The sequence below is a fragment of the Pseudomonas sp. NKUCC02_KPG genome (genome assembly GCF_019345465.1).
Classification (GTDB): domain Bacteria; phylum Pseudomonadota; class Gammaproteobacteria; order Pseudomonadales; family Pseudomonadaceae; genus Aquipseudomonas.
On sequence record NZ_JAHKRC010000006.1, the window covers coordinates 1 to 57,671 of the forward strand.

Below are 57,671 nucleotides of genomic sequence, written 5' to 3' on the forward strand. Positions count from 1 at the left end.
ACGAGTAGAACGAGGCTGCGATCGAGATGGTGCGCCACTGCGACGTAGCGGTCGCAAATCCGGTACACGCGGTATGCCAGATTAACCGTGGAAGCCGACTTTACGACTGCTGCGCAGCCGAACCCAGCCTCGCATAGCTCGTCAACTGCTACGGAGTGGGGCAGGCGTTTGATGATCAATGAATGCTGGAGGCCAGTTCGAAAATCGGGATGTACATCAAGATCACGATGACCCCGATCAGCAGGCCGATGAAGGTCATCAGCAGGGGCTCGAACAGGCGTACGAACCATTCGATCCAGCGACCGACTTCTTCGTCATAGAAGTCGGCGCTGCGCTCCATCATCTGCCCCAGATTACCGGACTGTTCACCCGCCCTCAGCAGACGCAGGGAGACTGGCGTCACCAAGTGGTTGAGCTCCAGCGCCGCCGATAGCGACTGACCTTCGCGCACCCGTTCGCAGGCCTGATCCAGGCGCTGGCTGGACGCCACCGTCAGCAGACCACGGACCATTCCCATGGCCGTCACCAGCGGAATGCCGCCTTGCAGCAAAATGCCCAGGGAGCGATAAAATCGCGCCAGTTCGTACATGACGATGCGCTGATGGACCGCCGGCACTTTTTCGATCAATCGGCCAACCGCCCGACGAAAGGCCGGTCGGCGCTGGAGGAAGGAGATGGCAACGATGATTGCCACCACGGCACCGAAAAACTCGCCCTGATGGGCGTGCAGGAACATCCCGCCATTCATCAGCACCTGCGACAACCACGGCAAATTCTCGCCCAGGCCTTCGAAGACTAGGCTGAAGCGGGGCACCACGTAACCCATCAAGAACAGCACCACGCCACTGCCCACCACCAGCAGGAGGAGAGGGTAGATCGATGCACTGACGATCTTCTGCCGAACCTCGTCCATGCGCTGCCGGTAGCTGACATACCGCCCCAGCGCCTCACCCACGGCCCCGGTTTTCTCGCTCGATTGCACCAGGGCAACGTACAGCGGAGGGAACACCGCCGACAATTGGGCCAATGCCTGTGAGAAGGACTTGCCCTCGTACAGCAGGCGAACCAGCTCACTCAGGGTTTTACGGGCCTGGGGGGCGTTTTCCTTTTCGGCCAGGCTTTCCAGCGCATCGATCAACGGCAGACCGGCGTTGAGCAAGGTGGTCAACTCCTGGCTGAACAACACCAGGTTGAAGGTCTCGCGCTGATGCAGATGCCACGCTCGCCAGCGGCGCTCGGCCTGCAGGCTGACCACGCGCATGCCCTGATCCTCGACCATGCGCCGGGCTTCGCTATCGCCCTGAGCTTCGACGGTCATCGAGACCACGCCGGTTTTGCCCACTGCCTTGAGATGAAAGCGCATGGTTGCGACTCCCGTCATTGCCAGCTGGTGATTTCGGCGTTTTCGCCTTCTCCACCGGGTTGTCCGTCCTTGCCCAGGGACAGCAGGTCGTACTCACCGTTTTCACCGGGGTAGCGGTAGGTGTAGTTACGTCCCCATGGGTCCTGGGGCAGCTTTTTCTGCAGGTACGGGCCTGTCCAGCGGGTTTCATCGCTGGGCGCTGTGACCAGTGCCTGCAAGCCCTGTTCAGTGGAAGGGTAATGGCCGACTTCCAGTCGGTACAAATCCAGAGCCTTGCCCAGGCCCTCGATTTGCGCCTTGGCCACTTTCACTTCGGAACGGCCCAGCTGGGCGAAATACTTCGGCGCGACGATGCCCGCCAATAGCCCGAGGACCACCAGTACCACCAACAATTCGAGCAGGGTGAACCCGTGCTGGGTTCGCGGTGCATGACACATACGCTGATTCATGATGACCTCACTCAGTGGGCAGCACAGTCGCCAGCAAGTCTTATGCAATTGCCATGCTCAGACCTCCCGACCTGGCTGTAACCCCCGTGTACCGGCCCTTGTGCGTTACGGCGCGGTGCTTGCATAGGGCTACCTCGCGATCACCCATTGGGGCATTACCCCCATTTCCAGGGGCCGGTCGGGGGAGGTAGAAATGACCAGGACAATGACCACGACACTGCTTGGCGCATTGCTGATGAGCGCTGTCGTACACGCCGATGTGTTTGTATCCCGGGATGCCAATGGCAGCTACGTGCTGTCCAACGTTCACCGCCCCGGGCGGCATTATGAACGTGTGATTCGCGAGTCGGCAGAGGTCCAGGCCCAGACCGGCATTGATCAACAGCCGCAGATGATTGCCGCACAACCCTATGCCGAGATGGTGCTGGCGGCAGCGGCTGCCAATGAGTTACCGGCTGCGCTGTTGTCCGCAGTAATTCAGCACGAGTCCAACTACGACCCCAGGGCAACATCACCCAAAGGTGCGGGCGGGTTGATGCAGTTGATGCCCGATACAGCCCGGGAGATGGGGGTCACGGACGTCTACGACCCCCAGTCCAATATTCAGGGCGGGGCCAAGTACCTCAAACGCATGATGACCCTGTTCGGCAACGATATTGCCCTGGCCGTAGCGGCCTACAACGCCGGGCCGCAAGCCGTGCTCAGTCGTGGTGGAGTGATTCCTCCGTTTGCCGAAACCCAGCGTTATGTGCCCAGCGTCCTGCGCCAGTACCGGCGTTTGCAGGGCCTGCCTGCGGACTCGCCGCTGTGAGCCCGGTGTCGGGGCTGTGTCCCCGATTGTTGGGTCGACCAGGCACTGCAGAAAGTGGGGAAAGAGTGGGGGATTTCCCCCGAATTCTCGGATTCAAAGCGTAAGCAATTGAAAGTTAATACAAATTTTTATGGCATGGCCTATGCAGTATCAGGTTTAGCGAACATCACTCCTTGAGCACTAACAGTGAGATCAGTGATCATGAACGGCATTCCCCACGCTCATCACTTGTTAAACCTGCTGTTACTGGTCACGCCGCTGATCGGCATTGAAACGGCCCAGGCGGCAGCACGTTGTGAACGCAATCTGGTCGCCAATATCGTCGCACTGGACCAGCCGCTGATGTTCAACCGCCTGGGTGCGCAGAACGTCAACGGCATGATGTTCGCCCTGCGCCGTGATGTGGTTGATGACCATGACCAGCCACTGAACATGGGCGGGGCGGCAGTTCCGGGCAAGGTCTCGCTGCGACCCGACAAGCGCCCGCGTCCGCTGGTGTTGCGGGTTGCCGCCGGTGACTGCCTGACCATCAACTTGCAGAACCTGCTGGCTTACCAGGCCAACCCCGGCAGCCCGGAAGACGGGGACGAGGGCGAGGTAGAAGGCGAAGTTGAAGTCGAAGCCGGCAACAACAACTTCAAGGTTGACGAACAAGTCGCTGACCGCCATGTGGGGTTCCAGGTCAACGGCCTGCAAGCGGTCAACAGTATCGACGATATTTCCTCCTACACCGGACGCAACGCCAATACCCTGGTTGCCCCCGGAGCGACCCGCACCTACACGCTGTATGCCGAGCGCGAAGGCGCATTCGCCGCCAGCAGCCGTGGCGCCACATTCGGTGGTGAAGGGGATGCAGGCAACGTGGCCAACGGTCTGTTCGGGGAAGTGGTGGTGATGCCCAAGGGCGGTCGCAACTATCGCAATACCGTGACGGAAGAAGAAATGCGCCTGGCCTCCAGCGGGCGCACGCCGACTGGCCAGCCGATTGTCGATTACCAGGCCCGCTACCCGCAGCGCGAACCCTGGATCCGTGAAGGCAAGGCGGGTACGCCGATCATCAACATGGTCGATGGCAATGAAATCATCTCCAGCGAAAGCGATGCGATCGTGATGGGCAGCAATGCCGACGGCAGTTTCCCGCCTGCGACCTATCCCCTGGAGTCCATTGGCAAACGCAATCCGGCGTTGCCCAACCGTCTCGAACCCTTCCGTGACTTTGCCTCGCAGTTCCAGGACGAAACCGCTGTCACCCAAGCCTTTCCGGCATATTGGGCAGACCCGGTCATGGCCCACGTACTTGAGCCAACCCGGGACTCGTTCATGATCAACTATGGCTCTGGCGGCATGGGGGCCGAAGTGGTCGCCAACCGGCTCGGGGTCGGGCCGATGCACGACTGCCTGTCTTGCGCGTACGAAGAGTTTTTCCTGAGCTCGCACACCGTCGGCGACGTGGCGATGCTGGTGGACGTACCGGCCAACGTCGGGCTGGAGAACATCCGTCCCGGCGAAGTGCCCCGTGCCGAGCAAGTCGGGGTCAAGGCGAGCATGGCGCTGTACCCCTCCGAGCCGTCCAACGTCAACCACAGCTACATCGGTGACTTCGTCAAGTTTCGCAATACCCACAACGGGCATGAGCAACACATCTTCCACTTGCATGGCCATCAATGGCTGTTCAACCCCAACGATGACAACTCCGACTATGTAGACGCCCAGGGGATTGGCCCGGGCGCCGGTTACACCTACGAAATTGCCAACGGTGGCTCGGGCAACCGCAACCGTGTTGCCGGTGATGCAATCTATCACTGCCATTTCTACCCGCACTTTGCCCAGGGCATGTGGGCCATGTGGCGGGTGCACGATGTGTTCGAAGAAGGCACCCGGCTGGATGTGTCACAACAGGGCAGCGACGGTTATCACACCAAGCCTTTTGCCTTGCGCAGCGGCAAACCCGCAGCCGGTGCCCGTGCATTGCCCGATGGAGAGATCGTGGCGGGTACCCCGATTCCTGCCGTGGTGCCGTTGCCCGGCAAGGCCATGGCGCCGATGCCAGGCAAAGTGGCTGTGGTACCCAGAATCAGCGAGACCCTGGTCGCTGCCGGGGACGATGACGATGATGACGACGGCGTGCATCGCAGTGGCGGCGCCCAGGCCATTGGTTCTCTGGCCCTGGTGGATCGCAGTGAAGCCAACCGCAATGCTGACGGCAGCCTGAAAAACCCCGGCTATCCGTTCTGGATCGGCGGCATGGAAAGCTCGGTCGGCCAACGCCCACCGACCCCGCCACTGGACATGCTCGATGCGGGCAAGGCCCAGACACTGAAAAACAGCGGCAAGGCGTTGTGGGCCAACCTCGACCCGGCTCAGTCGGGCGGCTGGGACGGCGGCCTGGGACGACACTCCCTGGCCGGCTTCTCTGCCGGTGGCAAGGCCCACACCGTGACGACCTCGCTGGATTTTTCCAAGGAAGTGACGCGGGCCAAGCCGATCTACATGCCTGAGGAGGGCACCGAGGTCGAACAGGCCGCCATGGCCTTCCACGCGAAAAAAGACCACCCCAGCTTTGCCCTGTTGCCCGGCAAGCAAGTCGTCGCGCGCAACTTCCGCACCAACGGCGCGTTGCCCATTGCAGGCGCGCCGTATTACGAACCGTGCATGGATGATCGGCAAAAACGCCTGACCAGCGCCGCCGGGACCGGCGAGTTCAATAGCGGCGAGCGCATGGACGGCATGTCGTTCACCGGTTCTTCGACCTTTACTGCGGATCGTCCACGGATCTACAAGGCAGCCAATATTCAGTTCGACGCGGTGTACAACAAGGTTGGCTACCATTTTCCGCAAGCGCGCATTCTGGCCTTGTGGGAAGACGCCTGGCCGGTGATCACCAAGCAGCGTCCGCCAGAACCTCTGGTGATGCGCATGAACACCTTTGACTGCGTGCAGTACCAGCAGACCAACCTGGTGCCGGCCACCTATGAGATGGACGATTATCAGGTCCGGACCCCCACCGACGTCATTGGCCAACACATCCACTTGCCTAAATGGGACCTGACTGCCGCAGACGGCTCGGCCAACGGCTGGAACTATGAAGACGGTGTGCTTTCCCCCGGCGCCGTGCAGGAACGCATCCATGCCATCCGCACGTTCAACCAGTGCACTGGGGCCGATGTGCGTGATGGCACCCCAGCCTGTCCGAAAGCCAAAAATCACCCGTACTTCGGCCAGTTCGGCCGGGCTGACTGGGTGGGTGCGCGCACCGCGATGCAACGCTGGTTTGTCGACCCTGTGGTCAATATCAAAGGCATCGACCGTGGTCTGGGCACCATCTTTACCCACGACCATCTAGGCCCGTCGACCCATCAACAGATTGGCCTGTACGCCACCGTGCTGGCCGAACCGGCCGGTTCCACCTGGTTCCACGCCGAAACCGGCGAGCCCCTCTACAGCGGCGCGCGTCAGGACGGCGGGCCGACCTCGTGGCAAGCCGTGGTGTCCACCGGTGACCTGGACGGCGATGGCAAGAACGACAGCTTCCGTGAGTTCTTCCTCGAATACAGCGATTTCCAGCACGCCTATGAAGCCGGTGTGTATGTGGGCGCAGGGCCCAATGGCGTGCCCAATCCCCAGGCGTTTCCGGCCACAGCGGACAGCTTCCGCTACGCCATCAACCCGCCGGTGCGCAGTAATGCCAGCAGCTTGCTCGAAGGCATTGTCGAAGTGCAGGGTGGACGGGTCGCGGGTTGCCCAACTCGTCCATGCCCACAGGCCATCTCCGTGGATGACCCTGGCATGTTCGTGATCAATTATCGCAATGAACCGCTGGCGTTGCGGGTTTACGACCCGAACAAGGTCGGCCCCGACGGCAAGCGTGGCATGCAGGCGGACGGCCTGGGCGGCGACCTCTCGTATGCCCTGCAAAGCCGCACCGACCGGGCGATTCCGGCCATGAACCTGGCGCCCAACCTGATCACGTCCGCCACCGGACCAACCGGCGGCACCACCCTGTTTCCGCCGCACATCAACCGGGGTGGCGCCGAACCGGGCGACCCGTTCACACCGATGTTGCGTACCTACACGGGTGACAATGTGCGGCTGCGGGTACATGCCGGTGGTCATGAAGAAGAGCACAACGTGACGCTGCACGGCGTGAAGTGGCTGCAAAGCGGCTCGGGCTTCGGCAGCAGTTCCAACTCCGGATGGCGCGCTTCGCAGATGATCGGGATTTCCGAGCAGATGGGCTTTATCGCACCGATCTCGATGTTGTCCAGTTCGGCGGCGACCACCGGGGATTACCTGTACTCGATGGACGCTTCGATCGAAGGTTACTGGAGCGGGATCTGGGGTGTGATGCGCAACTACACCGCCCAGCGTACCGACCTGTTTGCGCTGCCGAACAACCCGAAACCGGCCGGTATGCGCAACACCGTGGCCTTCGACGGCTCGTGCCCAAGAATCAGCGCCAACCCCAATGGCATCGGTACCCGTCCCACTGTGCAGCGCAACTATGAAGTCGTCGCCGCACTGGCCAACGACATCCTCGGCAATCCGTTGGGGCTGACCCTCGGCGATCCGGCAGGCATTGGCCAGCATGTGGGCGGGCCGTTGAAACCCGCTGGCGGGACCCTGGTGTACAACTCGCGGCCGGTGAGTATCCCCCGTGTCACTGTGACCGATCCCGAGGACGGGGTAACCATGACCATCGGCGGCCAGAGCGGCCCGCTGCATGACCCGACCGCCATCCTCTATGTACGCAAGGCCGACCTGGACCCGGTCAGCGGCAAGCTCAAACCCGGCGTTCCCGTCGAGCCGCTGGTGTTGCGCGCAACGGCCGGGGACTGCATCAACATCACACTGGAAAACCGTCTGCCGAGTGTCATGCCCGACCTGACCCAGACCGCCGTGATGCAGGGTGTGGTCAAGCGTGATCGAAATGGCAGTGACGGCTCGAGCACCTTCAGCAACAACCTGATGCGTCCGTCCAGCCATGTTGGCCTGCATGCCCAACTGCTGGCGTATGACATCACCAAGTCCGATGGCGCCAACGTGGGTGCGAACCCGGTGCAGACCGTGGCTCCCAGGGCTGGCAACAGCGGTGCCTACCCGAGCCGCACCTATCAGTACTACGCCGGTCACCTGGAGCGCGAAGGCAAGCCGATCACGCAACTGGGGCGCAGTGTCGACAACATCAACGCCACGGCCGTGGAGTTTGGCGGGCTGAATTTCACCCCGTCGGATGTGATCAAGCAGCCGCAGAAAGGCCTGGGGGGTGCCATGAGTATCCTGCCGGTGGGGGCCACCTGGGTTGACGATATCCGCAAGGTCAATGCCAGCGTGACTGCGCCGGGCCAGGCTGTTTATCGCGACTTTGCGATGGTCTGGCAAAAAGCCCTGAATATCCGCTGGGCGGGTGGCCGGCCAGTGGAAGGTATTGCGGCTGAAGGCCTGGGGGTACCTACGGATCCGCAGGACAACTCCAGCATGGCGATCAACTACAAGGCCGAACCGCTGTGGTACCGCTTCGGGCTGGCCCCCGATGCACCGTTCGGCCACGCAGAGGGCGGTGGCTACGCTGACGTGCCCAATGCGCACATGGCGTACAGCAACGCCCTGGTGGGAGGCGATCCGCAAACCCCTGTGCTCTATGTGAAACCGGGGCAACCGTTCCGCACCCACATCCTGATGCCTACCGGCGGCAGTCGTGGCAGCACGTTCCAGCTCGACGGACACGTGTGGTCAGTCAACCCGTTCCAGTCGGAAAAAAGCGACACCGGTGGCTATCCGATGGGTACGCCTGGCGTGGGCTCGGTACGGTTTGGCCTTAACCCGATGTCGATGTACATCGGCGCCCATGAAAGCGTCCTTCCGGCGGCGCACTTCAGCTTCATGCACCCAAGTGCCGGGGGCATCAATGCAATACCGGGGGACTACCTCTTCCGGGATTACGCCGCCTACGGCAACACCGCCGGGTTGTGGGGATTGTTACGGGTATCCAATGAGCTGGAACCTGCGCCGACGCCTTGACGGGCCGTGCGTATCAGCAGGAGCGAGCAAGCCCGCTCCTGCTGTTCAGGGGGGGCGGCATGCGGGAACTTGACGGGGAGAAAGACAATGAACAAGGCCATTGGAACCGGTGTGTGTGGGTGGATGCTCGCAACAACACTGTGCGCCCTGGGGGGCGTGTGCTGGGCGGCCGAACCACAGGCTAAGGGCGAACAAAGGCTGGTGCGTGACGGTGTGACGGTCACCTTGAATGTACAGCCCTTGGCCAAAGACGACGTACTGCGTGAAGGTGAGTTCGCCGATGTGCGTTTCCGGATCACCGACGCCACGTCTGGCCAGCCTCTGGCGGGTGTTGCACCGGGTGCCTGGCTCGACCCCCAGGCCGTTGCCGCCGACCTGGCCCAGGGGCGTGAGCACAGCTGCAAGTCGCGAGTCGGGGTGTTTCTCAAGTCGAGCATCGGCGCCCGGCCTCTGCTGGATCTCAACAGCTATTTCCTGATGGTGATGAATCGTGATGCCAGTGTGTCGGTGGTCGACCCGCAAGTGTCTGTGGGGGGAATCACCAGTACGTTATCGCGCATCGACCTGAAACAGCCGCCCATGGACTGGATCACGCCCAGAGACAATAAGCGGGTGTTTGTGTCCATGCCCAAAGCCGATGCAGTGGCGGTGATCGACAGCGAGCAATTCAAGCTGATCGACTCGGTTGCGGCGGGCAGTAACCCGGTGCGCGTGGCCCTGCAACCGGACGAGCGCCTGCTGTGGGTGGGCAACAACGCCAAGGCCCGCGAGCAATCCGGGGTCACGGTGATCGATGCGCAGAGCCTCAAGCCACTCAAGTATTTGGCAACTGGCGCCGGTCATCATGAGATCGCGTTCAGCAAGGACAGCCGGCATGCGTTTGTCAGCAACCGCGATGACGGCACGGTGAGCATCATCGACATCGCCAGCCTGACCCTGAGCAAGCAGCTCAAGACGGGCTCACACCCGCTGTCGATCGCCTTTTCGCCACTGTCCCAGGCCGTCTATGTAGCGGATGGCAAGGACGGTACGGTGACGGTGGTCGACACCCAAAGCCTGGCGGTGCGCCGGGTCATCAGGCTCAAGCAGGGCCTGGGGCCCATGGGTTTCAGCGCCGACGGACGCTTTGGCATTGTGCTCAATACCCTGGAAAACCAGGCGTCGGTCATCGATGCCAGCAACGATTCGCTGATCCATGACGTGGCGGTGTCCGCCGAACCCTATCAAGTGGTGTTCACCAAGGCCTATGCCTACATCCGGGGCCTGGCGTCGGCCAAGGTCACGATGATCAACCTCGCGTCGCTTGGGGAAGGGCGTACCCCGATCACCCAGGGCTTCGAAGCAGGCCCACAGGCGCCGCGCCTGGCCGGTGACTTGCCCCTGGCTTCAAGCCTGGCGGTGTCGCGGGACGACAATGCGGTGTTCGTGGTCAACCCGGTGGACAACACCACCTACTTCTACGCCGAGGGCATGAATGCCCCGATGTCCGGCTACCCCAACCGCGGGCAAGTGGCGCGGGCCGCGCTGGTGATTGACCGCAGCCTGCGTGAAGTCTCGCCGGGGCTCTACAGTGCGCGGATCAAGCTGCCCCCCGCCGGACGTTTCGATGTGGCCTTCCTGCTCAACCAGCCGAACATCATCCACTGCTTCACGGCGGATGTAGAACCGGCGACAGAGACGAGCCGGGTGGCGGGTGTGCCCAAGGTCGAGTTCATGCTCGACACCTCCACGACGCCACTTGGCAGCCCTTACGTGGTGCGTTTTCGCATTGTTCAGGGCAAGCAGAAAACCCGGCGCAGCGGGGTCGGGGATGTCCAGGTGCGCTACTTCCTCGCGCCGTCCTCACGGGCACAGGCGGTGGCGGCTCGGGAGGTGGGAGAGGGCGTCTACGAAGTCCCGCTGACCCTCGATCAGCCAGGTGCCTGGTACCTGCATGTGCGCGCAGCGTCCCTTGGCGCGGGCTTCGACGACAAGACTTTTGCCAGCGTGCGGGTACTTCCCGGCGCTGCTCATTGAAGAGGAAATCGACATGAACCGATTTGCCCATTGTGCTCTAGCGACCCTCTGGCTGCTGGCCTGCGGTATCGGCCAGGCCCAGGCCCATTCGGCGGATGAACATGCCGGCCATGACATGACGGCGACCCCCGCCAGCACCCAGGGCGCCCCAGTCAGTTTTGCCGACGTCGCGCTGGTTGATCAGAACGGCAAGTCGGTCCATCTGGAGCCGGATCTGGTGGCCAACAAAATCGTGGTCATGAGTTTCATCTACACCAGCTGCACCACGGTTTGCCCGGTGGTGTCCTCCATCATGGGCAAGGTGCAGAAACAGCTGGGCGCGCGGGTGGGCAGCGAAGTGCAACTGGTCTCCATCAGCATCGACCCGCAGCGTGACGACAGCGGCCGGTTGAATGAATACGCCCGTGCCTTTCAGAGCGGGCCGGGCTGGAGCTGGCTGACGGGTTCGACCCAGTCGGTCAATGACACGCTCAAGGGGTTGGGTACGTTCGGCGGCGACTTGAAAAATCATGCACCGCTGATTCTGGTGGGCGACGGCAATAGCCGGCACTGGACCCGTTTTTACGGTTTCACTGACCCGGCGGTGCTGATCCATGAAGTGGAAAAACTCAGGGGTCAGCGCGGTGCCCATGCCAAACACACCGCCGTTGCAATGGAGCAGCAGCCATGAAAATCCTCGACCGCATGGCCTTGAGTGTGTGCTTTTGCCTGTTCACCAGCGTGACGCTCGCCCACGAAGGGCACTCGCAATCGGCCTCTGAAGCACCAGCGGCGGTCGCCGCTGTAGCCCCTCCGACCACGGGCACCCGTGATGCCAAAACCTGGTTTACCGACACCCCCTTGCTGGACCAGAACGGTCAGACCCTGCGCTTCTACAGCGACGCCCTGGAAAACCGTGTGGTGTTGCTGAACGTGATATTCACCAGTTGCAACGATGCCTGTCCGTTGATTACCCGCAAGCTCAAGGAGGTGCGTGAGGTGTTGGGGGACAAGGCCGATGGCATTACTTTCATTTCCCTTACCAGTGATCCGCTGCGTGACACACCGGCGGTGCTCAAGGCTTACACCTTGAAACAAGGGGTCGACGATCCCCACTGGCTTTTTTTGACCGGCAACAAGGCGCAGATGGAGCTGGTACTGGGGCGCATTGGCCAGATCGTGCCAACCCCCGAGCAACACTCCACGCAACTGATTGTCGGTGATGTGGCCAACAAACGCTGGAGCAAGATCCGCCCCGATGCCCCGGCGGCGGCCATTGCCCAGCGCTTGCAGCTGCTGACAATGCCTGTAGCCGGGCGTTGAGCGTGTCCGATGAAAACCTCATTCGCCCTTGCGATGTTGCTGCTCACAGGCGCAATTGCCTGTGCCCAGGCATTGCCTCTGACCCCCACTGAAAGTGCCGGCAAGCGCCTGTACCGTGAAGGGGTGTCGGCGAGTGGTGAACCGATCATGGCCAGGGTCGGCGCCGCCGGTATGTTGTTGCCCGCCACCAGCTTGCCGTGCGCCAACTGTCACGGCACCGACGGGCTCGGGCGCCCGGAGGGGGGTGTACGACCGCCAGACCTGAGCTGGTCGCGCCTGAGCAGCATTCATGGCCAGCAGCAGATCAATGGCCGCAGCTACCCGGCGTACTCGGACGGTGCGCTGGCCCGGGCCATTCAGGAAGGCCGTGACCCCGGCGGCAATCGGCTCGACCCGGCCATGCCGCAGTTCGTCCTGTCGATCAACGACCAGCGCAATCTCACGGCTTATCTCAAGCGCGTGGCGGACGATCGTGATCCCGGCCTCGAGGGCGACAGCATCACCCTGGGTACGTTGCTGCCCTCCGAAGGACCGCTGGCCGAAGAGGCCGCCACCATCGCCGGGGTGCTCAATGGCTCAGTGAAGCGAATCAACCAGGCGGGGGGCATTCATGGTCGCCAGTTGCGCCTGACCATCCTCGATCCCGGGCCGGATCGCGCCAGTGCCGGGCAGGCGCTGGACCGGCTGATTGATCAGGAGCAGATCTTCGCGTTGATCGCGCCCCTGGCCCCGGCACTCGACACCGAGCTTGCACGCCATCTGGAGCAGGCCGGCGTTCCACTGATAGGGGCGTTGTCGCTGCTCGGTACGAGCCAGTCCAGCAGGCTGATTTTCGAGCCCTTGCCGGGGTTGCGCGAGCAGTTGATTGCCTTGGCCGACTTCGCCAGCCAGGAGCTTGTGGCGTTGCAGGGGCCAACGTGGGTCCTTTACTCCGGTGCGCCCGGACAGCAGAAGGCCGCGGACGAGCTTGGCCTCTATTTACAGACTCACGCCTGGCAGGACGTTCATGTGCAGGCCTACGACCCTGCGCAAGAGCCGTTTCCCTCGGGGTGCCGTTCGGTTTTCTACCTGGGCAGCGGTGGCGGTTTCAGCAGCCTCGCCAACCGTTTTCAGGAGGCAGAGCAGGCGCCTTATCTGTTTGCCACGGCGCAGCAGGTGGCGGGGGACCTGTTCCAGGTACCCGTCGAGTTTTCCCGTCGGGTGTTTATTGCCTACCCCTTCATACCCAGTGACTGGACCCCGGCCGGACGCCTGGCGCTGACGCAGGTGCGCGATTCCGAGGCCCTGGGTGGGCAGCATGCCTTTGTGCAAGTAGGCGCCTTCAGCTCGATGCTGTTGTTCGCCGAGGGCATGAAGCAGGCCGGAAGGGATGCCAGTCGCGAAAAGCTGGTCAGTGCCCTGGAAGGGCTGCATGACTTTGCCACCGGGCTGACGCCGCAGATCAGCTTCGGCCCCGGCCGCCGCCTGGGCCTCAATGGTGCCCATGTGGTCGCACTGGAACTGCCGGACCAGCGTTTTTACCTGGTAGCTCCCTATAAACCCGTTGCTGCGATGCCCTGACCGGAGACCCCTTATGAAACTCAATAATTGGTTGATCCTGCTGACCCTCTGGGGCCCCGCGGCGCTGTGCAGCAACGAGCCCGTCGTGGCACGGGTCAATGGCGAGGAAATTCCCGCATTTCGCCTCGAGCGTTATTTCGCCGAGTACCTGGAAGACCAGGGGCGGGCTGTGGGCAATATTCGCAACCCCAAGGCGTATCAGCAATTACGGCGAAAAGCACTGGACGCCCTGATTGACAAGGAATTGCTTTGGCAGGAGGCCGTCAAGCGCGACGTTGTGATCAGTGATGCGGTGGTGAACGACCAGGTCGAGAAGACGCGCACTGCGGTGGGTGGATCCGAAGTGTTTGCGCGCAGGCTCAACGACGCGGGTTTCGACGAGGCCAGTTATACCGAGTACACCCGCCGCGAACTGGCGGCCCAGAAGGTGTTTGCCGAACTGACAACCGTCGGTGCGCCGGATGAGCAGCAGGTCCGCGCTTTTTATGAGGAACACCGCAGCGAGATGAATCGGCCGGAGCAAGTCCATGCCCGGCATATCCTGATCAAGGTGGCTCAGGGTGCTAGCGCCGCCACAATCGAGGCTGCGCGTCTACGCTTGGTAGAGGTACGTCGGGAAATTACTCAGGGCGCTGACTTTGCAAACGTTGCCAAAAGCCGTTCCGAAGGTTCGTCCGCCAGCGAAGGCGGTGATCTTGGCTATTTTCCCAAGGGGCGCATGCTGCCCGAGTTCGACGCGGTGGCCTTTGCCATGGCCGTTGGCGACATCAGCCAACCGGTACGCACGGCGGTGGGCTGGCATCTTATTTATTTGCAGAACCACTTGGATGCAGTTGATGTCACAGAGGAACAGGGATTTGCAATGGTTCGCACTTACCTCGCCCAACAGCAACAGTCGCAAGCGCGCCTTCAGGTCCTGGAGCAGCTACGGTCGCGCAACCGCATTGAGCGCACTGACAATTACTGAAGCTGGCCCCAAAAGTGGGGAAAAGCTTCAAGCCACACCCGTACACGTCCCCGCCTTTGGGGGATGGAGTAACAGGGATAATTTTTTATGATGAGTATCAAGCAGTTACAGCGGCTCTAAGGCCTGCCGCTGCTTGGCATGAAGTGTGCTCAAGCCTAAGTAAGGTGAGCACTCCGTCAGGCTTGATATTCGGACCTGCTGTTACGAGGAGTCCACCTTGGTGAACAAAATACTGGTTGTTGATGACGAACAGCTGCTTGCGCAAAACCTGCAGGATTATCTGCAGGCGCAGGGGCTGGAAGTCCAGATAGCGCACGAAGGTGCCAGGGCCATTGGTGTAGCCGAGGGTTTTGCACCCGATGTGGTGGTGTTCGATTACCGCTTGCCCGATATGGAAGGTTTTGAAGTTCTCGATACCGTTCGCCAGAACAGGACATGCCACTTTGTACTGATTACCGGGCACCCCACCACTGAAGTGTGTGATCGGGCCCGCCAGCGTGGGGTCAGTCATATCCTGTTCAAACCGTTTCCATTGGCAGAACTGGCACGGGCAATTTTTGACCTTTTAGAGGTGAAGGACCAACCGGGCATCAGCCACCCACGCGCTGAAGGATTCGTCGAACGACGCAAGAACAGGAATCAAAGTTTCCCGCTGCAGCTGTACGACGGCAGTTGGGTGCTGGAGGATCGCCGACGAACACCGGCCTCCCTTGCCCAAGACGACGAACGCTTGCTCACCGGGAAGTAGTGGCGCGACAAGCCGTTCCGGCCCAGGCCGCAATTGCTCGCCGCGTCGACAGGGCGTCAAGCCCCCGGCGTTGGAGAGCAAGCCATGGACCGTCTATCCCTTGCCGTGGAACCGGCACTGCTGGACTGCGTACCGCCTCCCTTCTCCAGTGAACAACTGGCCCAGGCCCGCGCCCTTGCCGTCACTTCAGGCGAACGGGTGCTCGAAGCCCTGGGGGTACTCTGTGAACTGGCCCCCATGCCTTTCATCGAATGCCTCGGCCGCACGTTGCACTACCCCGTTCTGGATACCGACACCCTGTTCAAGGCCACCCCGATTTTCGATCGGGTCACGCTGGCCCAGTGCCTGAAACGCGAATTCATGCTGCTGCGCCATGACGAAACGGTCATTGGCGTGTTTGCCGATCCCTTTGATACTGCGCGCCTGGCCTGGATCGATGATTGCCTCCACGGCGCGCCGCTGTACCTGGTGCATGCCGATGACCTCAAGGCCTACCTGGCCCGTCATGAAGAAAGCTTTCATGCCGTGGAATCGCTCAACGCCCAGGCCGATGCCCATGTCGAAAGCGACAACCTGCAAAGCCTGTCCCTGACCAGCATCAGTGAAGATGCCAGCGTGGTGGTCAAGCTGGTCAACTCGACCCTGTATGACGCGCTGAAAATGCACGCCAGCGATATCCACCTGGGCACTACCGGGGCCGGCCTGGTCATCAAGTACCGGATCGACGGGGTGCTGAACAACATCAGCAAGATTCAGGGCAGCGAGTTCGCCGAACAGGTGATCTCCCGGGTCAAGGTCATGGCCGAACTGGATATCGGCGAAAAGCGTGTGCCTCAGGATGGTCGCTTCAAGATTGGCATCAGTGGCCGCCAGATCGACTTTCGGGTGTCCATCATGCCGAGCATTTTCGGCGAGGACGCGGTGCTGCGGGTGCTGGACAAGCAGGACCTGGCCGACAAGGTCAGCGGCGTACAGTTGCAGGCCCTGGGCTTCGCCGATGAAACCCTGCGCCAGCTGCGGCGGCTGGCCGCCGAACCCTACGGCATGGTGCTGGTCACCGGTCCCACCGGCAGCGGCAAGACCACCACCCTCTACGCCATGATCACCGAGATCAACCACGGCGTGGACAAGATCATCACCATTGAAGACCCGGTGGAATACCAGCTGCCGGGCGTCCTGCAGATTCCGGTCAACGAGAAAAAAGGCCTGACCTTCGCCCGGGGCCTGCGCTCGATTTTGCGCCATGACCCGGACAAGATCATGGTCGGTGAAATCCGTGACCCCGATACCGCGCAGATCGCCGTGCAGTCAGCCCTCACCGGGCACCTGGTGTTCACCACCATCCACGCCAACAACGTGTTCGACGTGATTGGCCGATTCACCCAAATGGAAATCGATCCCTACAGCCTGGTCTCGGCCCTTAACGCGGTGCTCGCCCAGCGGCTGATCCGCCTGGTCTGTGCCACGTGCAGCACGCCGTATCAGCCCAGTGCCGATGAGCTGCAACTGTCCGGCCTCGATCCACAGCAGGTGGCTGCCTACAACTTTGTCCACGGCAAGGGGTGCGGCCATTGCCGGGGCACCGGTTATCGCGGGCGCACGGCCATTGCCGAGTTGCTGCACCTGGACGATGAACTGCGCCAGATGATCGTCGAGCGTCAGCCTGTTGCAAAAATCAAGGCCGTGGCCTGTAGCCGTGGCTTGCGCCTGCTGCGCGAGTCTGCCCTGGAACTGGTGATGGAAGGGCGGACCACGCTCGAGGAGATCAATCGTGTCACTTTTATCTCGTGATCAGTATGTGGCCGTGGTCGGCGCCAGTGGTGTCGGTCTTGGCCAGTGCCTCGGCGGCGAAACCCGGTGGCTGAGCAGCGTCGGCTTTATCGACGAGGGTTTTCATGCCTGGGCGGTAGCCCTGGAAACCCTCGACCGTCTGCTGGGCGAACATGCAGCGAGCGGGGCTCAATTGCGGGTGGTGATTTCCGGGCACTTCAGCCGCTTTTGCCTGGTGCCCTGGAGCGAGCAGATCAGCCGTCCCGATGAACTGCTGGGGTTCGCCAAACTGTGTTTCGAGGACCTCTACGGCGCCCAAAGCCAAGCCTGGAGCCTGGTGCTGTCAGCCGAACCGGCAGGCTACGACCGGATTGCGGCCGCCTTGCCTCAAGCACTGCTGGAGCGTTTGCGCAGCCTGGTCGCCGGGCGTGGCCTGCGCCTGAGTTCGGTCCAGCCGTACTTGATGGCCGCGTTCAATCACTTCGATAAACGCCTGGGTACGGATGATTTCCTTTTTGTCGTGGCCGAACCGGTGCGCAGCGTGTTGCTCCTGGCGCGAGAAGGGCGATGGGTGTCGGTGCGTTCGGTGGGCAGCAGCGACAGCGATGCCGCACTGAGTGCGTTGATCAGCCGTGAAATCCAGCTGCAAGCCTCCAGCAATGAGCGACCACTGAACGTTTACCTGCATGCGCCAGCACGCCTGGATTCTGCGCCCGAGGTGCCGGGTGTGCTGCTCTGTACCCTGGATGAGGACCGTACGGGCGTGCGTGACAGCCTGTATGCCATGTCCCGGGCGGTGGCCTGACATGCGCGCGCTCAATCTGGATTTTCAGCCGCCTCGCCGTTCGAGCCCTCTGGGCTGGAGCCTGCTGGTGGCCGGTGTGTTGCTGGCAGCGGGCTGCCTTGTGGGGCAGCAGCATTTCAGTGCCCAGGCCCGACAACAGCAAGGCGACCTGCAGGCCACCCAATACGTGTTGACCGGCAACAGCGGCGCCAAGGGTGGCCTGACGCCAGCGCAAACCCGAGAGCAGGCGCAGAACCTGGCAGAGATGCGCAAGGTTTCCCAGCAATTGCGCCGCCCGTGGGAGCGTCTGTTTGCCACCCTGGAAAGCCTGCCGCTGGACAACATCGCTTTGCTGACCCTGACCCCGGATGCACGCAAGGGCCAGGTGCGCATCAGTGCCGAAGCCCGTGACCTGGAAGCCATGCTCGACTTTCACCGGCGCCTTGAGGCCAGTGACGAGCTGTCCGATGTGTCACTGCTCAGTCACGAAATCGTCGCCAACGTGCCGGAACACCCGGTGCAATTCAACCTGTCGGCAACCTGGGAGATAGGCGATGCAAATCCCTAGACTGATCATTTACGAGTACCTGCAACGCCTGGGCGTTCCCGGCCTGGCCGGAGCGGCGCTGGTGCTGGTCGCGCTGGTGTATGGCCCGGCCGTGCTGATGCCCGACTGGCAAGCGCTGCAGCAGCTCAATCAACAGACCCGTGAAGCCAGCGAGTACCTGGCCCGTGTCGAAGACGGCAGCGTGGCGGCTCCGGCCGGACCACAACGTCAGCTCGACGATTTTCGCAGCAAGCTGCCGTCCCAGCCCCAGGCAACCGTGGCCATCGACAAGATCTACGCGCTGGCCGCCCAGGAGCACATCACCCTGGCCCGTGGCGAATACTCCCTGGGCATCGACCCCAAGACTCACCTGGCGCGTTATCAGATTTTGCTGCCTGTACGCGGCAGTTATCCGCAACTGCGCCGTTTCCTTCACGCCTTGCTGGGGCAGTTGCCTGCGGTGGTGGTGGAGGACGTGGAGTTTCAACGTAAAAAGATCGCCGACACCGACCTGACTGGCCGGATCCGCATGACCCTTTATCTGTCGAGGTCATGATGAACACTAAACGCGTGGTGGGCTGGGCAGGATTCTTCGCCGTGGCTGCGGCGCTGACCTGGGGCGCCGGGTACCTGCAACCGGCAGAGGAGAGTGACGATCAGCTCGTGGTCGCCACCCCGGGGGGCAAGAGTCCTTCCACTCTGCGGGGAGCCTTGCCTGCCGCACCGGCCACGGTCAAGGCAGCACCGATTCGCGACCTGAGCCCGGTCGGCGACCTGTTTTCCGCGCACAGCTGGAAAGCTGCAGCGGTCCTCGCCACGGTCATCGAACAATCCGTTGACGTGACCCCGGTCGAACAAGCCCCGACCGTACCGCCCATGCCCTTTCAATTTGTCGGCAGGCTTGATGATCGTCGCGACCTGCAAGTGTTCTTGCAGGACGGAGAAAAAATATACGTCGTGCGCAAAGGCGACGTAATCGACAAGACGTGGCGGATCGAGGGCATTTCCGATGTGGAACTGAGCTTCGTGTACCTGCCGCTGCACTTGTCTCAGACACTGTCTGTGGGGAGCTCGCAATGAACCGATCCCGTTTGATGATGAGCCTTGGCTTATGCGCCGCGCTCGTCGCGTGCAGCACCGCAAAGGTCGCACAAAAGGAGGCGAACGAGTTGATCGAGGCGGGCCAGTACGAAGCTGGCCTGGCGCGGATCGAGGACGGATTGCGCGAGAACCCCCGCGACACCGAATTGCACCTTGCCTTGAGCCATGGTCGCGCCCGTTCCATTACGGCGCTGATGACCGAAGCCGACCAGGACCGCGCCAAGCGCAGCTTTGCGGCCGCCCGCATGGGCTACGGCCGCGTCTTGACCATCGAGCCGAACAACCGGCGTGTCCAGGACTCCCTGCGCCAACTGGACTACCTGCGCAGCATGGATGAGAAACTGGAACTGGCCCGTGGCGACCTGCGTCGCGGCGACATTTACGGCGCCGACCGTCAGGTCAAACAGATCCTGGAACTGGACCCGACAAATGACGGCGCCCTGGAACTGCAAGGCAACATTCGCCTGGTTCAGAGCCGCAATGTCGTGCAGTACCCGCAACTGCGTACCCGTCTTGACCGGCCGGTGACCCTGGAGTTTCGCGATGCCAACCTCAAGACAATCTTCGAAGTGCTGTCCCAGGTTGCCGGTCTGAATTTCATCTTCGACAAGGACCTGCGCCCGGACATGAAAGCCACCATCTTCGTGCGTGACGTGCGCATCGAAGACGCCGTGGCCTTGCTGCTGCAGCAGAACCAGCTGCACCAGAAAGTGGTGAACGAAAACACCCTGCTGATCTACCCGGACTCGCCGCAGAAGCTCAAGGACTACCAGGAGCTGGTGATGCGCACCTTCTACCTGACCAGCATCGACGCCAACACCGCACTGAACATGATCAAGACCATGCTCAAGACCCGCGATGTGTTTGTAGACGAACGCCTCAACACCCTGACCATGCGCGACAGCGAAGATGCGGTTCGCATGGCGGAGAAACTGCTGCAATCCCAGGACCAGTCCAACCCTGAAGTGGTGCTGGAAGTGGAAGTCATGGAAGTGGCCCGCCAGCGCATTCTCGACCTTGGCCTGCAATGGCCGAACACCTTCGGTGTATTGAACAGTGCGGGTGGGGACGTGACGGTACTGGATCAACTCAAAGGCATCACCTCCAGCCGGATCAGCATCTCGCCATCGCCCCAGGCCAAGATCAACGCTCAGGACAACGACATCAACACCCTGGCCAGCCCGGTGATCCGGGTCAGCAACCGCGAACAGGCCCGTATCCACATCGGTCAGCGCGTCCCTATCATCAGCGCCACGGCAGTGCCCTCGACCCAGGGCCCGGTGATCACCGAGAGCGTCACCTACCTGGATGTCGGCCTCAAGCTCGAAGTCCAGCCCACCGTGCACCTGAACAATGAAGTGGCGATCAAGATCGCCCTGGAAGTCAGTAACGCCACGCCGCTGCAACCCACCCGCCAAGGCACGATTCCGGTTCAGGTCGACACCCGCAACGCCCAGACCACGCTGCGCCTGCATGACGGTGAAACCCAGATTCTTGCCGGGCTGGTGCGCAACGACCATGGCGCCAGCGGCAACAAAATCCCCGGGCTGGGTGACATTCCCTGGCTGGGCCGGCTGTTCGGGAGCAACAAGGACACCGTTGGCCAATCGGAGCTGGTGCTGTCGATCACCCCACGCATCGTGCGCAACCTGCCGTACCAGAGCCCTTCGGACATGGAGTTCCCGACAGGCACCGAGACAAGCATGCACATACAGGCCCCTGAGCGTGGGATGGAACCGGCGACCCGGACCGAAATCATCAACAGCCCGATGGCTGCCTCCACCCAAGTTTTCGTAGAGAAGCCTTGATCATGAACGCCTCGCAACGTGGTTTTACCTTGATCGAAGTCGTGGTGACGCTGGCCCTGATCGGCCTCCTGGCCGGCATGGCGGCGCCGCTGACCGAGACCGTGGTGCGCCGGGGCAAGGAGCAGGACCTGCGCACGTCCCTGTACCAGATTCGCGATGCCATCGACGCCTACAAGCGTGCGTTCGACGCCGGTTACATCGAGAAGTCCCTGAACAGCAGTGGCTACCCGCCGAACCTGCAAGTGCTGGTGGACGGAGTACGTGATGTGCGCAGCGCCAAGGGGGCCAAGTTCTACTTTCTGCGGCGAGTGCCCCATGACCCGATGACCTCCGTCAAGCGCGACGACGAGGGCGGTTGGGGGCTGCGTTCCTACGACAGCTCGGCGCAAAGCCCGCGTGAAGGTGAGGACGTGTTTGACGTGTACTCCAAGGCCCGGGGCAAAGGGCTCAACGGCATTGCGTACCGGGAGTGGTGAGCTTATGCGCCGGGAAAAAGGCTTTACCCTGCTGGAGCTGATGGTGGTCATGGCAATCATCGCCACCTTGATGACCATCGCCTTGCCGCGCTACTTCAACAGCCTTGAGGCCTCCAAGGAAACCACGCTGCGCCAGAGCCTCTCGGCGATGCGCGAAGCCCTGGATCACTACTACGGCGATACCGGGCACTACCCCGAATCCCTTGAGCAATTGGTGGAACAGCGCTACTTGCGCAATTCACCCATGGACCCGATTGCCGAACGCAAGGACACCTGGGTTTTGGTTCCACCTCCAGAAGGCGTGGCGGGTGGGGTGGCAGATATCAAGAGCGGTGCTACAGGGAGGGCGCGTGATGGCAGTCTTTATTCCGAGTGGTAAGCCGTCGGGCGAGGGCGGGTTCACCTACCTGGGCGTCTTGTTCCTGATCATGGTCATGGGCATGGGATTGGCCAGTGCTGGCCAGCTGTGGTCGACCGCCGCGCGCCGCGACAGCGAGCGCCAGTTGCTCTGGGTTGGCACTCAATATGCCCAGGCGTTACGCAGCTACTACCGCGCTTCGCCGGGCCTGGCCCAGTACCCGAAAGCCCTCGAAGACCTGTTGCAGGACGAGCGTTTTCCCAACGCCAAACACCATATCCGCCAGCTCTATCCAGACCCGATCGGAGGCGGCGAATGGACCCTGCAGCGCGGTTTCGACGGTCGTATCACGGGGGTCAGCAGCCCCTCTACCGTCAAGCCGCTCAAGCAGGCGGACTTTCCCAGCCAGTGGTCGGACTTCAACGGCATGGCCAGTTACAAGGACTGGCAGTTTGTGGCCGAAAAAGCCTTTCTCGACGGTACCCCACAGCGGGCCAAGGGGCAGTCCGGCGGCCTGCAGGGGGTGCAGCCATGAACTGTCGCACATTGGCCGCCGTGGTCATGGCTCTGTTAATGCCGCTTTCTGCTGCCAGGGGAGACGAAGAAATGCTCGGCTTTATCGTGGATGACACGATTTCACACATTGGCCATGACTTTTACTACTTGTTCAGTGAACGCCTGCGTGCCACCAGCCCGATGGATTTCAACCTGGTGGTACGCGAGCGACCTTCGGCGCGCTGGGGCAGCCTGGTCACGGTGGAATATCAGCAACGCCTGGTGTATCGCCGCTTCCTGGCTCCCAACACTGTGGAACTCAAGGACGAAGCCTACGAGGCCGCCGACCTGGTCCGCATGCAGATTGTCCAGCGCAAGCTGGAAACCTTGTTGCAAGACACCACGGACCTTGAGAGGGACGAATTATGAAAACAAAATCACGTTCGCAGCGTGCCTGCCTCTGGCTGTTATGCCTGGGAGGGTGTGGCCTGGCCCAGGCCACAGAGCTGGTCTACACGCCCATCAACCCGTCGTTTGGCGGCAACCCGTTGAACGGCACCTGGTTGCTGAACAATGCCCAGTCACAGAATGACTTTGACGATCCCGACATCAAGGCGCGCATCACGCCTGTCGGGACCTCGGCCCTTGAACGCTTTACCAGCCAATTGCAGTCGCGGTTGCTGGGGCAGTTGCTGGACAACATCTCCACCGGCAACACGGGGAGCCTGTCCACTGACGCTTTTATCGTCAACGTTACCGATGATTCCGGTGCACTGACCATTGTCGTGACCGACCGGGCAACCGGTGAAATCTCGGAAATCCGGGTTAATGGCCTCGCTCCCTGATGGGGCTTTGGGGCGATGGGGAGTAATGGACATGAAGACAATACTGATGCTGGGGCTATTGTGTGTTGCGTTGCAGGGTTGCAGCCTGCGTGACACGGTATCGGCCGAACAGGACACCGAGGCACCGACCCTGACACCCCGGGCGTCGACCTACTACGACTTGCTGAAAATGCCCCGGCCCAAAGGTCGCTTGATGGCGGTGGTTTACAACTTTCGCGATCAGACCGGGCAATACAAACCGACTCCGGCCAGCTCGTTTTCCACGAGCGTCACCCAGGGTGCGGCGAGCATGTTGATGGACGCCATGCAGTCCAGTGGCTGGTTCGTGGTGCTTGAGCGTGAAGGCCTGCAGAACCTGCTGACCGAGCGCAAGATCATTCGTGCCTCGCAGAAAAAAGCCGACACCCCGGTCAATATCCAGGGTGAGTTGCCCCCCTTGCAGGCGGCAAACCTGATGCTCGAAGGCGGCATCATTGCCTACGACACCAACGTGCGCAGCGGCGGGGAGGGGGCGCGGTACCTGGGCATCGATATTTCCCGTGAATACCGGGTGGATCAGGTGTCGGTCAACCTGCGGGCGGTGGACGTGCGCAGCGGCCAGGTGCTGGCGAATGTCATGACCAGCAAGACCATCTACTCGGTAGGCCGCAGTGCCGGGGTGTTCAAGTTCATCGAATTCAAGAAACTGCTTGAGGCCGAAGTGGGTTACACCACCAACGAACCGGCGCAGCTGTGTGTGTTGTCGGCCATTGAATCGGCGGTCGGGCACCTGGTGGCCCAGGGCATTGAGCGCAAGATGTGGCAAGTGGCGGGGGACAGTTCAACCCCATTGCAGAACGAGACACTGGGCCGTTACCTGACCCAGAACAAAGTCGACCCTGACGCGGAATGACCGAACTGCAGATGGTACAGCCGCAGTGAGCCAGGAACACTGCGGCGTCAGCCTTGCAGGCAAGCCATCTCCCACAGGTTTCAAGGTGCTCACAGCATCCGCGCACTGACACAAACCCACCTGCTGTGGGAGCGGGCTTGCTCGCGAAGGCCTCACCTCGATGAGCCTGAAACACCGCGTCGTGAGCATCGCAGGCAAGCCAGCTCCTACAGGTTTCAAGGTGCTCACAACATCCGCGCCCTGACACAAACCACACCTGCTGGCCATGGCATGCACTCTGTTCGCACAGCCATAAAAAAACCGCGGCCCTGTATGAAGGGGGCCGCGGTTTTTTTACCTCGGGCTTATTGTTGAAACACGGTCGCCTGGTTGGCCGAGCCGGATTGCTGCACGGTCGCCAGTTGCGTCACCCCACTCTGGTCGACACGGGCGATGTTGCCTGTCCCGCCCTGGGTCACGTAAGCCACGTTCAGAGTGTCGGCCTGTTTGACCGTGATCTGGTTGTCACTGCCATACAGCTGTGCGGTGAACGCCTGGTTGCCACTGCCGGACTGCTCGAACGTGGTGCTGTTGCCGTTGCCGTTGGAGAAGCCCTGGGCCAGGTTGGTGGTGCCGCGCTGGTCTGCGATGAGGATGTTGTCGCTGCCGTTCTGATCAAAGTACAGCTCGTTGTAGTTGTCGGCCTGGCTGATGGTGGTTGCGTTGCCAGTGCCTGACTGATGGGTCGTCATGATGTGGCCGACGCCGTCCTGGGTGAAACTGGCCACGTTGCCGCTGCCCACCTGGTTGACCGTTGCCCGTTGGTCCTTGCCGAACTGACCTCCCGTTTGCGGGCCTTTCCAGTTGCTGGCGTAGACTTTGTTGTCGCTACCCAGGGAGGTGGCGGTCAGCACCTGGTTTTCACCGGCCTGATAGGTGAAGTGCACGTTGCCCGTGCCTTCCTGGTACAGCGCCAGTGTCGAGTTGACCGATTCAAACTGGTCGGCGTAGATGGCATTCAGATCACCCACCTGCAGGATCTGGGCAAAGTTGTTTTCGCCAAAGCTCTGGTCGACCACCGCTTCGTTGCTCAGTCCGTACTGATTGATGGTGGTCAGGCTGCCGGTCTGGGTCTCTTGCCAGACTTCGGTGCCGTTGTAATCGCCATACTGGTTGACCGTCACGTTACCACCCAGGCCGTTGCGCTGATCGGCGTAGGCGTAGTTGCCATCGCCTGCCTGGTTGATATCGATCTGGCCGGCGGTGTGGAACACTTGCTCAGCCGTGCCGTAGTTGGTGTTGCCGTACTGGATGACCAGGGCGTTGTTGGCGACGCCCGGAGAAATCTGCTCGATATAGGCTTCGTTGCCGTCACCGAACTGCAGGGTTTTGCCGGTGGTACCGTCCTGGCTGTCCTGATAGATAAACGAAAAGTTGCCGACGCCTTGCTGCAGTTGCAGCGCGACGCTGCCCCCTTCGCCGATCGACTGGCTGGCGTGGCTGACGTTGAAGGATCCGAGCTGTTGCTGGGTGATGGTGCTGGAGCTCTCGTACAGTTGCTCGCCGTACGCTGCGTTGTAATCACCTTCCTGATGTTGCTCGATGGGGCTGGTCGCGTGGTCCTGTACGGCGGCAGCGTCGTTGCCCTGGCCTGACTGCTGCTGGTTGGCTGTGCTGAACGGGGCCTGGCTTTGCTTTACATCGGCAATGTTGGCCGTCCCGTACTGGTTCTGGGTGGACAGGCTGTCGTCAGCCATGGACTGGGCACTGACAATGACCAGGATGGCGGCGGTGAGGGGCGTCAGTTTGAACATGATGAAACCTCCAGGTAGCGCAGTGCTTTAACGATATTGTTTGACTGAAACGCTCATGCCATTCCCGGCCTGGTTGACGGCGCTTTGCAGCCCCGTACCGGCCTGATCGATGGTGGCGTCGTTGTTGTTGCCGTTCTGGGATATCTGCGCACGGTTGTGACTGCCGCTCTGGCTGATGTCAGCGCTGTTGCCACTGCCTTGCTGGGTGATCATTGCCATCAGGTCGTTGCCCTGTTGCAGGATGAAGGCTTCCTGATTGCTGCCGGACTGCACAATGGTGCCCAGCAATGACTGGCCGTTCTGTTGCACGTTGGCGGTATTGGCCTGTCCGTACTGCTGGATCAATGCCTGCTGGCCAACCGGCGCGGGCAACTCGCCAAGGTCGGATGCGGCGCCGAGGTCGTCGTTTTCCATCAAGTCATCGGCCTGCGCGCCCGCGCCGCAACCCAGCGCAAGCATGCAGAGCAGGACGACGGTTGAAGTGTTCATGGGGTGTCCTCTGGCAGGAGTTGCGCCCCATCAGCGCACGGCTGATGGGGCACAGGCTCAGTTCGCGGTAACCGACACGGTACGTACGGTGCCTTGGGACGAGGTGATGGTCGCGGTCGGGTTGGCCGACGGCGCCACGGTGGTGATGTTGTTCACCGTCAGGCGCCAGCGCCCGGTCACCGGTACCGTGGTAGTGCCCAGTGTTGCCAGCCCGGTCGGGGTGCTGACCTGGATGGTGATGGTATTGCCGGTGACCACCGATGATGTACCGGCAAAGTCCCAGGTGAAGCGGTTGTTGGAGCGTGCCGAGACGGTTGCCGTGGTGACGGTAAAGGTTTCCGCCGCCGGTCTTGGCGAGACTTGCACGGTTACCGTGGCGGGTGCGGTAGCGACCGCTCCCAGGCTGTCCCGTGGGGTGTAGGTGAAGGTCGTGGTAAAGGCCGCTGTCACCGTGGCGGGCGGGGTGTACGTGAGTACCGTGCCATTGCTGGTGACTGTGCCGCGACCCGCTGCCGGTTGGGTGAAGCTGGCGACTGCCAGCGGCAAGTTGCCTTCCGGGTCGGTGTCGTTGGCCAGCACACTGATCGGAATGGCGACACCCAGGGTCGCGACGGCATCGTTGACGCCGACTGGAGGCCGGTTTGGCGCAACGGTAATGCTGACGGTGGCTGCCGTGGTCGAGGCGAGGCCTTTGATGTCCTGTGCCTTGTAGGTGAAGGTGGTGGTCAGCGGTGCATTGACCACTGCTGGTGGGGTGTAGATGACCGCGGTACTGCCGCTCAGGGCCACTGTGCCTTGCCCGGCAGGAGGCTGGGTCAATGCGGTGATGCTGAGCGGTATGTTGCCATCCGGGTCACTGTCGTTGGCCAGCAGGTTGAGGGTGATCGGCACGCCGGAGCTGGTACTGCCGGTATCGGCAATGGCGATCGGCGGCTGATTGGCGCCGATGTTCGGCGCAGTCCCCACAACCACCACGGGTTCGGTGTCACTGCCCCCCGCTGCAGATTTGACGGTGACACTGGCTGGAGGTTGAACCAGGCCGGCGACGGTTATCTTCTGCAAGGTACCGGTTTTGGACAGGCGTCCGTAGCCTTGGGCAACCATGTCTGGAATGGCCACTTCATCGGTTGAGGTGGCCTCGATCACCAGGCTTTTGTTGTCCCAGCTATAGCGCGCAGTCTGGATTTTCACCAGGTCGGTCAGCTTGCTCGACACCGAGGTCGGGCGTGTGGTGCCGGTGGGGTTGGTGGCCGTCACCACCACGACCGGTGGCACGGCTCCGGTGAGCAAGCGTTGCCCGAAGAAGAGGCCATTGTTGTCGCCAATCAGGTTGGTCTGGCAAGGCGACTGGGGTGGCCCGGCGACCAGGGCAATGGATTCGCGAAAGCACACGGACGAGGTGTTCGCGCCCTTGGCGAACACTTCGACCCGAGTATTGCTGCCAGCGCCGGCAGTGGTCCGTCGGTAGGTCGCGCGTGAAATTTCGACTGGCGTTTGCGCCCGGTTGTCGAGCACCTTGCCAGCGACACTGAAAAGGCTGGTCTGGATAGTGCCCGTCGGCCCGGTGATACGCACGAAGTTGGTGTTGTTGGGGCTGCCGGTCACGAGTTCGGTGAGGTTGGGGTCACCCACGAAGGTTTCGACGGCGCCGGTGTCCGGGTTCACTTCGGTATAAGGCCCGTTGACGCTGCGCAGGAACGGCCCGATGGCACCGTTTACCGCGCCGCTGAAGTTGCCCGGCGCCCCGATGCCGACGTCGCGGGTAATGTTGATTGCCCTGCGCCCCGGTGTGGTCACGTTGACGGTTTCCACGCCATAGGGGTGGGTTATGGTGTAGACCCCCGCAACGGGAACCGAGACCCGGATGCGGATGCGCGCAAAGCTCTGCTGGTCGCCGTCCACCGGGTTTTCCGAGGCGAAGGCGGCTTCGATCCCGGCCACGTAGGCGTCCATTTCAAAGCCGCTGTTACCCACTGCGGGAATGGTGGCTTCGGCGAGGAACCAGAAGGCTTCTGGTGGCCAGTTGTCCGGAAACACCATCGGCTGGGTGTCGTCGTAAATGCCCGGCTCCGGCAGTAGCGTGCACATGTAGGCCGGTGGCACGCTGACCGCTACCCGCGAGCTGGCAGCCCGGGACTGGCACAGTTCCATCGACAGCAGGTTTTTGTCCTGATACCACATGGGGAATTTCCCCGTGGCAAAGGTGTAGGGGCCAGGGTCGACGGCTGCGAGTTGAGCGAATGCGCTGCCGGTCAGCGATAGAGTCAGTCCCAGGGCGTTGAGCGCCAGGCGTGGCCAATTGTTCATGATGCCTCCTGATGGGGGTCTGGGCATGTGAGCGTTCATTGCACAATGACCACTTCTTCGATATCGCTGCCGCCATTGGATGACGTCACGCGGACTTTGGCTGGCGGGATCGGCGAGATGCCCGTGGTCAGCGTTTTCACCGCTGCGCTGCCACTCAAGGCGCCGATGGCAGCACCGGTGCCGGACGTGGCGGTAAGGGCCGGCGGCGAGGTTTCATCGCTGGTCGTGGCCACGAGAGTCAGTTGCCCGGAACTCAGGCTGTATTCGGCACGCTGGATCACCACCAGGTCGGTCAGTGCCATGGGCAGGGTGGTCGGCGTACTGCTGGCAATTGCCAGATGGTTGTCGGCCGTGACTTGCAAGGTGGTTGGCAAGGTCGGATTGACCGGGTTCTGGACATACCAGCTCCCGGTGGTGTCGGCTTCGGTCAGTTTCAGCGCCGGGGTGCTGCTGCTAAGGGAAACAGTGGCCGGAGGCGGAGGTGCCAGGACAAACACGTCCTGCTGGGCGATGGGGGCGCTGGCACCCTGTTTGCGTGAGTAGGTGCTGCGTTGGGTGATCAGCGGTGTTGGCCGTACCACGGTGGACAATTTGCCCGAGACGGCAAACACCGTGCTGCGCAAGTCCAGCCCGCCGGGGCCTTCGATGCGGATGTAGTTGGTGTTGAACGGACTGCCGGTCACGGCTTCGGTGAGGTTCGGGTCGCCGATGAACTGTTCGGCGCCACCGCTCACCGGGTTGGTTTCGGTGTAGGGGCCGTTGACGCTGCGCAGGAACGGCCCGATATCGCCCTTGAGGGCGCCATCGTAGGTTTTGGGGGCCCCGATGCCGATGTCCCGGGTCATATTGATTGCCCGGCGCCCCGGGGTGTCGACGGTGAACACCTCGATACCGTAGGGGTGGGTGATCACGTACGTACCGGCAGTGGGTACATCGACGCGAATCCGCACGCGGGCAAAACTGATCTGGTCACCCTCGATCGGCTCATCGGCAGCGAAGGCCGCTTCGATCGCCGAGCCGTAGGCCAGGTTGATCCCCCTGGCGGCATCGACGATGGTGCCGTCAGCAGTGAACCAGAACGCTTCGTCAGGGAAGTTGGTGGGAAACACCACGGGCTGTGCATCATCGAATACGCCGGGGGTTGGCAGCAGGTTGCACATGTAGGTCGGTGCACCCGGTGTGCCGGGCACCCGGGAACTCACCGCTTTGGACAGGCACAAGTCGAGGGTACGGCCGTGGCTGTCCTGGTACCAGGCGGCAAAGCCGCCGTTGGCAGGTGTGTAAGGCCCGGTGTCGACTGCAAACAGCGCTGCCTGGGAAATGCTTTGGGCCAGGGCGCTGACGGCCAGAACGGCCGCCGTTTTGGACAGTAAAGGGTGCATGTGTATTCCCTCTAATGGAAACCTGCCCCTCGGAGGTGGGCCAGTTAGGAGGGTTTTGGCAAATTCCATACCAACAGCCCGTAATGTCCCTGAAAGCCCCGGCTACAAGCGCCTCGCGCCGTTGAACAGCGGATCAGCCAGGTTTTCAGGGCGGGCATCTGTCCCCACACCTGGGGTCAGTTGGGGGGCAGCGGGGGGATGGCGGTGAGTCACACCCAGAGTCGGGCAAACGCCCATAAGTGGGCTATAACCCTAGAGGGGACAATGTTGGAAGCAACGTCTATGAGTGTGCTGACTAAAACACTTCGGGTCGTCCAGGCCAATGAGCGCAAGGGCTCACGCAAGCCAGCGTTCAACATGCTGCGCTGGTACTCGCTGATCAGCCTCGCAGTGATCGGCACAGTCGCGGCAGTACTGGGCGCCGTTTCGACCCAGTTCGTGATTGCCGAGAGCGTCCACCGCGATGGATTGCTGACCTCCCAGTTTATCCAGGCGATTGCCTCGGCCGAGGTTCGCCATGTATCCATCCCCAATGTCAGAACCATGGGTGAGTTGCTCGATCCGCGCCAGGACAAGGACTTCCCCGACGTCGACCCCAAGGCACGCGCCAGCGCCCGAGGTGAATTCCTGGATCATATCGAGCACTTGCCGGACGTGATCCTTGCCAACATCTATGCCCCTGACCGCACCGTCATCTGGTCCACCAACCCGGAGCTGATCGGCACCACGATCCACGCCGACGAAGACCTGGACCTGGCCTTCAACTCCAAGACGCCCGTGTCGGCCAGGTATCACAATGTCGATGAAGCCCGTATGGAACAGAAGTTCTTAGTCCCGCCGAAATACGTCTTTATCGAAAACTACATTCCGTTGTTCGATGCCGATGGCGACAAGGTCACGGCGATGGTCGAGATCTACAAGGAGCCCAGCGACCTGATCGACCGCATGGTCCGGGGATTGCTGCTGATCTGGCTGGCCACTGCCGTGGGCGGAGGGCTGATTTACCTGGGCCTGTACTGGATCGTACGCCGGGCCGCCATGCTGCTTGAGGCACAGCAGAAACAGCTGGTGACCAACGAAACGTTTGTCGCCCTGGGGGAAATGTCCTCGGCGGTTGCCCACAGTCTGCGCAATCCGTTGGCGACCATACGTTCCAGCGCCGAGCTGGCGCTGGAGTTCGACGGTGGCGCCGCCCACAAGAACATAAACGACATCGTGCTGCAGGTTGACCGGATGTCCAAATGGGTTCGCGAATTGCTGCAGTCCCTGCGCCCGCTCAGCGGTGAACCCGAACCGGTGAATCTGGTGGCGGCGTTGTATGAAAGCCTGGTGGCTTTCGAGCAGCAGATAGCCAAGGCCTCGATCCGGGTTGAATTCGAGCCGCACTCCACACCGCTGGTGCTTAGCCAGCAGCTGCAGTTGAACCAGATTCTCAACAGTGTGTTGTCCAACGCTCTGGACGCGATGGACAAGGGTGGAACCTTGACCATTTTGCTGGTTTCAAACGATGCCGGCAGCGTGAGCGTGGTGTTGAGTGACAACGGCAGAGGCATGAACGAGGAGCAGCGCAGTATGGCGTTCCGTCCGTTTTTCACTACCAAGCAAGGCGGGCTTGGGGTGGGGCTGGTGCTGGTCAAGCGGACCATGGAGCGTTACGGCGGCTCGGCAAGCCTGCAAAGCTCAAAGGGCGAGGGGACGTGTGTGCACCTCACTTTCAAGTTAATACCCCAGTAAACGGGTGTGAATTTTCCCCATTAGCGGGTGCATCCCCGGATGGATGCACTCGATTCTTTAAATGATATGTGTGCAAGCAATTGTTTTTAATGATTTTATTTTATTTGTAAGTAATTGTTTAAAATTGGCCGACTCCTTGCACCGTCCCCATTACCCCCTTTATGACTTCGAGGCGGCTGGTGATGGACATAAAATCGCGATTCCCTTCCAAGTGGCTCGGTGTGCTTGCTCCGCTGAGCGTTCTACTGACCATGATCATGGGCATCACGCCTCTGCATGCCAGCCCCATTGACGACGAGCGACAGCCCGAACCGTCAGACCCATCCGCTTTTGTAGATGAACCGGCGGATGAGCAGGCAGCGTTGAACGCCATCCTGACCATGCCGGAAGCCAACCAGGACTCCTTCGACCTGCCCAATGGGGTCAAGGGCACCCGCGCAACCGAGCGTCAGGAGAACGCCTTGCCGCCCGCGCAGCAGACCAGCTTCAATTACCCCACCAACGGCAAACCCAGCCCGTTGTTCGGGGCCCAGCCGTTTACCCAGCAGTTGGTACTGTTCGAAGAGTTCGGTCCGGAAAAACTGGACCCCACGACACCGGCAGCGCCCCTGGGATTTCCGCCCGCGGCGATTGGCCCGCTGCCGCAACAGGATCCCGCCAGCGTGGCACGCAGTGCGCCACCCGGTGCGGCCCTCGACGCCTTCCTGCGCCAACCGGGGCTGACCCCGTTTCCAAGCCAGTTTTCCAATGTCGTGGATCGCAATCCGTGGCAGGCGCAGATCGAGTTCTTTCTCAACCGGCGCATAGGTTCGTCTGCAGAAGGGCGTCCGCCAGGAAAGGGCTGGTCCCATCAGCGCTGGAACGAGTTTTACCCGCAACTGGCCTACAAGACAGTGCAGACCGGGGCGCGTGTCAACGGCGGCCTGCGGGACAGTCGGCAGATGCACGGCTATGCGCTGGGCGAGTTCGGCCCCGGCGGCCTGTACCACAACGTGGCGGGCGTACCGGCCACCGATGGCACAGCCAAAGGCGTTGATGCACGCTTTCACCCGAGCATGCCGGTGCAGAACCACAACTCGGTGTGGACCTTCGACGGCACCTTGCCACCGAAGCTGTTGATGGTGCGCTACGGTCAGCCGGTGCTGATGCGGCACTACAACGGCTTGCCGATCGACCCGTCGGCCAACATGGGCTTTGGCCTGCATACCATCAGCACCCACGAACACAACGGGCACGCGCCAGCGGAAAGCGACGGCTATGCCAACGCGTTCTTCTTCCCCGGTCAATATTACGACTATCGCTGGCCGATCCAGCTGGCCGGCTACGACAGCATCAACACCGATGCCCATGATCCGCGGGCCGCGTTCCCGTGTTCGCCCGGTGAAACCCTGTGGACCAACGATATCAAGCCCAGTCTCAAGACCTGCGAAAATGGCACGATCAAGATCCGTGGCGACTGGCGCGAGACCATGAGCACCCATTGGTTCCACGACCACATGCTCGATTTCACCGCGCAGAATGTCTACAAGGGCAACGCGGCCATGATGAACTACTACAGCGCCCTGGACCGTGGCAACGAAGCGGTGAACGACGGCGTCAACCTGCGTTTGCCCAGTGGCAGCGCGCTGGCGTGGGGCAACCGTGACTACGACGTCAACCTGGTACTCGCCGACAAGGCCTGGGACGCCAATGGTCAGCTGTGGTTCAACCCGTTCAACACCGATGGTTTCATCGGCGACCAGATGCTGGTGAACTGGCAGTGGAAGCCGACGCTCGACGTGCGTGCCCGCAGCTACCGCTTCCGGATCCTCAATGGTTCGGTGTCGCGCTACTTCAAACTGGCCATGGTGCGTGAAATCAAAGGCACCAGCGGCGAGTTCCAGGGGCCAAAAGGCTCTGGTGTCTCTTATGCCCGCGTGCCGTTTCACATGATCGCCAACGACGGCAACATCATGGAGCACAGCGTTCCTTTTGACGGCTCAATGGATCTGGATGCGGACGGCGACAAGCAAAATCACAACGCAATCCTGCCGACCCAGGGCATTGCCGAACGCTTTGACATCATCGTCAATTTTTCAAAAAACGGTATCAAGCCAGGGGACAAGCTGTTCCTGGTCAATCTGCTGGTGCATGACGATGGCAAGGGCCCCAAAGAACCTGTAGCACTGGGCGATGTGCTCTCCGAAAAATACCTGGCGGTGATCAAGCAGTCGAGCAAAGGCCCGCAGTGGGACAAGGGGGATCCGGCGGTGGGCAAGGTGTTGCAGTTCAACGTCAAGGCTTACACCGGCCAGGATTTGGCCATGGACCCCGCCGCCTATGAACCGGCGAAGCCGGGCAAGGCAGAAGGCCTGGTCATGATCCCGCTCAAGCTGCACCGCGACAATGCGGCAGACAAGGCCCTGCTGGCCAAGGCCCGCCACCGGACGTTCATCTTCGGCCGCTCTGACGGCACCGACGAAGCGCCCTGGACGGTCAAAACCGATGGCGGCTTCGGCTACCACATGGACCCACGGCGGCTCAATGCAGCCACCCAGTTGGCCAGTGGCCCCACCGATGCAGGCACTACCGGGTTCGGCACGCTTGAGGTGTGGAACATCAAGGCTGGCGGCAAGGGCTGGAGCCATCCGGTGCATGTGCACTTCGAGGAGGGGATCATTCTCAGCCGGGGCGGCAAGGCGCCACCTGAATGGGAAAAATGGGCCCGCAAGGACGTGTACCGCATCGGCTCGGAAAAGGACGGCCTGGACAGCGTCGAGATGGCGATCAACTTCCGCGAATTTGCCGGCACCTACATGGAGCATTGCCACAACACCCAGCATGAGGACAACTCCATGCTGCTGCGCTGGGACATCGAGAAACCGGGGCAATTCCAGTTGATGCCAACGCCGTTGCCGAGCTGGGACGGGGTGCGCTATGTGAACTCGGCGGCATTGCCTACTTTCCGCAAAGGCGATGGCGTGGGCCCTCAAGTGCAGGTGACCAAATGAGCCTTGGAGGAGCCGACGCAGCCCTCTGCCGCGCACTGCGCATGCACCTGGTGTTGCTGGTCACCTGCCTGCTGGGGACCCAGGTGTGTGTGGGCCACGAAGCCGAGCCGGCAGCGGTCAGCGAACAGGTAACGCCCTGGGGCGAAGACTACTTCCCCAACACCCTGCTGACCGACCAGGACGGTCGGCAGGTGCGTTTTTTTGATGACATGATCAAGGGCAAGGTGGTGGTGATCAATTTTATCTTCACCTCGTGCAGTGACTCCTGTCCGCTTGAAACGGCGCGCCTGCGCCAGGTGCAAAAATTGCTGGGTGATCGGGTAGGCCAGGATATTTTCTTCTACTCCATCAGTATCGATCCATTGAGCGATACCCCCCAGGTGCTCAAGGCATACGCGCAACGCTTCAAGGTAGGGCCAGGCTGGCAGTTTCTCACCGGCGAGTTCGACGCGGTCACCGAACTGCGGCACAAGCTCGGGTTGTTCATTGACGGTGTGGACAATGGCCGGACCAAGGATCACAACCTCAGCCTGATCGTGGGCAATCAGCAAACCGGTCGCTGGATGAAGGCTTCGCCCTTTGAAAATCCGTGGATTCTGGCCGATCAGTTGGCCAATACCCTGCAAAACTGGAAGCAGCCCAGCTCCGAAGAAAGCTATGTCGATGCCCCTGAAATTCGTCCCCCAAGCAACGGTGAAGAGCTGTTTCGTACACGTTGTGCCTCGTGCCACAGCCTGGGCATGCAGGACGGGCAAGGTATCGGCATGCGCAGTATCGGGCCTGACCTGATCGGTGTGACACGACAGCGCGACCCGGTCTGGCTGAGTCGCTGGATTCGCGAGCCGGACCGCATGCTGGCGCAGAAGGACCCCGTGGCGCTGGAACTGTTCGAGCGTTACGGCAAGATCCCGATGCCCAACCTGCGGCTGGATGAAAGCGCGGCACAGGCCATTATTGGCTTCCTGCAGGAAGAGACGGATCGACAGCAGTCTCTGGCTGCACAAGCGCCGTAGAGGCAAAATAGCATCATTGTATCGCCCGTCTTGAAAATGGGCGCCTACACTGACTCTGAACTCGAATGCAAAGGCTCAGAACAGCAACCGGGGAACACCCATGCAGTTACCCGAAAAAATAGAAGCCGATCCCAATGAGCAACTGTTAAAACGTGGGCAGTTCAACCTCCTGCGCTGGTTTTCGCTGGGCAGCTTTCTGATCATCGCCGCCGTCGCACTGGGGCTGGGACATATCTCCACGCGTTTTTTGGTCGAAGAGAGTATTGAACGGGACTCGATCCTGACCGCGCAATTTATCCAGGCCATTGGCGCGGCAGAAATCCGCCATGCCTCGATTACGCCTGGCCGTACCATGGGTGAAATGCTCGACCCGCGCCAGGACAACGCCTATCCGGATGTTCCGCCCGAGACGCGGGCCACTGCGCGCATCGAGTTTCTTGACCATGTGGAGCACTTGCCGGATCTGCTTTTGGCCACGGTTTATGCCCTTGATCGTACGGTGGTGTGGTCAACCAACCCTGAACTGGTGGGCGTGCGTATCGAAAATGACGATGAGCTGGATCAGTCCTTCGAAATGAAGGAAGCGGTATCCACCAGCTATCACCAGATTGACGATGAGCGTCCTGAACAACGGCTGCTGCACGAACCCGATTACCTGTTCGTCGAGAACTACATCCCGATGTTCAACGCCGACAAAAGTCACGTTATCGCCATGGTTGAGATCTATAAGGAACCTACGGATCTGGTCGCGCGCATTCAGCGCGGTTTCAAAAGCATCTGGCTGGCGACGATTCTGGGCGGGCTGGTGATCTACCTGGCGCTGTTCTGGATTGTGCGCCGCGCCGCCCGGTTGCTCGAAAGCCAGCAAAAGCAGCTGATCGCCAACGAAACGTTTGTCGCCCTGGGGGCCATGTCTTCGGCCGTGGCCCACAGCCTTCGCAACCCGCTGGCAAACATCCGCTCAAGCGCCGAACTGTCCCAGGGCCTTGCCAGCCAGAGCGCACAGAAAAACATCGGGGATATCATCAATCAGGTCGACCGCATGTCGCGCTGGGTCCGTGAGCTGCTGGTGTCTTTGCGCCCGGCCACGGAAGAGTCCGAGGCTGTGGATCTGGTGCTGGCGCTCGAAGACACCTTGAGCGCTTTCGAACCCCTGATCCGCAGTTCGAATGTCGAAGTGCGGTTCAACGCTCCGGCGTTCGAGCCGGTAGTCAGTCAACAAGTGCTGCTCACGCAAATCCTCAACAGCCTGTTTGCCAATGCTCTGGAGGCCATGCCCAAGGGCGGCGTGCTGACGATCGACATCGAATCCTCGCAGCCGGGGCAATTGAGCATGACCTTGAGCGATACGGGTAAAGGCATGAGCCCGCAGCAGCAACAGATGGTTTTCAAACCGTTTTTTACCACCAAGCAAGGCGGCCTGGGTGTCGGCCTGGCGTTGGTTAAAAGAATCATGGAGCGCTTTGAAGGTTCGGTCGAACTGACCAGCCGAGAGCAGGAAGGAACCCGCGTGCGACTCAACTTTAAAGTGGCAACGGGAGAAGAATATGGAACACAGCATTCTGCTGGTCGAGGATGACGAGCTTTTAGCCGAGAATATTCAGACTTATCTGGAGCGTAAAAACTTCGAAGTGACGATCTGCCATTCGGCTGAAGAGGCGCTGGAAAAAATGACGGCCTTCACCCCGGACGTGGTGTTGACCGACAACTCGCTGCCGGGCATGAGTGGACATGACCTGATCCAGAAGCTGCGCGACAGCGCGCCGGATGTGAAAGTGATCATGATGACCGGTTACGGTAACGTCGAGGATGCGGTCATTGCGATGAAGGAGGGCGCCTTCCATTACGTGACCAAGCCAGTGGCCCTGGCCGAGCTCAAGCTGTTGTTGGACAAGGCCATGGCGACGGACCGCATGGAGCGCACTCTGTCGTTTTACCAGGACCGCGAGGCGCAAAAATCCGGGGTCCAGGCGTTGATCGGCGAGTCGGCGCCCATGCAGTATCTCAAGGGCACCATTACCCAGTTACTCGACGCCGAGCGCCGCATGGCCAACACCGACCTGCCGCCGGTACTGGTGGAAGGTGAGACGGGCACAGGCAAGGAGTTGGTGGCGCGGGCGCTGCATTTCGACGGGCCGCGCAGCAAAGGCCCGTTCATTGAATTCAACTGTGCGTCGATTCCGTCCAACCTGGTGGAGTCCGAGCTGTTTGGTCATGAGAAAGGTGCCTTTACCGATGCAAAGGACCGTCGAGTGGGGCTGGTAGAAGCGGCCGATGGCGGTACGCTTTTTCTCGACGAAGTAGGCGAAATGGACCTGCTGCTGCAAGCCAAGCTGCTCAAGTTGCTGGAAGACCGGACCATCCGCCGTGTGGGCTCGGTCAAGGAGCGCAAGGTCGACCTGCGGGTGATCAGCGCCACCAATTGCAACCTGGAACAGATGGTCCAACAGGGTAAATTCCGTCGCGACCTGTTCTTTCGGCTGCGCATCATTTCCATCAAGGTGCCGCGACTGTACAGCCGAGGTCAGGACATTCTGTTGCTGGCGCGGCACTTCCTCGCCAGTCACGGCAAGCGCTACGGCAAGCCGCTGCTGCATTTCAGCCACCAGGCCGAAGAACTGCTGCTCAGTTACAGCTGGCCGGGCAATGTGCGTGAACTGCGCAACATGCTTGAGCAAACGGTGTTGCTGGCCCAGAGCGACACCATTGCTGCGAATCAACTGAACGTGTGCCTGAGCCTGGTGGATGAGCCGCCGATGCAACACGAGGTGCAGCATCAGGAACCACGCCCGGTGTACAACGGTATGGAGTCGATGAACCTGCCCGAAGTAGAGCGGGACATGGTGCGCAAGATGCTGGACAAGACCGACTGGAACGTCACCAAGTCGGCCCGTCTGCTGGGGCTGAGCCGGGACATGTTGCGCTACCGGATAGAAAAGCTTGGCCTGGAACGCCCGGACAAACGCCAGTGGTGAGTGCAAAGCCGGGCAATACTATCTGTGGCAGCTGACTTGCCTGCGATGCGGGTGCTGCGGTCTGCCAGGCACATCGCGGTGATGCCATAGCGAGCAAGCCCGCTCCCACAGAGGCGCTGTTTGTTTGGGTGATCGCTGAGTCGAGGCCGGGTCACTTCAGGCATTGCGCGCCGGCCCTGGCCACTTGCGCATCATGTTCGGCCTTGACCCCGGACACACCGACGGCACCTATCACGTGTCCATCGACGATGATCGGCACGCCACCTTCCAGGGAGGTCAGCAGAGGTGCTGACAGGAAGGCGTGGCGTCCGCCGTTGACCATTTCCTCATACCCCTTTGACTCGCGCCGACCCAGCGCCGAGGTTCGGGCTTTTTCGGTGGCAATGTAGGCGCTTATGGGCGCACAGCCGTCGAGGCGCTCAAGGGCCAGCGGATGACCGCCGTCGTCGACAATGGCGATGGTGACGGCCCAATTGTTGTTCTGAGCTTCGCTACGGGCCACGGCAAGGATTTTGCTGACTTCTTTTTGGCTCAGTACGGCTTTGGTTTGCATGGAGGCTCTCCTGGTTGGGGCAGTGCGGCTTCGAGCAGTTCGATCCAGTGACGGACCGGGGTTCTGCCTGCACTGTCGAGATGGGACTGACAACCGATATTGGCCGTCACAATAATGTCGGGGTGTCCGCTTTCCAGGGCATTGAGTTTGTTGTCGCGCAGTTGCCGGGACAGTTCAGGCTGGGTCAGCGAATAAGTGCCCGCCGAGCCGCAGCACAGGTGGCTGTCGGGAACCGCCGTCAGGTTGAATCCAAGGCCGGTCAGAAGGGTTTCAACCGCGCCGGTCAGCTTCTGCGCGTGCTGCAAGGTGCAAGGGCAGTGGAACGCCAGACGTTGATCGCTGTGGATGCCGAGCTGTTCCAGAGGCTCGCCGCGCAGTACTTCAACCAGGTCCCTGGCCAGTGCGCTGACCCTGGCCGCCTTGCGGGCATAAGCCGGATCGCGGCTGAGCAGGTGGCCATAGTCCTTGATAAAAGCGCCACAACCGCTGGCGGTTTGCACAATGGCCTCGGCACCGTCTTCAATGCCGGGCCACCATGCATCGATGTTGCGGCGAGCGCGATCCAGCCCCGCCGACTGGGCGTCCAGATGATAGTCCACGGCTCCGCAGCAACCGGCTTCCCGGGCGGGCATGACACTGATCCCCAGCCTGTCCAGGACCCTGGCGGCGGCAGCGTTGGTGTTGGGTGACAGGCTGGGTTGCACGCAGCCTTCGAGCATCAGCACGTGTCGGGCATGGCGACTGGTCGGTCGGGGTTTTGCAGCGGGCACATGGCGGGGCACCTTAGCTTGCAGGGGGGCAGGCAGCCAGGGGCGCAGGACCTGACCGCTGCTGACCAGCTTTCTGAACAGGTCCGTACTCGGGACAACACTGCGCAGGCCTTCACGCAACAAGCGCTGGCCAAGCGGCCGTGGCACTTGAGCGTCGACCACGGCCCGGCCGATATCCAGCAGGTTGTGGTAATCGACGCCGGAAGGGCAGGTGGTTTCACAATTGCGGCACGACAGGCAGCGGTCCAGATGCTGCTGGGTCTTTTCGGTCGCCTGGTGGCCTTCGAGCACTTGCTTGATCAGGTAAATACGTCCCCTCGGCCCGTCCAGTTCATCGCCGAGCAACTGGTAGGTCGGGCAGGTGGCGTTACAGAAACCACAGTGCACACAACTGCGCAGGATGCTTTCGGCCTCCAGGGCACGGGGCAGCTGGCGGGCTTTTTCGCTCAGGGTGGTCTGCATGGTTCAACACTCCGCGTACAGGCGACCGGGGTTGAAGATGCCCCGTGGATCGAGTTGTTGTTTCAGCGTGCGGTGGTAGCGCATCAGTACAGCGGGCAGGGGCTGGAACGGGCTGTCGACAAGGCCGTGCCGGTAGCAGGTCGCATGCCCGCCGACTGCTGTCACTGCATGGCGAATGAGCGTTGGATCGGCATCGGACTTGAGCCAGCGTTGTGCGCCGCCCCAATCGATCAGTTGACTGCCGGGCAGGACCAGATTCGGGGTGTTGTTGGGCAAGGACAGTCGCCAGAGGGGCTGGGTTTCATCGAAGAAACTCAGTTGGTGTTCGTTGAGATCGGTCCAGTACGAAGCGTCCAGCCATTCGCCCCCCAGCCGTTCATGGGCCGCCGCCACCGAGCCTTCACCCCCTTCAAGCCTCACGTGCAGGCGCTGGCCGTCATGGCATGCCGCACTGATCGGCAGCGGTTGCTGGCCCCACTGCGCTAGGCGCAGCAGGGCGCCAGCAGCATCCAGTTCCAGGCTGATACTCAGGCATTGTCGCGGTTTGGGCAGTACCTTGAGCGACACTTCGGTCACAACCCCCAGGGTGCCGTAGCTGCCAGCCATCAAGCGCGACAGGTCGTAGCCGGCGACGTTTTTCATCACTTCGCCACCAAAGCGCAAGTGTTTACCGTGCCCGGTGATGACCCGTGTACCGAGTACGTAGTCCCTGACCGAACCCGACCAGGGCCTGCGGGGGCCCGATAACCCGCTGGCAATCATGCCGCCTACCGTGGCGTCACCGAAGGCGGGGGGCTCGCAGGGCAGCATTTGTCGGGATTGATCCAGAACGTGGGCCAACTCCGACAGGGGGGTGCCACAGCGGGCCGTGATCACCAGCTCGGTCGGGTCATAGCTGACGATGCCCCGGTGGGATCTTGTGTCGAGCACTTCGCCCGCTACCGGGCGACCCAGGAACATCTTGCTGTTGGAGCCCTGAATACGGAGCGGGGTCGCGTATTGGAGAGCCTGCTCGACCTGTTCCAGCAGGCGGTGACTGTCATCCCTGTCGTGTTCACTGCGCATCAGAAACGCTCCAGTTCAGGGAAAGGCAACTGCCCCATATGAACATGCATGGCGCCAAACTCGGCGCAGCGATGCAGGGTCGGAATATTTTTTCCGGGGTTGAGCAGGCCACCGGGATCGAAGGCCGCCTTGACCGCGCGGAACAGGGTCAGCTCATCACTGTTGAACTGCGCGCACATCTGATTGATTTTTTCGCGACCCACACCGTGCTCGCCAGTAATGCTGCCGCCGACCTTCACGCACAATTCAAGGATCTTGCCACCCAGGGCTTCGGCGCGATCGAGCTCCCCCGGCTGATTGGCATCGAACAAAATCAACGGGTGCATATTGCCGTCACCGGCGTGAAACACGTTGGCTACCCGCAGGTCGTACTCGACCGACAACGCGGCAATGGCTTGCAGCACGCCCGGCAGCTCACGGCGCGGGATGGTGCCGTCCATGCAGTAGTAATCGGGTGAGAGGCGACCCACGGCCGGGAAGGCGTTTTTGCGCCCGGCCCAGAAACGCACCCGTTCCGCTTCGTCTTTTGCCTGGCGCACTTCGGTGGCACCGGCCTGCTCCAGCACAAGGCGTACGCGGTTGCAGTCGTCATGTACATCGGCTTCAACGCCATCGAGTTCGCACAGCAAAATGGCTTCGGCGTCGACGGGGTAGCCTGCCTGGATGAAGTCTTCGGCGGCGCGGATGGCCAGGTTGTCCATCATCTCCAGGCCGCCGGGGATGATACCTGCACCAATGATGTCGCCCACGGCCCGACCCGCTTTCTCCACCGAATCGAATGCTGCCAGCAGTACTTTGGCGGTCTGGGGCTTGGGCAGCAGTTTGACCGTGACCTCGGTGATGACGCCGAGCATGCCTTCGGAGCCGGTAAACAGCGCCAGCAGGTCGAAGCCTGGGGAGTCGAGCGCGTCCGAACCCAGGGTCAGGGGGTCACCTTCTACGGTAAGAATGTCGACCTTGAGCAGGTTGTGTACGGTCAAACCGTACTTGAGACAATGCACGCCACCGGCGTTTTCCGCGACGTTGCCGCCGATTGAACAGGCGATTTGTGAGGAGGGATCGGGGGCGTAGTACAGGCCAAACGGTGCTGCCGCCTGGGAAATCGCCAGGTTGCGTACACCCGGCTGCACCCGTGCAGTGCGGGCCGCAGCGTCGATGTGCAGGATCTTGTTGAAACGGGCCATCACCAGCAGCACGCCTTTTTCCAGCGGCAGTGCGCCCCCGGACAAACCGGTGCCGGCCCCGCGTGCGACGACCGGGACACGTAATTCGTGGCAGATCTGCAATACGCCCTGCACCTCGTCGAGGTGACGAGGCAGTACCACCAGCAGGGGCGTGGTGCGGTAGGCGGACAGTCCGTCGCACTCGTAGGGCTTGAGTTCTTCACGCTGATGCAGGACTTCAAGGTCCGGCAAACGTGCCTGCAAGGTGTGCAGCAGCAGGGCTAAATCGACGTCGGGCAGGATGCCATCGACGCGTTCATCGTAAAGGATGTTCATGGCGGCTCACGACACTCGATTGTTTTTATTAGAGGTCTGTATCCGGATGCAGCGGTCCATCATTGGACTCGGGCGCGCTCCTGTCCATGTATTGTTTGGCGGGTGGAAACGATTTTGTAAAGGTTGCGATGGCGCAAGCAAGCCCGTCGCAGGGCAACGTGCAGGTCTGTGGGGTGAGGGTAGTGGCTGTCCGGTCAGCGCCGGATGCGGTTTTTTTGCCAGCTCAGATCGCTGTGAAACGTTCCCGTATCACCGCGCATCACGTAGAGGGAGGCCCTGTAGGCCGATGACAATCGGGAACATTGCAGACCGCGAATCTTGCTGTATGCCCACATCCAGCCGTGGGTTGTCCTGGTGCTCATCCTTCATCCTGCTTGTTCATCACCTGACCCCTGAGATCTGCATAATCAATGACTTGAGCCTGTTTGGACCGGCTCTGGCCCAGTAGTTCCCCAGCTCATTTATGGCAGTAGGTCAGGAGGGGCTGTCGGGTGGTGTGAAGGCAGAGCAAGGCGGGATGATCTGGCCACTTTACCGCCTGTTGGCGGCAAGTGGGCCGGAGCATCTCTGGAGCAGGCAGTGACGCCTAGAGCAGTTGGTCAATCAGGACCGCATTGGTGTAGATCAGGCTACCGTCGCTCGATTGATGCCCGACCAAATGGAACTGACCACGGTCAAGGTGCAAATAGACGCGCATCTGGCAGTCCGACAACGGGCCATAGCCTTGAGGCAGGGTCAGATCCAGTGTGCTCATGTCGACGTCGACCATGACTTCAGGCTCCTGGGTTTTCTGCAGGCGTTCCTCTGCTTGTTCCATGCGTCGATGGAGGGGACCGTCGACGTAGAAATGGATCTCGCCGACGGGGATGGGACTTTCGCCGGGACTGTTTTTGTACCAGCCTTCAATCGTCAGGGCACTCATGACAACACCTCCACTGTGGATGGCTGATTCTTGGCAGCGCTTGGCGCGCTGCTTGCCATAACGTGTCTGACCTTCACGCTCAGGCCGGGTTCTTCTTTTATGACCAGCGGTGAAAGCTGATACCTGTACGAGCGGGTCGTGACCCACTTCAATGCAGGGCTAGGCGGGTGTCAGGTCGCAGGGCAGGCAGGCAGGCACAGCACAAATGTCAGGAATGCCAGGGACAACCAAGCCACGGGCAGGCCTCCTGGCATCTTGTAGCGGGATTGCGCATGCAGGTCGGGCCGTGTTTTGCGATAAGCAATATAGGACGCCAGGATGGCCGACACCGTCGACACGATTGTAAAGTCGGTCATGACTGCAGGGATGATGAACAGCAGCAGTACGCCCACCAGCATCAGGAATGTGGTGAAGGCCAGGCTGGTGAGAGGAACACTGTTTTTCGAGAGCCGCTTGAAGATGCGGGGCGCATTACCCAGGTCGTCCAGGCCGATTCTTGATGTTATTCGGGGAAGGTACCAGGTGGATTTCTTCACCGAGGGCATACTTGCGGGCCTGGTCATGTAAATAACGAAGCGAAGAAAAATCTTCAAGGGCAAAGCCTGCAGAGTCGAACACCGTGACTTGGGTATCGCTTTCGCGTCCTGGTCCGTTGTCCCGAACAATGCGGAAATATTCGATGACCGGAAAATCAGGTGCCAGTTGCTGAATGTCACAGCCGTGTGGCTATTGCGGGGCAGGCCACGAAGTAACACCGGGCAGTTACCGGCGGAGACGGATTTTCTGATAAGTGCGGTTGTTATAAAAAGTGCCTGTGTCGCCTCGAAGTGCATACAGCGTTGCTCTGTAGGCAGAGGACAGCGGCGGGCACAACAGGCTGCGCATCTTGCGATATGCCCACATCCAGCCATGTCCGGGTACGTTGGTCATATAGCTGCCTCAATGGGATGGGATTCGCCTGATACATAATGCGTCAGTTGGCAGGAATGAGGGGTGTTTGCAGAGTCCATAAGCCCGTCCATGGTTGTAGTTGCATTGGCGTTGTTTTTTAGACGGGTAAAACAGTGTTCATTACGGGGTGGTCTACTAATAAGGATGTTAATTAATGTCTTGTTTTGTTCGGCACCAGGAAGCGTGGCGTGCTCTTCGAGTTAATGGTTTTCAGAAAGGTCGGTGTGCAGTGCCGGACAAGAAGCCGGGTTGATGATAATACTAAACTTGCTGATCTGTAACCTGCTTGACGGTTATCTATTATTTTATGTGTTTGAATTGACGGGTTGTTGGCGCCATTCAAATGTCTTATTGATGTCCCGTGGCCGGATTTTGTTTTATATGGCTTTTCTTTTGTTTTATTTTTTTATAGATTAGCCGTTATGGCACACATGTTTTGTGTGGACTCCTGGCCGGTTAAGGACTGATTGAACAGCTTTTGCGGGGTGTTGGGACCCTTGTTAACAATAAAAGCACAGTGGGCAGCCGCTTTTGTGGCTAAATGTCAGGCCATCCTGCAGGGCAGGTTGCTCGATGCTGACGGCGATCATTATTTTTCGTCAGGCTACTTGGGGCAGGTGGGTGAAGCGCTGGTTTACCGTGACATACAGTAAATCCAACTTCACGTCTCAGTGACTAAAGTCGAACTAAGTCAATCAGGGGTATCGGTTAAGTTTATTTAGTTATCCCTCGCTTTGCAGAGTGTTCACGCGTCACACAAGGAAGGAATGAAAAGAATGGAGGGCGGACATTTTGTACAAGTTATCGCCGTTACAAGCGGCAAGGGGGGCGTAGGCAAGACCGTTGTAGCGGTTAACCTCTCATTGGCGCTGGCAGAACTCGGCAAGCGGGTTGTATTGCTGGAAGCTGACTTGGGATTGTCGAATATAGGTGTTCTGCTGGGGCTTAACCCGCGGTACACCCTTGCCGATCTGATCGAGGGCCGCTGCGAGTTGACCGATGTGTTGATGCGAGGGCCTGGCGGGGTGCTCATTGCCCATGCCGCGTCAGGTGATCAGAGCCTGGCGCATTTGTCTGCAGCTCAGTACGCAGGCTTGATTCAGGTCTTCAGCGACATAGCTGACACGCTCGATGTACTGGTGATTGATACCGCTTCGGGTATCGGTGAATCGGTAGTCAGCTTCGTTCGGGCTGCCCGGGAAGTCTTGCTGGTGGTGTGTGACGAGCCGACCTCGATTACCAACGCGTATGCGCTTATCAAGCTGCTTAATCGAGACCATGGCATCAGCCGTTTTCGGGTCTTGGCCAATATGCAGCACCATCCAATGGACGGCCAAAGGCTGTTCGCAAAGCTGGTCAAGATTACGGATAACTTTTTAAGCGTAACGTTGCAGTATGTGGGGGCCATTCCGTACGACCAGGAGGTCCGCAAGGCTGCGCATATACAACGAGCCGTCTACCGAAACTTTCCTCGTTCCAAGAGCGCAAAGGCATTCAGGGCCATTGCTCAAAAGATCGATGCCTGGCCAATTTCAAACAGTCCGCGAGGACACATAGAGTTCTTCATAGAGGGACTGGTGAGTAACTCTATAAGATGAGGTTGTTGTTTGGCCGCTGAGTGTTGACTGTTTTTTGTATCTGTTGATACAGGTGGTTGTACTTGCCTGTTTCAAACGGGCGCAAGCGTTATTGATTTCAGGGGTGTCAGGTGTCGTGAGTCACTGTCACATACACTTCGGGTGTCGATGACGAAAATCATTACTTGAAACAGCAGGGGCCAGGGGGAGTTTCCCCCTTGACCTGTCACGTCACCGTATTTATCCAGAGAGCATAAGCCAATGTCTAAAGTTGCCAGATACCGGGACCTCGAACGCCAGATCATTGAACAACAGCGGGTCCTGGAGGCGCTCAAGAACGACAAGTCCTTTCAGGTCGAAGCCGAGTTTGAACACAAGTTGCGCACACTGATGGAGGCGTACGGGGTCAACCTCCATCAGATCGTGGCTTTGCTTGAACCGGTTGATGCTCGTGCAACCGACAATGGCGCGGGTGTGAGCAAGGCCCGGCGCACTGCCCGGGTTATCAAGCGTTACCTGAACCCGCATACCCATCAAGTCGTCGAGACCAAGGGGGGCAATCACAAGATGCTTCAGGCCTGGAAAAAGGAGCATGGCCCGGATCAGGTCGGACGCTGGCTACTGACATAAGTCATGGACGGATCGAGCATGTGAACCTCAGGCGTCTCTTCAAGGCCCGTGACTCAGTGGCAAAAGAGGGTATTACGCCTCATTGAGCCAGAAACGCGACACCCACATTGAGCTGAAACTTTGGCTGATGTAGAACTCCCTGGCGTGTTTGTCCAAGTTGTTCAATCCTCGTGGTCCGGGCCAGAAAATGAAAATAAAAACCAATCGAACGCTAGCCACACCGTTGCTCATCTCGCTTCTGATGCTTCAGGGAACACAAGCCTTTGCCGAGGAGAGCACCGCTGCTCCTTCCAATCTATTGACTGCCGCAGTCGCCTGGAAGCAAACGGCTGCCGAGTTCGAAGCGCTTTACTATCAGGGCTTCAATGTAGCGAGGATGCAACTCGATCGAGCACTCCAGGCTCACAAGAAGGGGGATCGCCCTTTGGCTGTCATCAGCGATGTCGATGACACCGTTCTGGGCAGCAACAGCTACTGGGGTTACATGATCAACTCGGGAAAAGAGTTTTTTGATGACGGCGCGTGGGACAAATGGGTTGCTGACAATGGCCCTGTTGCCACACCCGGAGCATTGGAGTTCCTGAACTACGCACACTCCAAGGGTGTAGAGGTTTTCTATGTCACGAGCCGTGATCAAGGGGAAAATACCTTTCAATATGCCCTGGAAAATCTCCGTAAAAACAAACTGCCTTTTGCCGACGAAAAGCACCTGACGGTTTATCGCGACAGCTCCAACAAAGAACCCCGACAGCTGGAGATTGCCAAAGATTTTGACGTGGTCGTGATGCTGGGTGACAACCTCAACGACTTCAAACGCAAGTATTACGTTGCCGACGTCAAGCAACGCCTGAGCCTGATGACTGAAGATAAAGAGCAGTTCGGTCGCAAGTTCATCATCTTCCCGAACCCTACCGACGGGCATTGGCTCAAGGCGATTTTTGGCGACTCTGAACCGCCTGCAACGACTGAAAATCGCAGCAAGTTCAAGGCGGCGGCGGGTTCAACCGCCTGGCAGCCCAAGGAGTAATACGCAGATGTACCTGCGCTCGCGGCCAGAAAGATCCTTGATGGATGGAGGGATAACGAAGGGCAGCGCAGGTAACCCCTCAAACAGCGCTCTGGGTGGCGATGTTGCAATATTGCCCTTTGAAATACAGCAGTGGCTGCGTAACTGCAGTTGCTTGCAGGCTTAACGCTTTCACTTCGCCAATCACGATCAGGTGATCACCGGCGGCATGTTCGGCGTGAATTTTACAATCCAGCCAGTGCAGGCTCCCGGCAATGATCGGATTACCCAGCGGCGATTGTTGCCACTCGACGGCGTGCCACTTGTCCGTGCCTTTGCGAGCGAACTGGTTGGAGATCCCGACTTGCTCGCCCGACAGGATATTGACTTCGAATCGGCCAGCCTGACGAATTTTTGGATAGCTGGCCGAACTGGCCATGACGCTGAATGACACCAGCGGCGGGCTCGTCGACACGCTATAGAACGACTGGCATGTGAAGCCTATCGGCTCGCCATCAAGGTGTGACGTAATCACCGTGATACCGGATGCGTAATGCCCGAGCGCTTCGCGAAAGCTCAATGGCTCGATAGTCGTGTTGGGAAGTGACATGGCAAGTCCTGAAAATGGGGTGCAACCCGAGCGTGAGAAAAGGCCTGAAGTAGCCGTGAATGTCGGCTGACTAGAGCGGTGCCCAGTGCTGGAAGCGGGCCCGACAGTCCGCTTCCCGTACGCCACTTGCGGCTTTAACTCAGCGCTGGTTCAAGAGTTCTCTTCGAACGATGTCTGCGCCTGCACTTAATGCGTTCAGCTTGCCTCTTGCTACCTGGCGAGGCAGGGGGGCCATGCCGCAGTTGGTGCAAGGATAGAGCTTGTCGGCGTCGACGAACTGAAGTGCTTTGCGCAACGTGTTGGCAACTTCCTCGGGTGTTTCAATGATATGGCTGGCCACATCAATGGCCCCCACCATCACTTTCTTACCGCGAATGAGTTCAATCAGGTCCATGGGAACATGAGAGTTGTGACACTCCAGCGAGATGATATCGATACTGGATTTTTGCAGCTTGGGAAAGGCTTCCTCATACTGACGCCACTCGGACCCCAGGGTTTTTTTCCAGTCGGTATTGGCCTTGATGCCATAGCCATAGCAAATGTGCACAGCCGTTTCACATTTTAGGCCTTCAATTGCTCTTTCCAGGGTCGCCACCCCCCATTCATTCACCTCGTCAAAGAACACGTTAAAGGCAGGCTCATCAAACTGGATGATGTCGACACCGGCAGCTTCCAATTCCCTGGCTTCTTCATTGAGGATCTTGGCGAATTCCCAAGCCAGTTTTTCGCGACTTTTATAGTGATTGTCATAAAGCGTATCGATCATGGTCAGGGGGCCCGGCAGCGCCCATTTGATAGGTTGACTGGTTTGCTGTCGCAAGAACTTGGCATCTTCGACAAAAACCGGCTTTTGGCGAGCAACCGCGCCCACGACCGTCGGTACGCTCGCATCATAGCGATCACGAATCCTGACGGTTTCACGCTTCTCGAAATCAACACCGCTGAGGTGCTCAATAAATGTGGTGACGAAGTGTTGGCGCGTCTGTTCACCATCACTGACTATGTCAATGCCCGCGTGCTGTTGTTCCTGAAGTGCCAGTCGCAAGGCATCTTGTTTGCCTTCGACCAACTCCTCATCTTGCAGTTTCCAGGGAGACCACAGTGTCTCGGGTTGTGCAAGCCAGGCGGGTTTAGGCAAGCTGCCAGCCGTTGAAGTGGGTAGCAATTTTTTCATGTTAGAAGACCTTGAATATGTTAGGTGTCAAAGAGAGTAATTAGCCGACCACTGCTCAAGTACTGCCTGATAGGGTTTGATAAAGTGCTCTTCAACAAACTTGCCTTGCTCAACAGCCAGCTGGCTACGTTCTTCTCGGTTGTAAACAATTCGAGTCAGTGAATAGTCCTGGTGCTTCAAGCTGGGCTGATAGAGTTTCCCGGCGGCCGAATTCGCATTGTAGATTTCAGGGCGGTAGATCTTTTGGAAAGTATCCATCGTACTGATGGTGCTGATGAGTTCAAGGTTGGTGTAATCACCCAGCAAGTCGCCAGAGAAATAAAAAGCCAAAGGCGCCACACTGTTGGTCGGCATGAAGTAGCGGACTTTCAACCCCATTTTCTTGAAATATTCATCCGTTAAAGAGTATTCATCCTGTTGGTATTCAATGCCCAGTACGGGGTGCTGGTTTTCAGTGCGATGGTAGGTTTTGGTGTTCGAGACGCTCAGGCATATAACGGGTGATTTTTTGAAGTTATCCGTGTAGGTACTTGAATTCACGAAGCACTTGAACAGATTCCCGTGGAGGTCGCCAAAATTATCAGGCGTGCTGAATGCGGACTGGCCCTCATTGTGCCCCGGCAACGCCACACTGAAGTCGTAGTCACGCACGTACGAAGAGAAATTATTCCCTACCATGCCGTCAACGCGTTCATTGGTTTTTCGATCAATAATGCAGGTCTTCAGGAGTTCAATCAAAGGGATGGCAGTGCTGCTGTTTTCGCTGTCGATGTTCATCTCGACGGAAATAATGTCGAGTTCAACCGTGTAGCGATCGCCTTTAGGGTTGTCCCACTGGGCCAAGGCATTGAAGCGGTTGTCGATCATCTTCAACGTGTTGCGCACATTCTCCTGGCGACTCTTTCCTCTGGCCAAATTAGCAAAATTGGTCGTGATGCGCGTATTTTCGGAGGGGTGATAGTCTTCGTCGAAACGAAGGCTCTTGATCGTAAATGAGAACGCGGTGTTCATTGTAATTTGCCATCCTGATGTCTGAGATAAGTCCTGAATGTGTTTATTGTTTTTCAGTGTTTACCACTGTTGTTGTCTGGTTTTTTTCTCAGTAAAATGTAGAGTGCCTGTCATTAAGACGTATTTTAAGCCGGGCGATAGATTGAGCGACAATGAATTGATTTCACTAAATCGTTAGTCCTGTTCATGATGGAATTTACGTTTAATCGCGGCTAACAATCCTCCCTCTTGTTTAAAAGACAACGATGCTGCGCAATGACAAGTGTTTGCGAGCCATCAGTCGCTTTTGTGTGCCGTCAGGTAAAGCGTGGGCTTTAAACCGTCTGCGGGCTGGAATAAACGGCGATTCTTTGCTTGAGTTTATCTACTGCTACACACGTCGACCCATAAGGGGCCGGTCCTGGAGAATGCAATGAGCCCTCGATCTCTACGTTCCGCCGCACTGGCTGTTACTGTGACCCTCGGTTTTTTCCCCGGCGTGGATGCCGCCGAATACAGCAGCGTAAATCCTGCGGCCAGCACCCTGAGTTTTACCTTCAACCAGATGGGATCGAGGGTCTATGGCACCTTTGGCAAGTTTGTCGGGACTCTCGAATTCGACACCGCACACCCCGAGGCGGCCCGGGCCAGGCTGACCATCGACCTCGACAGCATCGACGCCGGTAGCGAAGACGCCAACACCGAGCTGCAAAAGCCTGCCTGGTTCGATACCACGGCTTATCCCGTGGCGATCTTTGAGTCGACCCGCATCAAGGACATGGGAAACAATCGTTACCGGATCACGGGCAACCTCACACTCAAGGGGGTTACCCGGGAGGTGACAGTGCCGGTGCTGCTGAAGTCAGATCGAACCATTGGCATTTTCGACGCCGAGCTGGTGCTCAAGCGCAGTGACTTCAAGGTCGGTGCCGGGGAGTGGTCCGACAGCCTGGTTTCCGATGACATCGACATACGCTTTCGGATGGTTGCGCCGGAGCACTGAGAGTATTAGGTGTTTGGGGGCCGATGGTTCGTGCTGAACGCTGGATGGAAAACTATACAACCGGCGGGTAACGTTCATCCAGTGATGCTCGGCGTGGTTCAAATCACAATGGCATGGTGAGCGAAAACGGAATGCGCAGCGCCTCGACAGGCCCTGCATCCCGGCCGCACATTTCGTCGTGCACGCATTGCTGCACCAGTACGCAAGGAAATGCCGGTACGGCGTGCAGCAATTCTCGCAGGTGGGCGATCGAACGCAGGTGCATTGGCTGGGCCGCATCATCCAGCAAGGTGAACTGGCCGTGATCCTGACGGACCCGTGCCAGATAAAATCCACCTTCGATTGACAGCAACTCCAGCTCGCGTATTTCGCTGTTGGCCGCACGTTCGGTGAGGGTTTGCAGGTTCATGTTTCACTCCTTGCCTACCAGGGCAGGCGTTCTCCATCGTAGGCAAAGAAATGGCCGCTGTCGGCCGGCGTCAACTGGTCAATCAAGGTCAGTAATTGGGCAGCGGCTACCTCTGCCGGACGGGCGTTGCAGGCTCCGCGGAAAAGTTGCGACAACCCTGACACAACCGTGCCCGGGTGCAGGCTGAGCAAACGGCTCTGCGGGCGAGTGCGGGCCAGTTCAATGGCGGCGCTCTTGATCAGCATGTTCAGCGCCGCCTTGGAGGCGCGATAGGCGTACCAGCCGCCCAAACGGTTGTCGCCAATGCTCCCGACCTTGGCCGAAAGCATTGCCATCGCTCCCCGAGGTTCGAGCAGCGGCAGAAAGTGCCGCAATACCAGCGCCGGGCCCAGCGTATTCACTTGAAAGACGGCCTGCAGCGCCTCCTGTTCGATCGCGCTGAAGCTTTTTTCCGGCTTGATCCGGTCGCGATGGAGCAGGCCGGCAGCGTGCACGATCAGTTGATAGGGCGCTTCGGCTGCCAGTTCGGTGGCGGCGCTGGCAATCGTGTCGGGGCGCTCAAGGTCCAGTTCGGGAACGGTCTGGCGCCCCAGGGCGCGAACTCCGGCACAGCGCGGATCCTGTCTGAGCTGTTCGCAAAAAGCCGTGCCAAGGGCCCCACTGGCGCCGATGACCAGCGCGAGATAACCGTCCCCGAGGGAGGCCATGGTCCAGGGCCGGTTCATTGGCTCGCTCCCGTGCCCTGGCGACGGAAGAATAACGTCACCTGGCCGACCTCTACCCCGAACTTGGACATAGTGGTGCGGTTGATCAACGTGTCCTCGTCCATCAAGTACATCCAGTCGTCCATGCTCATTTCGTAGGTTGAGTCGCCGACTGGCAGGTTCAGGCGATACCGCCAGTGCAAGGTGTTTCCAGCGACTTGGCCCTTGGCGACACCCACCACATCATCCGCACGACCGCTCCAGCGCCCTTGGCCCTCAGGGGTGAGGACCCACACGCGGCGCTGGCGAGTACCGTCGCTGTAAAGGAAGCGCTCGTCGAGAATCAGGTTGTTGCCCTCGCGTCGGCTGGCGATGTTGACCTCGAAACGCTTGGCAACCTCACCGCTGCGTTTCTGAAATATCCCCCAGGCTTTGACGGGCTGGCTGAAAAAACGCTCCAGATCCAATGCCGGTTGCTGATCCGTATAACGGGCGACATCCACACTGGAGCAGCTCGCGACGCTGAGTGCCAAGGCCAATAACAGCAGAAATCGGGTCATTGCCTTACTCCCTGAAATTCACAGGTGGTGAAGGTGAAGTTTCGAACCAGAGCCCTGTACGGCTGGTAGCCCGCGTACAGGTTTGTCGTCGTTGCAAGAGCGGCAGGAATTCCTGCCGCGTCGTCGACTATCACCCAAGGCGCCCGGCATTACAGAGGAAGCCATGACCGAATTCATCTCTATAGCCAAATACCTATACGCGATAAATATTTTGTATAGGTTTTGATCAAGATAGGCTGAAAAAAAACACCTGACAATGAATCAATAATCTTTTTTGTGCGCACGCGAAAACCTCACAACGCAGAGATGTGAGGTTGCTCGGATAGCTGATTGTGCTGTGTGGGAGCTTTAGGATGAGCGGCTCAGAATCGCCCACTAATACCCAGCAACGGCCCCTTCTGGACAATGTCGTAGACAAAGCCGTCATGACGATAATTAACCCCCAGCGCCCGGTAACCGGCCACCGCCGAAAACCCGGGGGAAAACTCCCAGCCTGCAAGCGCTGCCAGGTCCCAGTCTTCCCGGGACTGCCCGGCGCCCGCCATCCCCCAGGATGACAACCAGAATCGATCGTTCACGGCATAGTGCCCGCGCAGGCCTGCCATCGCGTCTGCCCATGTCGCATTGTCAGAGCCCGACAAGCCACCAAGGGGGCCACCATGGAAGGTGAGGGTGGTGCCGCTGTACCAGACACGCACGCCACCGGCGACATCCAGTCGACGATTATCATCACCCAGCACTGTGTAGCCGCCACCCAGGAACCCGGAGGCTGTCTTGCTTTCTACCTCAAGTTTGGCGCCCCCAGGCAGGTGGTTGCGGGTGTCGGTGTCGATGTACATCAGGTCGGCGAGCACGCTGTAGGGGCCTCGACGCGCCTCACCCATCAGCATCACCGACATATCGACCGTCTTGGCGATGTCGGAGAAATCGGATTTGATGAACTGGGTGCCAGTACTGCCATGACCCACGTGTCCACGAATGCCAGCACCCCATAGGTAAGGTCCGCCGTTGAACGTCCAGTCTTCGTTGTCTGCCGCCATCGCGGGCCCGGCTGCGATGAAGGCGCCAGCCAGTAGTGCCAGACGTGCGTGCTTGCGCCGCAAAGCCGAGCGGGTGTTGTCACTGTACATGATGGTGTTTTCCCGATCAGTGCTGGGTCAGCGAGAGCGCCACGGCCTCGGCCGCACAGTCCTGTGCAGGCTTCAAGCCAGCTTTTTGCGCGGCCTTGACCTCTTCCTTGGCGGCCGCCATATCCGCCAGGAACGTCGGATTGCTGTGCAGGCTCGCCACCGTCGCAGCGCCCATGATGCGGCCTGCATCGACGTCGCTCTGCCAGTGAGCGTCGCAGATGACCCGGCTCTGGCCGAATGACAACCCGCGGGTCATCAACTCGGTTGCACGCGCAGGCTGTATCTCGGCCAGCAACAGCCCCCAGGCCCAACCGGCTGCGGAGTGGCCGGAAGGCCAGGAGCCATCCGTGCGCAGCAGCGGTTCCATGTCTTTGCGGCAGGTTCCTTCGTTGTGTGCCACGAATGGTCGGGTGCGGTTGTAGGCATTCTTCCCGGCATAGGTGGAGCCGCCCGCATCCGACAGGGTGCGCTGCATCAAGGTATAAAGATGCGGTGTGTTTTTCTCGGTGATCGGCGTACCCATCGCGCAGGAGAATGCGTTGGCCGGGCCCGGGAATGACAGCTCCGCATCCGTCGCAGCGAGTTTCTCCCGGGCCGTACCGCGTAGCGACAGCGCTGCTCGCCGTGCTTCCTCATCCCGTGCCAGCGCCGCAGAGTCGGGCTTTGGCGGGGCGCCCAGCAACGCCAGGCCCAGGGGCAGGTCTGCTGAAGGTAGATAGCCTGGGGCCAGCTTGAAGTGAGGGTCCGTGACCTTGGTGGCAGCATCGTCGGCAAGCACCAGCCCCGACCAGAGCAGGCCCGCCAGCCCCAGTTGCTTATGTACTGTTTTCATCGAGTGTTCCCTTATCAAAACCGGTAAAGGGCATTCAGATAGGCGCCTGCGCCCACGCTCTCACCCGTCAGCGGGCTGTTGCGGGCGTCGGAGACCAGTGCGTAGGTCTTGATGCCGCCTTCCAGCGCCAACTGTGGTTGCCATTGCCACGTGAGGCCCAGCTTCAAGGTCACGTCCCGCATGCCGCCACCGGGGTGGTATTCGTCGAAGCCGGTTCGCGCCGCTTGTTGGGCGGTGACGCCGAAGCGCGCCATCATGTCTTTCTCATTGCTCCAGGTGCCGTACAGGGTCGAGTCCAGGGTCAATGTTGAAGACAGCGCGTAGGTTGTGACGAAACCGGCTTCCAGGAACGCGGTACGCCCAAGGCTTTCGCCACCGTAATTGCGGCTCTGGCTAGCTTGCAGGCCACGAACAAACAGACGACCGCCCGGCAGGACCCAATACGCTTCCGCCCCGACAAGCGCAGTGCTGTCCAGATTACCCATTCCCCTCAGGTAGTCATCGCGACCGCCCAGCGTGTGGATTCTTTCCTTGCGACCCTGGTCGTAACCCAGCAACAGGGCGATCCCGAAAGGGGACAATCCTGGCAAGTCCCAGCGCAGGCCGTCCGGGAATGAGGCGGTAAACTTGCCCCAGTTTTCAGTAGGCAAAACCGCCTTGAGTTTTAGGGACGGGAACGCGGCGTAGTGTGAAGAGCCTTCGTACAAGGGGCCGACGGCGAGTCCGCCACCGACTGTGACAGACGGCTCGCTGCCTGAGTCGTCGGCGTGTGCAGGCAGTGCCATCGCGAGGGCGAGGGTCGCCCCCGTTATGAACTGAGCTGGATGCTTGAAAAAGCTTGAACCACCGATGGTCGTCATTGATTGTTTCCTTTGGTGCAAGACGTCAGAACTTTTAGTTAATGGCTGATTTAGAGGGCGACGGGCTGCGGTTTTGGGAAAAGCCACTGGCCGTTCAATATCGGGTCACTCGGTTGATAAAGACGGACCGTATAGTTCCAGCCGGGCGGAGTAGGCAGGCAGTTAGGGATCTTTCCGTCACAGCCACCGAACTGGATGACAATCGAGCCGTCATCATTTTTCTTGGCCGTTAAGTTGTTCAGCGAATAAGCGTCGTAAGGGTTTTTCTGGAAGTAACCCTCTGCGTTGTAAACACTGACAGACCAGAAACCGTTGACGGGGACATCTCCCACGTTGAGCCGGTAAATGGTTTTGCCATCGTTCTCAGGCATCACGCCGCCAAGGTAAATGGCGTCTTTGGCCGGGTTGCCGCCCCACCCTGTGGCAGTGCCGATAAGGTGGTGAACGGGATTGACCGTGCCCTTGGGACCAAAGGACTGGTTGTAATCGGGAATAGTCGAACCCAGGACCTCCAGGGCATCACGCACTTTTGTCTGGCTGGCCTGGTCCCACTTCGGAACCACGAATTCCCCCACCTTGGCCTGGCTGACGGTGATTGCGTCTTGCAGCGCATGTACCTTTTCAAGGTCTTTGCGATCCGTGGGATCGAAGAACGTGCGCACAGCGACAAACACATAACGTGTACCGACTGCCTCTTTCGTCAGTGTCTGGCGGCCGGCGCCGTAAGTGACGATAGGAACGTAGTGATCTTCATTGACCACCGCCATCGACATGAACCGTCCGGCGGCCTCAGGCAAGATGATCGTGACGGGGCCTGCATCGAGATCGAAAACCGCAGACGAATAGAGCGTGTCCCGATTCATCCGGACCACATTCTGGGCGTCGATGGGCACCGCTTCGCGGGTATGAACAAACCGGCCCAAACTGCCAGTCGCGACCATTTTCCCCAAGTAGAGGTCGGACTCGGCACG

At 59.9% G+C, this 57,671-nt stretch carries 51 protein-coding genes and 2 pseudogenes (1 of these 53 running past the window's edge); 29 read left to right on the forward strand and 24 right to left on the reverse strand.

Translation table 11 applies throughout. The features are described 5' to 3' along the window. Window positions 1–175: 175 nt before the first annotated feature. Window positions 176–1,363, reverse strand: coding sequence for a type II secretion system F family protein (locus KO536_RS09535; protein ID WP_219261730.1), 1,188 nt, complete (start codon window positions 1,361–1,363; stop codon window positions 176–178). A gap of 14 nt (window positions 1,364–1,377) precedes the next feature. Next, a complete protein-coding gene (gene gspG, locus KO536_RS09540) occupies window positions 1,378–1,812 on the reverse strand; it encodes a type II secretion system major pseudopilin GspG (RefSeq protein WP_133079427.1) in 435 nt (144 codons plus the stop codon). A gap of 193 nt (window positions 1,813–2,005) precedes the next feature. Between gspG and KO536_RS09545 the strand changes: the two genes are divergently transcribed. The 20 genes from KO536_RS09545 to KO536_RS09640 all read left to right on the forward strand — a co-directional run bounded on the left by KO536_RS09545 (window position 2,006) and on the right by KO536_RS09640 (window position 24,310). Next, window positions 2,006–2,623, forward strand: a complete 618-nt coding sequence (locus KO536_RS09545) for a lytic transglycosylase domain-containing protein (RefSeq protein WP_133079428.1) — start codon at window positions 2,006–2,008, stop codon at window positions 2,621–2,623. Between the two features lie 201 nt (window positions 2,624–2,824). Next, entirely contained in the window at window positions 2,825–8,641 is a 5,817-nt protein-coding gene (mnxG, locus tag KO536_RS09550; RefSeq protein ID WP_219261731.1) for a manganese-oxidizing multicopper oxidase MnxG, read from the forward strand. Between the two features lie 87 nt (window positions 8,642–8,728). After that, window positions 8,729–10,657, forward strand: a complete 1,929-nt coding sequence (locus KO536_RS09555) for a cytochrome D1 domain-containing protein (RefSeq protein ID WP_219261732.1) — start codon at window positions 8,729–8,731, stop codon at window positions 10,655–10,657. 13 nt (window positions 10,658–10,670) lie between these two features. Beyond that, on the forward strand, window positions 10,671–11,327 hold the full coding sequence (locus tag KO536_RS09560) for an SCO family protein (RefSeq protein WP_219261733.1): 657 nt from the start codon (window positions 10,671–10,673) through the stop codon (window positions 11,325–11,327). Continuing rightward, window positions 11,324–11,959 carry an SCO family protein gene (locus KO536_RS09565; protein ID WP_219261734.1) on the forward strand — a complete coding sequence of 212 codons (636 nt, stop codon included), beginning with the start codon at window positions 11,324–11,326 and terminating at the stop codon, window positions 11,957–11,959. The genes KO536_RS09560 and KO536_RS09565 overlap by 4 nt, the downstream gene beginning before the upstream one ends. A gap of 9 nt (window positions 11,960–11,968) precedes the next feature. Further along, entirely contained in the window at window positions 11,969–13,519 is a 1,551-nt protein-coding gene (locus tag KO536_RS09570) for an ABC transporter substrate-binding protein (protein ID WP_219261735.1), read from the forward strand. Between the two features lie 13 nt (window positions 13,520–13,532). Then, the gene (locus tag KO536_RS09575) at window positions 13,533–14,486 is read left to right on the forward strand and encodes a peptidylprolyl isomerase (RefSeq protein ID WP_219261736.1); all 954 of its coding nucleotides are present in this window, start codon (window positions 13,533–13,535) and stop codon (window positions 14,484–14,486) included. 217 nt (window positions 14,487–14,703) lie between these two features. Beyond that, window positions 14,704–15,234 carry a response regulator gene (locus KO536_RS09580; RefSeq protein ID WP_219261737.1) on the forward strand — a complete coding sequence of 177 codons (531 nt, stop codon included), beginning with the start codon at window positions 14,704–14,706 and terminating at the stop codon, window positions 15,232–15,234. Window positions 15,235–15,318: 84 nt separating this feature from the next. After that, on the forward strand, window positions 15,319–17,025 hold the full coding sequence (locus KO536_RS09585) for a GspE/PulE family protein (protein WP_133079436.1): 1,707 nt from the start codon (window positions 15,319–15,321) through the stop codon (window positions 17,023–17,025). Next, the gene (locus tag KO536_RS09590) at window positions 17,006–17,809 is read left to right on the forward strand and encodes a hypothetical protein (protein ID WP_219261738.1); all 804 of its coding nucleotides are present in this window, start codon (window positions 17,006–17,008) and stop codon (window positions 17,807–17,809) included. Before KO536_RS09585 ends, KO536_RS09590 begins: the two co-directional genes overlap by 20 nt. Before the next feature lies 1 nt (window position 17,810). Then, window positions 17,811–18,356 (forward strand): PilN domain-containing protein, encoded by a 546-nt coding sequence (locus tag KO536_RS09595; protein ID WP_219261739.1) that lies wholly within the window; start codon window positions 17,811–17,813, stop codon window positions 18,354–18,356. Then, window positions 18,343–18,891 carry a GspMb/PilO family protein gene (locus tag KO536_RS09600; protein ID WP_219261740.1) on the forward strand — a complete coding sequence of 183 codons (549 nt, stop codon included), beginning with the start codon at window positions 18,343–18,345 and terminating at the stop codon, window positions 18,889–18,891. The genes KO536_RS09595 and KO536_RS09600 overlap by 14 nt, the downstream gene beginning before the upstream one ends. Beyond that, the gene (locus tag KO536_RS09605; RefSeq protein WP_219261741.1) at window positions 18,891–19,415 is read left to right on the forward strand and encodes a hypothetical protein; all 525 of its coding nucleotides are present in this window, start codon (window positions 18,891–18,893) and stop codon (window positions 19,413–19,415) included. The genes KO536_RS09600 and KO536_RS09605 overlap by 1 nt, the downstream gene beginning before the upstream one ends. Beyond that, window positions 19,412–21,244: a secretin N-terminal domain-containing protein gene (locus tag KO536_RS09610; RefSeq protein WP_219261742.1), complete on the forward strand. Its 1,833-nt coding sequence runs from the start codon at window positions 19,412–19,414 to the stop codon at window positions 21,242–21,244. The genes KO536_RS09605 and KO536_RS09610 overlap by 4 nt, the downstream gene beginning before the upstream one ends. A gap of 2 nt (window positions 21,245–21,246) precedes the next feature. Then, window positions 21,247–21,720 carry a type II secretion system protein gene (locus KO536_RS09615; RefSeq protein WP_219261743.1) on the forward strand — a complete coding sequence of 158 codons (474 nt, stop codon included), beginning with the start codon at window positions 21,247–21,249 and terminating at the stop codon, window positions 21,718–21,720. Window positions 21,721–21,724: 4 nt separating this feature from the next. Then, window positions 21,725–22,099, forward strand: coding sequence for a type II secretion system protein (locus KO536_RS09620; protein ID WP_219261744.1), 375 nt, complete (start codon window positions 21,725–21,727; stop codon window positions 22,097–22,099). Continuing rightward, window positions 22,074–22,613: a type II secretion system GspH family protein gene (locus KO536_RS09625; protein ID WP_219261745.1), complete on the forward strand. Its 540-nt coding sequence runs from the start codon at window positions 22,074–22,076 to the stop codon at window positions 22,611–22,613. The genes KO536_RS09620 and KO536_RS09625 overlap by 26 nt, the downstream gene beginning before the upstream one ends. 26 nt (window positions 22,614–22,639) lie before the next feature. Next, entirely contained in the window at window positions 22,640–23,002 is a 363-nt protein-coding gene (gene csgE / locus KO536_RS09630) for a curli production assembly/transport protein CsgE (RefSeq protein ID WP_257622883.1), read from the forward strand. Further along, a complete protein-coding gene (locus KO536_RS09635) occupies window positions 22,999–23,418 on the forward strand; it encodes a curli assembly protein CsgF (RefSeq protein ID WP_133079446.1) in 420 nt (139 codons plus the stop codon). The genes csgE and KO536_RS09635 overlap by 4 nt, the downstream gene beginning before the upstream one ends. 31 nt (window positions 23,419–23,449) lie before the next feature. Then, a complete protein-coding gene (locus tag KO536_RS09640) occupies window positions 23,450–24,310 on the forward strand; it encodes a CsgG/HfaB family protein (RefSeq protein WP_133079447.1) in 861 nt (286 codons plus the stop codon). Window positions 24,311–24,654: 344 nt separating this feature from the next. Here the strand turns inward: KO536_RS09640 and KO536_RS09645 are convergent, their stop codons facing one another. Genes KO536_RS09645 through KO536_RS09660 form a run of 4 tightly spaced genes read right to left on the reverse strand, consistent with a single transcriptional unit; the run spans window position 24,655 to window position 30,281 of the window. Beyond that, a complete protein-coding gene (locus tag KO536_RS09645; protein ID WP_219261747.1) occupies window positions 24,655–26,103 on the reverse strand; it encodes a curlin in 1,449 nt (482 codons plus the stop codon). Window positions 26,104–26,130: 27 nt separating this feature from the next. Beyond that, entirely contained in the window at window positions 26,131–26,592 is a 462-nt protein-coding gene (locus tag KO536_RS09650; RefSeq protein WP_219261748.1) for a curlin, read from the reverse strand. A gap of 57 nt (window positions 26,593–26,649) precedes the next feature. Continuing rightward, window positions 26,650–28,899, reverse strand: coding sequence for an Ig-like domain-containing protein (locus tag KO536_RS09655; protein ID WP_219261749.1), 2,250 nt, complete (start codon window positions 28,897–28,899; stop codon window positions 26,650–26,652). Between the two features lie 35 nt (window positions 28,900–28,934). Then, window positions 28,935–30,281 (reverse strand): hypothetical protein, encoded by a 1,347-nt coding sequence (locus KO536_RS09660; protein ID WP_219261750.1) that lies wholly within the window; start codon window positions 30,279–30,281, stop codon window positions 28,935–28,937. Window positions 30,282–30,563: 282 nt separating this feature from the next. Here KO536_RS09660 and KO536_RS09665 point away from each other — a divergent pair, with 282 nt between their 5' ends. From KO536_RS09665 to KO536_RS09685, 5 genes are all read left to right on the forward strand, one after another. Then, complete coding sequence (locus KO536_RS09665; RefSeq protein WP_219261751.1) at window positions 30,564–32,015, forward strand: sensor histidine kinase; 1,452 nt, start codon at window positions 30,564–30,566, stop codon at window positions 32,013–32,015. A 182-nt stretch (window positions 32,016–32,197) separates the two neighbouring features. Continuing rightward, complete coding sequence (locus KO536_RS09670) at window positions 32,198–35,005, forward strand: multicopper oxidase domain-containing protein (protein WP_219261752.1); 2,808 nt, start codon at window positions 32,198–32,200, stop codon at window positions 35,003–35,005. Further along, window positions 35,002–36,018 carry an SCO family protein gene (locus KO536_RS09675; protein WP_219261753.1) on the forward strand — a complete coding sequence of 339 codons (1,017 nt, stop codon included), beginning with the start codon at window positions 35,002–35,004 and terminating at the stop codon, window positions 36,016–36,018. Before KO536_RS09670 ends, KO536_RS09675 begins: the two co-directional genes overlap by 4 nt. A gap of 100 nt (window positions 36,019–36,118) precedes the next feature. Then, complete coding sequence (locus tag KO536_RS09680; protein ID WP_219261754.1) at window positions 36,119–37,597, forward strand: ATP-binding protein; 1,479 nt, start codon at window positions 36,119–36,121, stop codon at window positions 37,595–37,597. Next, entirely contained in the window at window positions 37,566–38,993 is a 1,428-nt protein-coding gene (locus KO536_RS09685) for a sigma-54 dependent transcriptional regulator (protein ID WP_219261755.1), read from the forward strand. The genes KO536_RS09680 and KO536_RS09685 overlap by 32 nt, the downstream gene beginning before the upstream one ends. A 151-nt stretch (window positions 38,994–39,144) precedes the next feature. On the opposite strand, the gene KO536_RS09690 is transcribed toward KO536_RS09685, so the two are convergent. The 8 genes and pseudogenes from KO536_RS09690 to KO536_RS09725 form a co-directional block, all read right to left on the reverse strand. Beyond that, window positions 39,145–39,546: a heme-binding protein gene (locus KO536_RS09690; RefSeq protein WP_219261756.1), complete on the reverse strand. Its 402-nt coding sequence runs from the start codon at window positions 39,544–39,546 to the stop codon at window positions 39,145–39,147. Beyond that, window positions 39,525–40,778 (reverse strand): glycolate oxidase subunit GlcF, encoded by a 1,254-nt coding sequence (glcF, locus tag KO536_RS09695; protein WP_219261757.1) that lies wholly within the window; start codon window positions 40,776–40,778, stop codon window positions 39,525–39,527. The genes KO536_RS09690 and glcF overlap by 22 nt, the downstream gene beginning before the upstream one ends. A 3-nt stretch (window positions 40,779–40,781) precedes the next feature. Continuing rightward, window positions 40,782–41,843, reverse strand: a complete 1,062-nt coding sequence (glcE, locus tag KO536_RS09700; protein WP_219261758.1) for a glycolate oxidase subunit GlcE — start codon at window positions 41,841–41,843, stop codon at window positions 40,782–40,784. Next, window positions 41,843–43,342 (reverse strand): glycolate oxidase subunit GlcD, encoded by a 1,500-nt coding sequence (glcD, locus tag KO536_RS09705; protein WP_219261759.1) that lies wholly within the window; start codon window positions 43,340–43,342, stop codon window positions 41,843–41,845. The genes glcE and glcD overlap by 1 nt, the downstream gene beginning before the upstream one ends. A gap of 194 nt (window positions 43,343–43,536) precedes the next feature. Further along, entirely contained in the window at window positions 43,537–43,704 is a 168-nt protein-coding gene (locus KO536_RS09710; RefSeq protein ID WP_219261760.1) for a hypothetical protein, read from the reverse strand. Between the two features lie 224 nt (window positions 43,705–43,928). After that, entirely contained in the window at window positions 43,929–44,264 is a 336-nt protein-coding gene (locus tag KO536_RS09715; RefSeq protein ID WP_219261761.1) for a hypothetical protein, read from the reverse strand. A gap of 154 nt (window positions 44,265–44,418) precedes the next feature. After that, window positions 44,419–44,755 (reverse strand): annotated as a pseudogene (locus KO536_RS09720) (amino acid transporter); the annotation flags it as partial. Then, a pseudogene (locus KO536_RS09725) lies at window positions 44,736–44,978 on the reverse strand (ornithine cyclodeaminase); the annotation flags it as partial. The pseudogenes KO536_RS09725 and KO536_RS09720, both read right to left, overlap by 20 nt. Before the next feature lie 1,013 nt (window positions 44,979–45,991). Between KO536_RS09725 and KO536_RS09730 the strand changes: the two are divergent. The 3 genes from KO536_RS09730 (at window position 45,992) to KO536_RS09740 (ending at window position 48,449) form a co-directional block, all read left to right on the forward strand. After that, window positions 45,992–46,813 (forward strand): MinD/ParA family protein, encoded by an 822-nt coding sequence (locus KO536_RS09730; RefSeq protein WP_307876322.1) that lies wholly within the window; start codon window positions 45,992–45,994, stop codon window positions 46,811–46,813. Window positions 46,814–47,053: 240 nt separating this feature from the next. Beyond that, window positions 47,054–47,422: a histone-like nucleoid-structuring protein, MvaT/MvaU family gene (locus tag KO536_RS09735; protein ID WP_219261763.1), complete on the forward strand. Its 369-nt coding sequence runs from the start codon at window positions 47,054–47,056 to the stop codon at window positions 47,420–47,422. Window positions 47,423–47,609: 187 nt separating this feature from the next. After that, on the forward strand, window positions 47,610–48,449 hold the full coding sequence (locus tag KO536_RS09740) for a 5'-nucleotidase, lipoprotein e(P4) family (RefSeq protein WP_219261764.1): 840 nt from the start codon (window positions 47,610–47,612) through the stop codon (window positions 48,447–48,449). Window positions 48,450–48,528: 79 nt separating this feature from the next. On the opposite strand, the gene KO536_RS09745 is transcribed toward KO536_RS09740, so the two are convergent. The 3 genes from KO536_RS09745 to KO536_RS09755 form a co-directional block, all read right to left on the reverse strand. Then, the gene (locus KO536_RS09745) at window positions 48,529–49,038 is read right to left on the reverse strand and encodes a flavin reductase family protein (protein ID WP_219261765.1); all 510 of its coding nucleotides are present in this window, start codon (window positions 49,036–49,038) and stop codon (window positions 48,529–48,531) included. Window positions 49,039–49,177: 139 nt separating this feature from the next. Further along, window positions 49,178–50,212: a methionine synthase gene (locus tag KO536_RS09750; protein ID WP_219261766.1), complete on the reverse strand. Its 1,035-nt coding sequence runs from the start codon at window positions 50,210–50,212 to the stop codon at window positions 49,178–49,180. A 27-nt stretch (window positions 50,213–50,239) separates the two neighbouring features. Further along, on the reverse strand, window positions 50,240–51,223 hold the full coding sequence (locus KO536_RS09755; RefSeq protein ID WP_219261767.1) for a DUF1852 domain-containing protein: 984 nt from the start codon (window positions 51,221–51,223) through the stop codon (window positions 50,240–50,242). Between the two features lie 412 nt (window positions 51,224–51,635). On the opposite strand from KO536_RS09755, the gene KO536_RS09760 reads away from it, so the two are divergent. Continuing rightward, window positions 51,636–52,205, forward strand: a complete 570-nt coding sequence (locus KO536_RS09760; RefSeq protein WP_219261768.1) for a YceI family protein — start codon at window positions 51,636–51,638, stop codon at window positions 52,203–52,205. Between the two features lie 103 nt (window positions 52,206–52,308). Here the strand turns inward: KO536_RS09760 and KO536_RS09765 are convergent, their stop codons facing one another. The 7 genes from KO536_RS09765 to KO536_RS09795 all read right to left on the reverse strand — a co-directional run. Beyond that, on the reverse strand, window positions 52,309–52,614 hold the full coding sequence (locus KO536_RS09765) for a DUF6482 family protein (protein WP_219261769.1): 306 nt from the start codon (window positions 52,612–52,614) through the stop codon (window positions 52,309–52,311). A 14-nt stretch (window positions 52,615–52,628) separates the two neighbouring features. Continuing rightward, on the reverse strand, window positions 52,629–53,339 hold the full coding sequence (locus KO536_RS09770) for an SDR family NAD(P)-dependent oxidoreductase (RefSeq protein ID WP_219261770.1): 711 nt from the start codon (window positions 53,337–53,339) through the stop codon (window positions 52,629–52,631). Continuing rightward, window positions 53,336–53,878, reverse strand: a complete 543-nt coding sequence (locus KO536_RS09775; protein WP_219261771.1) for a DUF3833 domain-containing protein — start codon at window positions 53,876–53,878, stop codon at window positions 53,336–53,338. Before KO536_RS09775 ends, KO536_RS09770 begins: the two co-directional genes overlap by 4 nt. Before the next feature lie 362 nt (window positions 53,879–54,240). Then, on the reverse strand, window positions 54,241–55,008 hold the full coding sequence (locus KO536_RS09780; RefSeq protein WP_257622873.1) for a hypothetical protein: 768 nt from the start codon (window positions 55,006–55,008) through the stop codon (window positions 54,241–54,243). Window positions 55,009–55,024: 16 nt separating this feature from the next. Then, window positions 55,025–55,840: a phosphatase PAP2 family protein gene (locus tag KO536_RS09785; protein WP_219261772.1), complete on the reverse strand. Its 816-nt coding sequence runs from the start codon at window positions 55,838–55,840 to the stop codon at window positions 55,025–55,027. Window positions 55,841–55,854: 14 nt separating this feature from the next. Then, complete coding sequence (locus KO536_RS09790) at window positions 55,855–56,700, reverse strand: MipA/OmpV family protein (protein WP_219261773.1); 846 nt, start codon at window positions 56,698–56,700, stop codon at window positions 55,855–55,857. Between the two features lie 50 nt (window positions 56,701–56,750). Continuing rightward, on the reverse strand, window positions 56,751–57,671 hold the 3' portion of the coding sequence (locus tag KO536_RS09795) for a DUF1254 domain-containing protein (protein WP_219261774.1). 114 nt of this gene lie beyond the right edge of the window; only the last 921 of its 1,035 coding nucleotides appear in the window; its start codon lies off the right edge, out of view — the gene reads right to left on this strand; it ends in the stop codon at window positions 56,751–56,753.

Bases quoted from the DNA above. Each gene is read 5' to 3' on its own strand.
- KO536_RS09665 (WP_219261751.1), top strand. From the start codon at position 30,564: ATGAGTGTGCTGACTAAAACACTTCGGGTCGTCCAGGCCAATGAGCGC.
- KO536_RS09790 (WP_219261773.1), bottom strand. From the start codon at position 56,700: ATGACGACCATCGGTGGTTCAAGCTTTTTCAAGCATCCAGCTCAGTTC.
- KO536_RS09765 (WP_219261769.1), bottom strand. From the start codon at position 52,614: ATGAACCTGCAAACCCTCACCGAACGTGCGGCCAACAGCGAAATACGC.
- KO536_RS09685 (WP_219261755.1), top strand. From the start codon at position 37,566: ATGGAACACAGCATTCTGCTGGTCGAGGATGACGAGCTTTTAGCCGAG.
- KO536_RS09560 (WP_219261733.1), top strand. From the start codon at position 10,671: ATGAACCGATTTGCCCATTGTGCTCTAGCGACCCTCTGGCTGCTGGCC.
- KO536_RS09600 (WP_219261740.1), top strand. From the start codon at position 18,343: ATGCAAATCCCTAGACTGATCATTTACGAGTACCTGCAACGCCTGGGC.
- KO536_RS09735 (WP_219261763.1), top strand. From the start codon at position 47,054: ATGTCTAAAGTTGCCAGATACCGGGACCTCGAACGCCAGATCATTGAA.
- KO536_RS09715 (WP_219261761.1), bottom strand. From the start codon at position 44,264: ATGAGTGCCCTGACGATTGAAGGCTGGTACAAAAACAGTCCCGGCGAA.
- KO536_RS09620 (WP_219261744.1), top strand. From the start codon at position 21,725: ATGCGCCGGGAAAAAGGCTTTACCCTGCTGGAGCTGATGGTGGTCATG.
- glcF (WP_219261757.1), bottom strand. From the start codon at position 40,778: ATGCAGACCACCCTGAGCGAAAAAGCCCGCCAGCTGCCCCGTGCCCTG.
- KO536_RS09565 (WP_219261734.1), top strand. From the start codon at position 11,324: ATGAAAATCCTCGACCGCATGGCCTTGAGTGTGTGCTTTTGCCTGTTC.
- KO536_RS09775 (WP_219261771.1), bottom strand. From the start codon at position 53,878: ATGACCCGATTTCTGCTGTTATTGGCCTTGGCACTCAGCGTCGCGAGC.
- gspG (WP_133079427.1), bottom strand. From the start codon at position 1,812: ATGAATCAGCGTATGTGTCATGCACCGCGAACCCAGCACGGGTTCACC.
- KO536_RS09680 (WP_219261754.1), top strand. From the start codon at position 36,119: ATGCAGTTACCCGAAAAAATAGAAGCCGATCCCAATGAGCAACTGTTA.
- KO536_RS09535 (WP_219261730.1), bottom strand. From the start codon at position 1,363: ATGCGCTTTCATCTCAAGGCAGTGGGCAAAACCGGCGTGGTCTCGATG.
- KO536_RS09555 (WP_219261732.1), top strand. From the start codon at position 8,729: ATGAACAAGGCCATTGGAACCGGTGTGTGTGGGTGGATGCTCGCAACA.
- KO536_RS09760 (WP_219261768.1), top strand. From the start codon at position 51,636: ATGAGCCCTCGATCTCTACGTTCCGCCGCACTGGCTGTTACTGTGACC.
- KO536_RS09655 (WP_219261749.1), bottom strand. From the start codon at position 28,899: ATGAACAATTGGCCACGCCTGGCGCTCAACGCCCTGGGACTGACTCTA.
- glcD (WP_219261759.1), bottom strand. From the start codon at position 43,342: ATGAACATCCTTTACGATGAACGCGTCGATGGCATCCTGCCCGACGTC.
- KO536_RS09635 (WP_133079446.1), top strand. From the start codon at position 22,999: ATGAAAACAAAATCACGTTCGCAGCGTGCCTGCCTCTGGCTGTTATGC.
- glcE (WP_219261758.1), bottom strand. From the start codon at position 41,843: ATGCGCAGTGAACACGACAGGGATGACAGTCACCGCCTGCTGGAACAG.
- KO536_RS09780 (WP_257622873.1), bottom strand. From the start codon at position 55,008: ATGTACAGTGACAACACCCGCTCGGCTTTGCGGCGCAAGCACGCACGT.
- KO536_RS09755 (WP_219261767.1), bottom strand. From the start codon at position 51,223: ATGAACACCGCGTTCTCATTTACGATCAAGAGCCTTCGTTTCGACGAA.
- KO536_RS09660 (WP_219261750.1), bottom strand. From the start codon at position 30,281: ATGCACCCTTTACTGTCCAAAACGGCGGCCGTTCTGGCCGTCAGCGCC.
- KO536_RS09650 (WP_219261748.1), bottom strand. From the start codon at position 26,592: ATGAACACTTCAACCGTCGTCCTGCTCTGCATGCTTGCGCTGGGTTGC.
- KO536_RS09625 (WP_219261745.1), top strand. From the start codon at position 22,074: ATGGCAGTCTTTATTCCGAGTGGTAAGCCGTCGGGCGAGGGCGGGTTC.
- KO536_RS09785 (WP_219261772.1), bottom strand. From the start codon at position 55,840: ATGAAAACAGTACATAAGCAACTGGGGCTGGCGGGCCTGCTCTGGTCG.
- csgE (WP_257622883.1), top strand. From the start codon at position 22,640: ATGGCTCTGTTAATGCCGCTTTCTGCTGCCAGGGGAGACGAAGAAATG.
- KO536_RS09670 (WP_219261752.1), top strand. From the start codon at position 32,198: ATGGACATAAAATCGCGATTCCCTTCCAAGTGGCTCGGTGTGCTTGCT.
- KO536_RS09740 (WP_219261764.1), top strand. From the start codon at position 47,610: ATGAAAATAAAAACCAATCGAACGCTAGCCACACCGTTGCTCATCTCG.
- KO536_RS09640 (WP_133079447.1), top strand. From the start codon at position 23,450: ATGAAGACAATACTGATGCTGGGGCTATTGTGTGTTGCGTTGCAGGGT.
- KO536_RS09545 (WP_133079428.1), top strand. From the start codon at position 2,006: ATGACCAGGACAATGACCACGACACTGCTTGGCGCATTGCTGATGAGC.
- mnxG (WP_219261731.1), top strand. From the start codon at position 2,825: ATGAACGGCATTCCCCACGCTCATCACTTGTTAAACCTGCTGTTACTG.
- KO536_RS09690 (WP_219261756.1), bottom strand. From the start codon at position 39,546: ATGCAAACCAAAGCCGTACTGAGCCAAAAAGAAGTCAGCAAAATCCTT.
- KO536_RS09745 (WP_219261765.1), bottom strand. From the start codon at position 49,038: ATGTCACTTCCCAACACGACTATCGAGCCATTGAGCTTTCGCGAAGCG.
- KO536_RS09585 (WP_133079436.1), top strand. From the start codon at position 15,319: ATGGACCGTCTATCCCTTGCCGTGGAACCGGCACTGCTGGACTGCGTA.
- KO536_RS09610 (WP_219261742.1), top strand. From the start codon at position 19,412: ATGAACCGATCCCGTTTGATGATGAGCCTTGGCTTATGCGCCGCGCTC.
- KO536_RS09595 (WP_219261739.1), top strand. From the start codon at position 17,811: ATGCGCGCGCTCAATCTGGATTTTCAGCCGCCTCGCCGTTCGAGCCCT.
- KO536_RS09605 (WP_219261741.1), top strand. From the start codon at position 18,891: ATGAACACTAAACGCGTGGTGGGCTGGGCAGGATTCTTCGCCGTGGCT.
- KO536_RS09615 (WP_219261743.1), top strand. From the start codon at position 21,247: ATGAACGCCTCGCAACGTGGTTTTACCTTGATCGAAGTCGTGGTGACG.
- KO536_RS09750 (WP_219261766.1), bottom strand. From the start codon at position 50,212: ATGAAAAAATTGCTACCCACTTCAACGGCTGGCAGCTTGCCTAAACCC.
- KO536_RS09710 (WP_219261760.1), bottom strand. From the start codon at position 43,704: ATGAGCACCAGGACAACCCACGGCTGGATGTGGGCATACAGCAAGATT.
- KO536_RS09575 (WP_219261736.1), top strand. From the start codon at position 13,533: ATGAAACTCAATAATTGGTTGATCCTGCTGACCCTCTGGGGCCCCGCG.
- KO536_RS09570 (WP_219261735.1), top strand. From the start codon at position 11,969: ATGAAAACCTCATTCGCCCTTGCGATGTTGCTGCTCACAGGCGCAATT.
- KO536_RS09675 (WP_219261753.1), top strand. From the start codon at position 35,002: ATGAGCCTTGGAGGAGCCGACGCAGCCCTCTGCCGCGCACTGCGCATG.
- KO536_RS09730 (WP_307876322.1), top strand. From the start codon at position 45,992: ATGGAGGGCGGACATTTTGTACAAGTTATCGCCGTTACAAGCGGCAAG.
- KO536_RS09645 (WP_219261747.1), bottom strand. From the start codon at position 26,103: ATGTTCAAACTGACGCCCCTCACCGCCGCCATCCTGGTCATTGTCAGT.
- KO536_RS09770 (WP_219261770.1), bottom strand. From the start codon at position 53,339: ATGAACCGGCCCTGGACCATGGCCTCCCTCGGGGACGGTTATCTCGCG.